General features: G+C 72.9%; 49 protein-coding genes (1 of these 49 only partly in view). 28 read left to right on the forward strand and 21 right to left on the reverse strand.

All coding sequences use genetic code 11. The features are described 5' to 3' along the window. The 4 genes from ACIQVD_RS05930 to ACIQVD_RS05945 form a co-directional block, all read right to left on the reverse strand. Positions 1-487 carry the 5' portion of an HAD-IA family hydrolase gene (locus ACIQVD_RS05930; RefSeq protein ID WP_100836523.1) on the reverse strand. The gene continues 170 nt to the left of window position 1, outside the view, so 487 of the gene's 657 nt are visible here — the first part of the coding sequence; it begins with the start codon at positions 485-487; its stop codon lies off the left edge, out of view. A gap of 70 nt (positions 488-557) precedes the next feature. Then, on the reverse strand, positions 558-1,067 hold the full coding sequence (locus tag ACIQVD_RS05935) for a deaminase (protein ID WP_402286305.1): 510 nt from the start codon (positions 1,065-1,067) through the stop codon (positions 558-560). After that, positions 1,054-1,749: a RibD family protein gene (locus ACIQVD_RS05940; protein WP_402286307.1), complete on the reverse strand. Its 696-nt coding sequence runs from the start codon at positions 1,747-1,749 to the stop codon at positions 1,054-1,056. The genes ACIQVD_RS05935 and ACIQVD_RS05940 overlap by 14 nt, the downstream gene beginning before the upstream one ends. A gap of 119 nt (positions 1,750-1,868) precedes the next feature. Then, on the reverse strand, positions 1,869-2,453 hold the full coding sequence (locus tag ACIQVD_RS05945) for a pyridoxamine 5'-phosphate oxidase family protein (RefSeq protein WP_402286310.1): 585 nt from the start codon (positions 2,451-2,453) through the stop codon (positions 1,869-1,871). Between the two features lie 138 nt (positions 2,454-2,591). Here ACIQVD_RS05945 and ACIQVD_RS05950 point away from each other — a divergent pair, with 138 nt between their 5' ends. The 5 genes from ACIQVD_RS05950 to ACIQVD_RS05970 all read left to right on the forward strand — a co-directional run bounded on the left by ACIQVD_RS05950 (position 2,592) and on the right by ACIQVD_RS05970 (position 8,009). After that, positions 2,592-3,410: a methyltransferase domain-containing protein gene (locus ACIQVD_RS05950; RefSeq protein ID WP_402286312.1), complete on the forward strand. Its 819-nt coding sequence runs from the start codon at positions 2,592-2,594 to the stop codon at positions 3,408-3,410. A gap of 131 nt (positions 3,411-3,541) precedes the next feature. Then, complete coding sequence (locus ACIQVD_RS05955) at positions 3,542-3,730, forward strand: SPOR domain-containing protein (RefSeq protein ID WP_400682109.1); 189 nt, start codon at positions 3,542-3,544, stop codon at positions 3,728-3,730. 125 nt (positions 3,731-3,855) lie between these two features. Then, positions 3,856-4,326 (forward strand): CYTH domain-containing protein, encoded by a 471-nt coding sequence (locus ACIQVD_RS05960; protein ID WP_400682108.1) that lies wholly within the window; start codon positions 3,856-3,858, stop codon positions 4,324-4,326. 78 nt (positions 4,327-4,404) lie between these two features. Beyond that, positions 4,405-4,806 (forward strand): NUDIX domain-containing protein, encoded by a 402-nt coding sequence (locus tag ACIQVD_RS05965; RefSeq protein WP_400682107.1) that lies wholly within the window; start codon positions 4,405-4,407, stop codon positions 4,804-4,806. Between the two features lie 386 nt (positions 4,807-5,192). Continuing rightward, a complete protein-coding gene (locus ACIQVD_RS05970; protein ID WP_400682106.1) occupies positions 5,193-8,009 on the forward strand; it encodes a SpoIIE family protein phosphatase in 2,817 nt (938 codons plus the stop codon). Positions 8,010-8,016: 7 nt separating this feature from the next. Here the strand turns inward: ACIQVD_RS05970 and ACIQVD_RS05975 are convergent, their stop codons facing one another. Next, positions 8,017-10,749, reverse strand: a complete 2,733-nt coding sequence (locus ACIQVD_RS05975; RefSeq protein ID WP_402286316.1) for a PKD domain-containing protein — start codon at positions 10,747-10,749, stop codon at positions 8,017-8,019. Positions 10,750-11,046: 297 nt separating this feature from the next. On the opposite strand from ACIQVD_RS05975, the gene ACIQVD_RS05980 reads away from it, so the two are divergent. Then, on the forward strand, positions 11,047-13,509 hold the full coding sequence (locus ACIQVD_RS05980) for a SpoIIE family protein phosphatase (RefSeq protein ID WP_402286703.1): 2,463 nt from the start codon (positions 11,047-11,049) through the stop codon (positions 13,507-13,509). Positions 13,510-13,531: 22 nt separating this feature from the next. Here ACIQVD_RS05980 and ACIQVD_RS05985 read toward each other — a convergent pair whose 3' ends face one another. Then, a complete protein-coding gene (locus tag ACIQVD_RS05985) occupies positions 13,532-14,587 on the reverse strand; it encodes a hypothetical protein (protein ID WP_402286318.1) in 1,056 nt (351 codons plus the stop codon). A 211-nt stretch (positions 14,588-14,798) separates the two neighbouring features. Here ACIQVD_RS05985 and typA point away from each other — a divergent pair, with 211 nt between their 5' ends. From typA to ACIQVD_RS06040, 11 genes are all read left to right on the forward strand, one after another. Beyond that, entirely contained in the window at positions 14,799-16,703 is a 1,905-nt protein-coding gene (gene typA, locus ACIQVD_RS05990) for a translational GTPase TypA (protein WP_402286321.1), read from the forward strand. A 354-nt stretch (positions 16,704-17,057) separates the two neighbouring features. Next, entirely contained in the window at positions 17,058-18,686 is a 1,629-nt protein-coding gene (locus ACIQVD_RS05995; protein WP_400682101.1) for an ABC transporter substrate-binding protein, read from the forward strand. Between the two features lie 140 nt (positions 18,687-18,826). Continuing rightward, on the forward strand, positions 18,827-19,753 hold the full coding sequence (locus ACIQVD_RS06000; protein ID WP_100836511.1) for an ABC transporter permease: 927 nt from the start codon (positions 18,827-18,829) through the stop codon (positions 19,751-19,753). Further along, on the forward strand, positions 19,746-20,696 hold the full coding sequence (locus ACIQVD_RS06005; RefSeq protein ID WP_400682098.1) for an ABC transporter permease: 951 nt from the start codon (positions 19,746-19,748) through the stop codon (positions 20,694-20,696). Before ACIQVD_RS06000 ends, ACIQVD_RS06005 begins: the two co-directional genes overlap by 8 nt. Positions 20,697-20,713: 17 nt before the next feature. Continuing rightward, positions 20,714-21,766 carry an ABC transporter ATP-binding protein gene (locus ACIQVD_RS06010; RefSeq protein WP_100836509.1) on the forward strand — a complete coding sequence of 351 codons (1,053 nt, stop codon included), beginning with the start codon at positions 20,714-20,716 and terminating at the stop codon, positions 21,764-21,766. Further along, positions 21,759-22,778 carry an ABC transporter ATP-binding protein gene (locus ACIQVD_RS06015; RefSeq protein WP_400682095.1) on the forward strand — a complete coding sequence of 340 codons (1,020 nt, stop codon included), beginning with the start codon at positions 21,759-21,761 and terminating at the stop codon, positions 22,776-22,778. The genes ACIQVD_RS06010 and ACIQVD_RS06015 overlap by 8 nt, the downstream gene beginning before the upstream one ends. Positions 22,779-22,961: 183 nt before the next feature. Then, positions 22,962-24,587 (forward strand): ABC transporter substrate-binding protein, encoded by a 1,626-nt coding sequence (locus tag ACIQVD_RS06020; RefSeq protein ID WP_400682093.1) that lies wholly within the window; start codon positions 22,962-22,964, stop codon positions 24,585-24,587. Positions 24,588-24,668: 81 nt separating this feature from the next. Continuing rightward, a complete protein-coding gene (locus tag ACIQVD_RS06025; protein WP_400682091.1) occupies positions 24,669-25,595 on the forward strand; it encodes an ABC transporter permease in 927 nt (308 codons plus the stop codon). Then, on the forward strand, positions 25,588-26,601 hold the full coding sequence (locus ACIQVD_RS06030) for an ABC transporter permease (RefSeq protein WP_400682089.1): 1,014 nt from the start codon (positions 25,588-25,590) through the stop codon (positions 26,599-26,601). The genes ACIQVD_RS06025 and ACIQVD_RS06030 overlap by 8 nt, the downstream gene beginning before the upstream one ends. 16 nt (positions 26,602-26,617) lie before the next feature. Beyond that, entirely contained in the window at positions 26,618-27,670 is a 1,053-nt protein-coding gene (locus ACIQVD_RS06035; protein WP_400682086.1) for an ABC transporter ATP-binding protein, read from the forward strand. Further along, positions 27,660-28,745, forward strand: coding sequence for an ABC transporter ATP-binding protein (locus ACIQVD_RS06040; protein WP_400682085.1), 1,086 nt, complete (start codon positions 27,660-27,662; stop codon positions 28,743-28,745). Before ACIQVD_RS06035 ends, ACIQVD_RS06040 begins: the two co-directional genes overlap by 11 nt. A 70-nt stretch (positions 28,746-28,815) precedes the next feature. On the opposite strand, the gene ACIQVD_RS06045 is transcribed toward ACIQVD_RS06040, so the two are convergent. The 9 genes from ACIQVD_RS06045 to ACIQVD_RS06085 form a co-directional block, all read right to left on the reverse strand. Then, on the reverse strand, positions 28,816-29,886 hold the full coding sequence (locus tag ACIQVD_RS06045; protein WP_400682083.1) for an ABC transporter ATP-binding protein: 1,071 nt from the start codon (positions 29,884-29,886) through the stop codon (positions 28,816-28,818). Positions 29,887-29,896: 10 nt separating this feature from the next. Then, a complete protein-coding gene (locus ACIQVD_RS06050) occupies positions 29,897-30,964 on the reverse strand; it encodes an ABC transporter ATP-binding protein (RefSeq protein ID WP_400682081.1) in 1,068 nt (355 codons plus the stop codon). A gap of 61 nt (positions 30,965-31,025) precedes the next feature. Continuing rightward, positions 31,026-32,003 (reverse strand): ABC transporter permease, encoded by a 978-nt coding sequence (locus ACIQVD_RS06055; protein ID WP_100836500.1) that lies wholly within the window; start codon positions 32,001-32,003, stop codon positions 31,026-31,028. A gap of 81 nt (positions 32,004-32,084) precedes the next feature. Continuing rightward, positions 32,085-33,851, reverse strand: a complete 1,767-nt coding sequence (locus ACIQVD_RS06060) for an ABC transporter substrate-binding protein (RefSeq protein WP_400682078.1) — start codon at positions 33,849-33,851, stop codon at positions 32,085-32,087. An 88-nt stretch (positions 33,852-33,939) separates the two neighbouring features. Next, positions 33,940-34,983 carry an ABC transporter permease gene (locus ACIQVD_RS06065; RefSeq protein WP_100836498.1) on the reverse strand — a complete coding sequence of 348 codons (1,044 nt, stop codon included), beginning with the start codon at positions 34,981-34,983 and terminating at the stop codon, positions 33,940-33,942. Positions 34,984-35,846: 863 nt separating this feature from the next. Further along, complete coding sequence (locus ACIQVD_RS06070; protein WP_402286329.1) at positions 35,847-38,171, reverse strand: hypothetical protein; 2,325 nt, start codon at positions 38,169-38,171, stop codon at positions 35,847-35,849. Positions 38,172-38,462: 291 nt separating this feature from the next. After that, positions 38,463-38,918, reverse strand: a complete 456-nt coding sequence (locus ACIQVD_RS06075; protein ID WP_400682075.1) for a DUF6113 family protein — start codon at positions 38,916-38,918, stop codon at positions 38,463-38,465. Beyond that, positions 38,915-39,802, reverse strand: a complete 888-nt coding sequence (mshB, locus tag ACIQVD_RS06080; protein ID WP_400682074.1) for an N-acetyl-1-D-myo-inositol-2-amino-2-deoxy-alpha-D-glucopyranoside deacetylase — start codon at positions 39,800-39,802, stop codon at positions 38,915-38,917. Before mshB ends, ACIQVD_RS06075 begins: the two co-directional genes overlap by 4 nt. 78 nt (positions 39,803-39,880) lie before the next feature. Further along, on the reverse strand, positions 39,881-40,075 hold the full coding sequence (locus ACIQVD_RS06085) for a DUF2304 family protein (RefSeq protein ID WP_100836494.1): 195 nt from the start codon (positions 40,073-40,075) through the stop codon (positions 39,881-39,883). A 242-nt stretch (positions 40,076-40,317) separates the two neighbouring features. On the opposite strand from ACIQVD_RS06085, the gene ACIQVD_RS06090 reads away from it, so the two are divergent. From ACIQVD_RS06090 to ACIQVD_RS06110, 5 genes are all read left to right on the forward strand, one after another. Further along, positions 40,318-42,435 (forward strand): alpha/beta fold hydrolase, encoded by a 2,118-nt coding sequence (locus ACIQVD_RS06090; protein WP_400682073.1) that lies wholly within the window; start codon positions 40,318-40,320, stop codon positions 42,433-42,435. A 120-nt stretch (positions 42,436-42,555) separates the two neighbouring features. Then, positions 42,556-43,515, forward strand: coding sequence for an ABC transporter ATP-binding protein (locus tag ACIQVD_RS06095; protein WP_402286331.1), 960 nt, complete (start codon positions 42,556-42,558; stop codon positions 43,513-43,515). Then, positions 43,512-44,234 carry an ABC transporter permease gene (locus ACIQVD_RS06100; protein WP_400682071.1) on the forward strand — a complete coding sequence of 241 codons (723 nt, stop codon included), beginning with the start codon at positions 43,512-43,514 and terminating at the stop codon, positions 44,232-44,234. The genes ACIQVD_RS06095 and ACIQVD_RS06100 overlap by 4 nt, the downstream gene beginning before the upstream one ends. Before the next feature lie 8 nt (positions 44,235-44,242). Next, entirely contained in the window at positions 44,243-45,472 is a 1,230-nt protein-coding gene (locus tag ACIQVD_RS06105) for a sensor histidine kinase (RefSeq protein WP_400682068.1), read from the forward strand. A gap of 1 nt (position 45,473) precedes the next feature. Beyond that, positions 45,474-46,112, forward strand: a complete 639-nt coding sequence (locus tag ACIQVD_RS06110) for a response regulator (RefSeq protein WP_402286705.1) — start codon at positions 45,474-45,476, stop codon at positions 46,110-46,112. A 33-nt stretch (positions 46,113-46,145) separates the two neighbouring features. Here ACIQVD_RS06110 and ACIQVD_RS06115 read toward each other — a convergent pair whose 3' ends face one another. Both ACIQVD_RS06115 and ACIQVD_RS06120 read right to left on the reverse strand, forming a co-directional pair. After that, positions 46,146-47,015: a transglutaminase family protein gene (locus tag ACIQVD_RS06115; protein WP_400682066.1), complete on the reverse strand. Its 870-nt coding sequence runs from the start codon at positions 47,013-47,015 to the stop codon at positions 46,146-46,148. 49 nt (positions 47,016-47,064) lie between these two features. Continuing rightward, positions 47,065-48,003 (reverse strand): GNAT family N-acetyltransferase, encoded by a 939-nt coding sequence (locus tag ACIQVD_RS06120; protein WP_400682063.1) that lies wholly within the window; start codon positions 48,001-48,003, stop codon positions 47,065-47,067. 196 nt (positions 48,004-48,199) lie between these two features. Here ACIQVD_RS06120 and fdxA point away from each other — a divergent pair, with 196 nt between their 5' ends. Together fdxA and dapC are read left to right on the forward strand one after the other, a co-directional pair. Further along, complete coding sequence (gene fdxA, locus ACIQVD_RS06125) at positions 48,200-48,526, forward strand: ferredoxin (RefSeq protein ID WP_030061559.1); 327 nt, start codon at positions 48,200-48,202, stop codon at positions 48,524-48,526. Positions 48,527-48,543: 17 nt separating this feature from the next. Continuing rightward, positions 48,544-49,689, forward strand: a complete 1,146-nt coding sequence (gene dapC, locus ACIQVD_RS06130; protein WP_400682061.1) for a succinyldiaminopimelate transaminase — start codon at positions 48,544-48,546, stop codon at positions 49,687-49,689. Between the two features lie 152 nt (positions 49,690-49,841). Here dapC and ACIQVD_RS06135 read toward each other — a convergent pair whose 3' ends face one another. Together ACIQVD_RS06135 and ACIQVD_RS06140 are read right to left on the reverse strand one after the other, a co-directional pair. Then, positions 49,842-50,564, reverse strand: a complete 723-nt coding sequence (locus ACIQVD_RS06135) for a hypothetical protein (RefSeq protein ID WP_400682053.1) — start codon at positions 50,562-50,564, stop codon at positions 49,842-49,844. A 343-nt stretch (positions 50,565-50,907) separates the two neighbouring features. After that, positions 50,908-51,909 carry a hypothetical protein gene (locus ACIQVD_RS06140; RefSeq protein ID WP_400682051.1) on the reverse strand — a complete coding sequence of 334 codons (1,002 nt, stop codon included), beginning with the start codon at positions 51,907-51,909 and terminating at the stop codon, positions 50,908-50,910. 150 nt (positions 51,910-52,059) lie between these two features. Here ACIQVD_RS06140 and dapE point away from each other — a divergent pair, with 150 nt between their 5' ends. Together dapE and ACIQVD_RS06150 are read left to right on the forward strand one after the other, a co-directional pair. Then, positions 52,060-53,133: a succinyl-diaminopimelate desuccinylase gene (gene dapE / locus ACIQVD_RS06145; RefSeq protein ID WP_400682049.1), complete on the forward strand. Its 1,074-nt coding sequence runs from the start codon at positions 52,060-52,062 to the stop codon at positions 53,131-53,133. Positions 53,134-53,276: 143 nt separating this feature from the next. Continuing rightward, positions 53,277-54,059, forward strand: a complete 783-nt coding sequence (locus tag ACIQVD_RS06150; protein WP_400682047.1) for a TIGR00730 family Rossman fold protein — start codon at positions 53,277-53,279, stop codon at positions 54,057-54,059. 19 nt (positions 54,060-54,078) lie between these two features. On the opposite strand, the gene folP is transcribed toward ACIQVD_RS06150, so the two are convergent. Beyond that, positions 54,079-54,891, reverse strand: a complete 813-nt coding sequence (gene folP / locus ACIQVD_RS06155; RefSeq protein WP_199847111.1) for a dihydropteroate synthase — start codon at positions 54,889-54,891, stop codon at positions 54,079-54,081. 183 nt (positions 54,892-55,074) lie between these two features. Here folP and ACIQVD_RS06160 point away from each other — a divergent pair, with 183 nt between their 5' ends. Both ACIQVD_RS06160 and ACIQVD_RS06165 read left to right on the forward strand, forming a co-directional pair. After that, a complete protein-coding gene (locus tag ACIQVD_RS06160) occupies positions 55,075-55,596 on the forward strand; it encodes a DivIVA domain-containing protein (protein WP_402286337.1) in 522 nt (173 codons plus the stop codon). Then, a complete protein-coding gene (locus tag ACIQVD_RS06165) occupies positions 55,593-56,162 on the forward strand; it encodes a DNA-3-methyladenine glycosylase I (protein ID WP_402286339.1) in 570 nt (189 codons plus the stop codon). The genes ACIQVD_RS06160 and ACIQVD_RS06165 overlap by 4 nt, the downstream gene beginning before the upstream one ends. Positions 56,163-56,619: 457 nt before the next feature. On the opposite strand, the gene ACIQVD_RS06170 is transcribed toward ACIQVD_RS06165, so the two are convergent. Further along, positions 56,620-57,420 carry an enoyl-CoA hydratase-related protein gene (locus ACIQVD_RS06170; RefSeq protein WP_400682044.1) on the reverse strand — a complete coding sequence of 267 codons (801 nt, stop codon included), beginning with the start codon at positions 57,418-57,420 and terminating at the stop codon, positions 56,620-56,622. Positions 57,421-57,548: the final 128 nt, after the last annotated feature.

The raw sequence follows: 57,548 nt of genomic DNA on the forward strand, positions 1-57,548 counted from the left end.
CCAGGCACTCGGCGGGGGCGACGCCCAGTTCGGCGGCGGCCTTGAGGAAGCCCTCCGGGTCGGGCTTGCTGGCGCCGACGTGCTCGGCGGTGATCATCCGCGGCGGCAGCGGGACGCCGGCGGCGGCCATCCGGACCCGGGCGAGCCGGTCGTCGGCGGAGGTCACCAGGGCGTGCGGCAGCCCGGCCAGCGAGGCCACCAGCCGTGCCGCGCCCGGGACTTCGACCACACCGTCGGTGTCGGAGCTCTCCTCGTCCAGCATCACCGCGTTCTCGGCGAGGTTCTGCTCGACCGGCCGGTCGGGCAGCAGCAGGCCCATGGTCAGGTGGCCCTGCCGCCCGTGCGCGACCCGCATCACCTCGTCGCCGTCCAGGCCGTTGCGCTCGGCCCAGCGGCGCCAGCAGCGTTCGACCACGGCGTCGGAGTTGACCAGGGTGCCGTCCATGTCGAGCAGGACGGCCCGGACCGGCGGGGTGAGGACGGGCATCGGGGCTCCTCGGGAGACCTCGTACGAATGTTTGTTCCTCAATCGTACAAAACCGGCCGGGGGCGGCCGCTCACCCCACCAGGTGCGCGTTGACCGCCCGGGCCTCCGCGCCGAGCTCCGGCAGCTCCACCACCTCGACGCCCGCGCCGGTCAGCAGCGCGGTGCCCCGGCACGCCTCGACGAACAGCGCGGGCTCCCGCCAGGCCACCACCACCCGCGGCACCCCGGCCGCGACGATCAGCTCCGCGCACGGGTGCGGCCGGGAGGCGCGCTGCCCGCAGGGCTCCAGGGTCGAGTAGACGGTGGCGGTGCGCAGCCGCGGGTCGCCGGCGGGCAGCTTGCCGAGCGCGGCCTCCTCGGCGTGGTTCACGGCGTCCACCTCGCGGCTGTAGCCCTCCGCCAGCACCTCGCCGTCCGCGCCGACCACCACCGCGCCGACCGAGAAGGCCGTCCCGGACGGCGGGCAGCGCCGGGACAGTTCGACGGCGCGGCGCATCCACCGCAGGTCGCGCTCGCGGCCGTCCGCGCGGTCGGGTTCGGGCGTGCGGTCGGGTTCGGGCGTGCGGTCACTGGTGGTCATCGGGGGACTCCTTCGGGGCGTACCGCAGCAGGACGACGTCCCCCACCGTACGTGCCCCCAGCAGCCGCATCCGGCGGGTCGGGCCGCCGGGGTAGGCGGCGGGGGAGAGGAAGCGGGGGGCGTCGGCCTGGCCGACCAGCAGCGGGGCGACGGCCAGGTGCAGTTCGTCGGCCAGGCCCTCGGCGAGGAACCGGGTGTGCACGCTGCCGCCGCCCTCGACCATCAGCCGGCGCACCCCGCGCGCGCCCAGGTCGTCCAGCACCGCGCCCATCGGCACCGTCCCGCCCAGGCCGACCACCTCGGTGCCGGGCGCCCCGGCCAGCGCGGCGCGCAGCGCGGGCGCGGCGGCGTCGGTGGTGTAGGCGAGCTTGGCGTCGCCGGTGTGCCAGAACTTCAGGCCGGGGGCGAGCGCGCCGCTCGCGCTCAGGGTGACCTTGAGCGGGTACGCGGGCCGCCCGGCGGACACCCGGGCGGCGCGCCGCTCCGGCGAGTTGACCAGCAGGCGCGGATCGTCGGCGCGCAGCGTCCCGCCGCCGACCAGGACCGCGTCGCTGTCGGCGCGCAGCGCGTCGACCCGGTCGAAGTCCTCGGCGTTGGAGAGCAGCAGCCGGTCGGGCGAGGCGTCGTCGAGGTGGCCGTCGATCGACACCGCGGCGCTCAGCAGGACGTGGGGGCGGGGCACGGGCGGGGCTCCAGGGTCGGCGGGCGGACGGAGTCCCACCGTACGCCGCGCCCCGCCGGACCCCGCGCCCCGCGCCCCGCCGGACTCCGCGCCCCCGCACCGGGGGCTGCGGCGGTCGTTCAGGACGGCCGGGGCGGCACCGGCAGCGGCAGGGCGGGCAGCCCGTTGATGCTGACGCCGACGTACTCCTTGCCCTCGCAGTACTCGCTGAACCGGTCGTCGCCCTTGCGCTCGAAGAACTCGGCGAGCAGCGTCCGGTCGGAGCGGTAGTCCATGAACGGGACGGCGAACCCGCAGGAGTCGCTGACCCGCTCGGCCCGCACCAGGATGATCGCGCGCAGCGCGGCGCCGTCCGCGGCGGGGTCGAAGCGGCCGAGCAGTTCGGCGAACCGCGGGTCGTCGCGGAACACCGGCTCGCCGTGCCCGTGCACCCGCACCACGGTGGGCGGGCCCTCGAAGGCGCACCACATCAGCGCGATCCGCCCGTTCTCCCGCAGGTGGGCGATGGTCTCGGCGTGCGAACCGCCGAAGTCCAGGTAGGCGAGGGTGAGTTCGTCGAGCACGGCGAGGGTGCCGGCCCGGCCCTTGGGGGACAGGTTGAGGAAGCCGTCGTCGGCCAGCGGGGCGGTCGCGACGAAGTAGACGGGCTGTTTCTCGATGAACGCGCGCAGCCTGGCATCGATGCGCTCATAAGTCTTTCCCATGCCGACGATTCTGCTCCCGGCAGGGCGCGCCGGGCCAGGCGGTGACGCGGGTGTCTCACGATGCGAAACAAGATTGTCCGAACAGTGGAACGTTTTCCTATCCTGGAGGGGTCGCCTTCGAGGGAGAGGGAACCCGCCATGTCCGGCTACACCCACGGCCACCACGCCGCCGTCCTGCGCTCGCACCGCAGCCGCACCGCCGCCAACTCCGCCGCCTACCTGCTGCCCGAACTGCGCCCCGGGCAGCGGCTGCTGGACGTCGGCTGCGGCCCGGGCACGATCACCGCCGACCTGGCCGAGCTGGTCGGCCCGGACGGCCGGGTGGTCGGCATCGAGCCGGTCCCCGAGGTGCTGGCCGAGGCCGCCGCGCTGGCCGCCCGGCGCGGACTGGCCCACCTGTCGTACGAGGTCGCCGACGTGTACCGGCTGCCGTACGCCGACGCCTCGTTCGACGTGGTGCACGCCCACCAGGTGCTGCAGCACCTGGCCGACCCGGTCGCCGCGCTGCGCGAGATGCGCCGGGTCACCGCCCCCGGCGGGGTGATCGCGGTCCGCGACTCGGACTACGCCGCGATGACCTGGTACCCCGAACTGCCCGAGCTGGACGAGTGGTTGAGCCTCTACCGCGCGGTCGCCCGGGTCGGCGGCGGCGAACCCGACGCCGGCCGCCGGCTGCTGGCCTGGGCGCGCGCGGCCGGCCTGACCGACGACTCCGGCGACAACCCGCGCTGCTCGTCCAGCAGCTGGACCTTCGCCACCGGGGCCGAGCGGGCCTGGTGGTCGGGGCTCTGGGCCGAGCGCACGGTGCACTCGAAGACCGCCGCCACCGCGGTGGCCGAGGGCCTGGCCACCCCCGCCGACCTGGAGCGGATCGCCGCCGGCTGGGTCCGCTGGGGCGCCGACCCGGACGCCTGGTTCGCCGTACTGCACGGCGAACTCCTGTATCGCGTAAGCTAGTTGGGCACGCCCCCCGCGTTAACGAGACGTTGACCGGATGCGTACCGCCCGGTAGCAATCACCGTCCAGCCTGGAGGCCGGACGGGCGGTCCGACCCGCCCCCCACCGGGTCGGACCGCTACCGTGTGGGCATGGACCGCGAGCAGCGCACCGGCGTCGCCCACCGGGTGATGCGCCAGGACGACAACGGCAACCGCTTCCTGCTCGCCCGCGGCCTCGACCGGGCCGAAGCCGAGGCGCTGGCCGCCGAGTTCGAGGCCCGGGGCCACAAGCAGCTGTACTGGGTCGAACCCGAGGACCCGCCGGAGCCCACCGCCTGACCCCGCCGACCGCCCCGCCCGCGTACCGTGGCACCCGGCGGCCGTCCCGGCCCGCAGCGCGCCCGCGGCGCGTGGCACGCGGCAGGGGCACGGCAGAGGCGCGGCAAGGAGCACGAGGAGGCCCGGTGGGCACCGAGATCGAGCGCAAGTTCCTCGTCCCGGACGGCGGGCACGTCCCCGACGGGCCGGAGTCCGAGATCCGGCAGGGGTACCTGGTGATCGGCCCCGAAGGCGCCGAGGCGCGGGTGCGCCGACAGGACGAGGAGTACTCGCTGACGGTCAAGCGCGGCGCCGGACTGGCCCGCGGCGAGTGGGAGACCCCGCTGAGCGCCGAGCAGTTCGCCGCCCTGTGGCCCGCCACCGAACCGGCCCGGATCGCCAAGACCCGCCGGTCCGTCCCGCTCGGCCCGCACCTCGCCGCGGTCGACACCTACCACGGCCGGCTGGCCGGACTGCGCACCGTCGAGGTCGAGTTCGCCGACCCGGAGGCCGCCGCCGCGTTCACCCCGCCGCCCTGGTTCGGCCCCGAGGTCACCGACCGCCCCGACCTCAAGAACCAGCGGCTGGCCACCGCCTCCGCCCCACCCCGCCCCTGACATAGGGTCGGACCCCGGGGACCGGCGGAGCCGGTACCGGCAGGCGAGGGCACGAAGCACGAAGGCGCGAGGACGGCGATGGCGATCCTGATCGACACGGTGGCGTGGGTCCGGCTGGAGGGCGGCAGGATCCTCTGCGCCCGCCCGCGCGGCAAGGACGTCTTCTACATCCCCGGCGGCAAGCGCGAGGGTGCCGAGACGGACCTGCAGACCCTGGTCCGCGAGGTCGCCGAGGAACTCACCGTCGCCATCCGCCCCGAGACCGTCACCCACGTCGGCACCTACCACGCCGAGGCCCACGGCCAGGGCCCCGGCGCCACCGTCCGGATGGCCTGCTACGCCGCCGACTACACCGGCACCCTCGCCGCCAGCAGCGAGATCGAGGAGGTCGACTGGTTCGGCTACGCCGACCGCGACCGCGTCCCCCCGGTCGACCAGGTCCTCTTCGACGACCTGCACCGCGACGGCCGCCTGCACTGAGCCCGCCCGCACCGAGCCCGCCCGCGCCGAACCGGCCCGCGTCGAACCGGCCCGCGCCGAGCCCGTCCGCGTCGAACCGGCCCGCGCCGAGCCCGTCCGCGTCGAACCGGCCCGCGCCGAACCGGCCCGCGCCGAGCCCGTCCGCGTCGAACCGGCCCGCGCCGAACCGGCCCGCACGGGAAGCGCCCGGCCGCACCCCGGGTGTCCGTTCTGTACGCCAATCGGACAGACGACCCGTATGCCGGGATAGCGGGGCGATTCCCTGGGTATGGCAGAGTTCGGCAGCATTCGTCACGATCCGTGCGCCCGTGGTGGCGCGGTGTGGCAGCGGCCCGCGCCCCGGCGACCAGCCGGGGGCGTCCCAGTGGCGGCGGGAGGCACCGTAGGTGGCGAAGCCGGGTGACGGCGGGGGAGAGCGCGAGGCGTCCGGCCTGCCCGCGCACGGGGCGCGGCGGCCCGGCGGCGCGGCGCTGCCCGCCCGCACCGCGGCCGGCCGGGCCGCCGCCCGGGCCCGGCTGCGCCGGGGCCGTCCCGGCCCGGGCGAGCGGCCCGCCGCCCTGCCCGGCAGCGCCCCGACGGCCGGCGCCGCGCCCCGGCCGCCCACCGAGCCGCCCGCGCCCGGCGGCGGGGCCGCCCCGGCCCGCGGCCGCCCCGCCCGGGCCTTCCCGGGCACGCCCGAGTCGCACCCGGGGGCCCGCTCCGACACCGGCCCGACCACCCTGCACCCCAGCCGCCGCACCGAGGGCGGCAGCCTGCTAGACGTGGTGCGGGTGGCCATCGTCATCCTCGACACCTCGGGCCGGGTGGTGCTGTGGAGCCCGGCCGCCGAGGAGATGCTCGGCTGGCCCAGCGAGGTGCTGGTCGGCCGCGCCGTCGACGAGCTGATCCCCGACCCGGCCCAGGTGCAGCGGACCCGCTCCGCCCTCCAGGAGACGCTGCGGCGCGGCTCCTGGAACGGCTTCACCGAGATCGCCGACCGGGACGGCCTGCCGGTCGAGGTGGAGGCCCGGCTGTCGCTGCTGGTCGACGGCGACGGCGCCCCGTACGTGCAGGCCGCGCTCACCGAGGCCGCCGCGCTGCGCGCCGTCGAGCGGGACCTCGCGGTCCGCGACGCGCTGTTCGAGCAGTCGCCGCTGGGCATCGCGGTGCTCGACACCGAGCTGCGCTACACCGCCGTCAACCGCACCCTGGCGGAGATGAACGGCCTGCCCGCCGAGGAGCACATCGGCCGCACCACCGGAGAGACGCTGCCCGAGCGCTCCGCCGACGAGATCACCGCCGTCCAGCGCCAGGTACTGGCCACCGGCGAGCCCGTCATCGACGTCACGCTGGCCTCCCCGTCCACCGCCCGCTCCGGCTACCGGTCGATCTCCTACAGCCGGATGACCGACCGCTCCGGCCGCGTGCTGGGCATCTCCGGCACCGTGATGGACGTGACCGAGCGCTACCGGGCGGTGGCCAAGGTCGAGGGCGCCCGGCGGCGGCTGTCGCTGCTCAACGAGTTCGGCTCCCGGGTCGGCGACCTGCTGGACGCCTCGATGATCGCCCAGGAGCTGGCCGGGGCGGTGGTCCCCCGGCTCGCCGACTACGCCGGGGTGATCCTGCTGCAGGCCGTCGCGCACGGGGACGACCTGCCCCGGCACGGGCACGACCGGCGCACCTCGCTGCTCCAGCTCGGCGTCGCCGCGGTCCAGCACAGCCCGGCGGTGGAGACCATGCTGCGGCACGGCGCCCGGATCACCTACGAGGAGGACTCGGTCTACGGCCGGGTGCTGCGCAGCGGCGTCCCCGAGATGCTCTCCGGCGGCAACGGGCCCGAGGAGCTGTCCTTCCCCGGCGACCCCAAGGTCGAGGCCGCCCGCGAGCTGGGCGTGCACTCCCGGCTGGTGGTCCCGCTGCGGGCCCGCGGCATCGTCATCGGCCTGCTGGTGGTCAGCCGGGCCGGCTACCGCGAGGGCTTCGACCGCGACGACCTGGCCTTCACCGTCGAACTGGCCGACCGGGCCGGCAGCTCGCTGGACAACGCCCGGCTGTACGCCCGCGAGCGCACCGCCGCGCTCACCCTGCAGCGCACCCTGCTGCCCCAGCAGGTCCCGCAGCCGCCCGGCGTCGAGGTCGCCTACCGGTACGTGCCCGGCTCCAGCGGCACCGAGGTCGGCGGCGACTGGTTCGACGTCATCCCGCTGCCCGGCGAACGCACCGCGCTGGTGGTCGGCGACGTGATGGGCCACGGCCTGCGGGCCGCCGCCACGATGGGGCGGCTGCGCACCGCCGTGCGGGTGCTGGCCGCCCTCGACCTGGCCCCCGAGGTGGTCCTGCGGCACGTCCACGAGCTCGCCGACGACCTCGCCCAGGGCCCCGACGAGGCCCTGCTCGCCACCTGCGTCTACGCGGTCTTCGACCCCGCCCGGCGCAGCCTGACCGTCACCAAGGCCGGCCACATCCCGCCGGTCCTGGTGGTGCCCGGCGCCGACGCCGAGCCGGCCCGCTCCGGCGGCCCGCTGCCCGGCGGCGCCGGACGGGTGCTCGACCTGCCCTCCGGCGCGCCGCTCGGCGTCGGCGGGGTGCCGTTCGAGTCCATCGAGATGCGGATCCCGGACGGCAGCCTGCTCGCCCTGTGCACCGACGGGCTGGTGGAGTCCCGGGACAAGGACCTGGACGTGGGACTGGGGAGGTTGATCAGCGTGCTCGAACAGCCGTACGCCTCGATCCAGCAGGCGTGCGAGGCCGTCCTCGGCACCATGGAACAGGGCCGCGAGCCCGACGACGTGGCGCTGCTGCTGGCCCGGCTCGGCCAGGGCCGGGCCGACGCGCCCACCGCCGGCTGGACACTGCCCGCCGAACCGACCGCGGTCTCCCGGGCCCGCCGGCTGGTCCGCGGCACCCTGGCGGACTGGGGCACCGAGGAGCTCACCGACACCGCCGAACTCCTGGTCAGCGAACTCGTCACCAACGCCGTCCGCTACGCCAGCGCCCCGATCGGCGTCCGGCTCACCCTCGGCGACCTGCTCCTGGTCGAGATCTCCGACCCGCTGCCCGACCCGCCCCGGGAACGCCACGCCGGGGCCGGCGACGAGGGCGGACGCGGCCTCGAACTGGTCCGCCGGCTCGCGCTGCGCTGGGGCACCAGGGCCGAGGGGCTGGGCAAGGTGGTCTGGTTCGAACTCTCCCCCGGGGCGGACGGGGCCGCCCCGGAGGAGTGACGCGGCGTCAGGGAGCGGTGTAGCCCTGGATGTCGACGATCGCGTCGGTGCTGCCCACGTGGTTCGCGACCTCGATCAGGCCGTCGCGCACGGGCACCAGCGCCAGGTTCGAGACGATCGCCCCGGGCACCAGGTTGAGGTTCGAGGTGGTCCACTCGGTGGTCGCGGGGTCGCCCGCGGCCAGCCAGTCCTCGTACCGGGAGTTCAGGCCGGTCAGGTTGACCAGCACCGCCGTGGCGTCGGCCGGGACGCCGTACTTCCGGACGTCCACCAGGGTCTCGGACGCCGGGCTGACCGGCTTCCCGGTGGTCCGGGTGTCCAGCGCGCGCACCGGGCGCACCGGCACCAGCGGGTTGTCCGCGGCGCCGTAGTAGCCCTGCAGGTCGGCGATCAACTGCACGGCGCCGACGTGGTTGTACAGCCTGACCGTGCCGTCCGCGGCGATCGGGACGGTGACCTGGTTGGCGACGGTCGCGCCCCGGCTCACGTTCAGGTTCGAGACCGACACCGGGAACGACGGGTTCGCCGCGATGTAGGTGTGCTCGGTGGAACCGGTCGCGGTCAGGTTCAGCACCGCCACCTTCGCGTCGTCCGGCAGCAGGCCGGGCCCGCGCACCTTGAACGACAGCGAGGCGTCCGCGCCCAGTGCCCCGGCCCGCGCGCCCAGCCCGCTGCGGGTGTCCAGCGCCCGGACCGCCCGCACCGGGTGCAGGTCCGTCCGGACCTGCGGCTTCACGCCGTAGTAGCCCTGCACGTCCGCGACCAGGTCGGTGCGGCCGGAGTGGTTGTACAGCGTGATGGTGCCGTCCGCCGCCACCGGGACCATCGCCGTGTTGCCGACGTCCCGGCCCGGCACGGCGTTCAGGTTCGAGGTGCCCGGCCGGGCGCCGTCCCCGTACGCGATGACGTGGGTCTCCTCGGTGCTGCCGGTCGCCGTCAGGTTGACCAGCACCGCCGTCACCGTGCCGTCGCCGGGCACCCCGGCCGTGCCGGTCACCTTCAGCTTCAGCGTGCCGTCCGGCCCGAGCCGCCCCTTCGGCGCACCCAGCCCGCTGCGGGTGTCCAGCGTCCGCACCGGCTGCGCCAGCGGCACGTACGCGGGGCCGACGGTGACCGTGGCGGTCCGGTCCGTGTCCAGTGTGCGGCCGCCGGCGTCCGCGAGGTTCATCCGCACCGTGTACGTGCCGGGCGCCGCGTAGCGGTGGGTGGTGGTCGGTGTGGCGGACGAGGAGGTGCTGCCGTCGCCGAAGTCGTACCGGTAGGAGACCACCGGGTACGGGCTGTACGGGTCGACGGCCTCGACCCGGGTGGTGAGCAGGTCCGCGCCCTCGACGGGCCGGACCTTCAGGCCGGCGCTGATCGGGCCCGCCGGGAGCGTCAGGGAGCGCGTTGAGACGACCGGCTTGCCCGTGGTGTCGACCACCCGCAGCTCCACCTGGTAGTCGCCGTTCCCGGGGAAGGAGTGGACGACCCGCCGGCCGTCGGTCACCGCCACCGGCGCGCTGCCGTCGCCGAAGTCCAGGGTGGCGGAGGCCACCGGGAACCACGGCGAGGAGTACGTGACGTCGAACGCCACGCCGTACGGGCCGGGCAGCGGCGGCTCGTTGGTGACCTGGAGACCGGCGGTGAGCGGGTTGGTGACCTCGCCCGCCCCCCGGTCGTACCAGCCGGGGCCGGTACCGGTGTTCGCGACGTTCGGGTGGTCCACCCGGGCGTCCCCGAACGCCGTGCCGGAGGTGCCGCGGGCCCCGGCGTCCGCCGAGTCGACCGCGGAGGCGTTCACCCGGTCGATGTACGGGCTGGTGAAGTCCCGCTCGCCCTGGCCGGTTCCCGCCCGGAACGCGTCCGCGCTGGTGTAGGCCGTCCCGGCCCAGCGGTACGCGGGCTCCACGGTCTCCACCGAGTCGTACCGCGCGGACGTCCCGGCCACCGAGTCGGTCGACACGTCGATGCCGTACCGGAGCTGCCCGGGGCAGCGGTTCTGGGTGTCGTAGCCGGACAGCACGTTGTTCGCGATCAGGCCGCCGGTCGAGCCGTTGCCGAACCGGACCTTGGTCGCACAGCCGTAGGTGACGACGGTGTTGGACGTCACCGCGGTGCCGGGCGCCCCGTCGACCACGATGGCGCGGTTCAGGCTGGGTGTCACCCAGTTGGTGCCGAAGGTCGTCCCGGTGGAGCCGCCGTCGATCTCGACCGGCGCGTTGAAGCTGCTCCGGGTCACCGACACGTCCGTACCGCCGCCGACGTGCAGGGCGTCCCGCTCGTCCCCGTACTGCGTGCCGACCCGCAGCCGGGACAGCCCGACCTGCTGGGAGTCCGTCACGTCGACCACCGCCCGGGTGCCCGAGGCCGCGGGGGCGACCACTCCGAGCTCGGCGACCTCGACGTGGTGCACGCCGTCCAGCACCAGCGAGTTCACCCGGCTCGCCCCGGGCATCCCGTGCACGGCGGGGCCGGTGAAGACGATCGGCGCACCCGCCGTCCCCGAGCGGGTCAGCACCACGTCCTCGGCGTAGGCCCCCGGCGCGATGTGCACGGTCTGGCCCGGCCCGGCCGTCCGCGCGGCCGCGGAGACCGTGCAGAACGGGGCCGCCTCACTGCCCGGGCCGTCGTCCGCGCAGTTCGCGCCGGACCGGTCGACCCAGAGGTCCGTGGTCCGCGCCGAGGCCGCCACCGACGGCAGCACCCCGGTCGCGGCGAGAACCGTCACGGCCGCCGCTGCCACCCGTCTTGAACGCATGGGTGTTCCTCCCCAAATTCCGGTAAAAACCTAAGGTAGGGGCGTGATGATGCCAGACCGGTCGTACACCGCCGCGCGAGGGTCGCCCCGAGTCCCGTGAGCCCGTCACGGGGCGTTGGGACACCCGATTCGATGTTGTGACGTGGAAGGGTGTGTGCGCCCGCGCCCGGATGATGAATACTCGGACATCGAATACTCGGTCTTCTCGACACCGGATGGGCGCGGGTTGGAGGGGTCGGTCCGTTGAACAGCTTCCCGGCACGGAACGTGACGCACGGCAGTAGCGGCTATGCCGCGGTGCCGGAGCAGCCGGGTGCCCCGACGACCCCCGCTCCGCTGCCGCTCGGCTGGGGACAGGGCGGCTCGGGCACCATCTACGACTACATCCGGGTCGCGACCTTCGCGATCGGGGCCGACGGGCGGATCGCGCAGTGGAGCGACCGGGCCGCCGAGTTCTTCGGCGTCCCCGCCGCGGAGGCGGTCGGCGCCGACCCGATCACCGCGTTCATCCCGCGCGAACTGTGGCAGCGCGGGCGGGCCCGGCTGGAGCGCATCCTGTCCGGCGAGGAGTGGGTCGGCACCGCCCCCTACCGGGACCAGTCCGGCGCCGAGAGCCTCGCCGAGGTCTACGCGATGCCCGCCAGCGCCGACGGCTCGGCCACCTGCCTGGCCGTCGACCTGGGCCGGCTGCGCGCCATCGAGACCGACCTGGCCGCCTCCGAGGCGGTCATCGGCCAGACCCCCACCGGCTTCTTCCTGTTCGACACCGACCTCAAGCTCCAGCGGGTCAACGCCGCGTTCGCGGCCGGCGTCGGCCGCAGCCCCGCCGCCCTGCAGGGCCTCGCCCCCGGCGACGTGTTCCGCCCCTCCGACGCGGACCGGCTACTGCTCGCCCTGCGCAAGGTGCTCACCGGCCAGGAGCCCGTCCTCGACCTGCGGCTGTCCGGCCCGGTCCGGGCCGCCCGCCCCAGCGCCGGCCGCGACGAGGACCAGCGCACCTGGGCCGTCTCGCTGTACCGGCTCACCGCCGCCAACGGCCGCCCGATCGGCGTGGCCGGCCAGGTCCAGGACGTCACCAGCCGGCACATCGCCGAGCGCGAGGCGGCCGGCGTGCGCCGCAGCCTCGCCCTGCTGAACGAGGCGTCCACCCACATCGGCTCCACCCTCGACCTGGAGACCACCGCCAAGGAACTGCTCGACGTGATCGTCCCGCAGTTCTGCGACGTCGCCACCGTCGACCTGTACACCGCGCTGCTCACCGGTGACTCCGCCCCGCTCACCGCCAACCCGGAGAGCGGCGAACTGCGCCGGGTCGCCGTCTCCAGCGTGGTCGGCAACGCCCCCTCGGTGCTCGGCACCGAGCGCGGCGGCGTCCGGGTCGCCGAGGCCGGCGGCACGCTCTGCTACCCGCCGCGCTCCCCGCACGCCCGCGCCCTGCGCACCGGCCGCAGCGTCGTCCCGCAGCCCGGGCCCGACCCGCTGCTGCGCTCCACCCTGGTGGTGCCGCTGGTCGCCCGCGACCAGGTGCTCGGGCTGGTCCAGCTCTCCCGGGCGATCGGCAGCGAGCCGTTCGACGCCCGCGAGGTGGCGATCGCCGAGGAGCTCGTCGCCCGCGCCGCCGTCTGCGTCGACAACGCCCGCCTCTACCGCCGCGAGCACGAGCGCGCGCTGATCCTCCAGCGCAGCCTGCTGCCCCCCGGCAACCCGGCCGCCTCCGGCCTGGAGATCGCCCGCCGCTACCTGCCCAGCAACAACAACACCGAGGTCGGCGGCGACTGGTTCGACGTCATCCCGCTGCCCGGCAGCCGCACCGCCCTGGTGATCGGTGACGTGATGGGCCGCGGCCTGCGCGCCGCCGTCGCGATGGGCCAACTGCGCACCGCCGTACGCACCCTGGCCATGCTCGACCTCGACCCCGAAGAGGTGCTCTCCGCCCTCGACGAGATCGCCCGCGGCCTGGGCAACGACGAGGACCCGGACCGCTCCAGCGCCGAGGTCTACCTCGCCACCTGCGTCTACGCGGTCTACGACGCCGTCAAGCAGCGCTGCACCTTCGCCAACGCCGGCCACCTCCCGCCGGTGCTGCTGGCCCCCGGCCAGGGCGCCCGGACCATCACTGTGCCGCCCGGCCTGCCGCTCGGCGTCGGTGGCGAGCCGTTCGAGGAGGTCACCGTCGACCTGCCGGAGGGCGCCGTGCTGGCCCTCTACACCGACGGCCTGGTCGAGTCCCGCAAGCACCAGCTCGACGAGGGCATCGACGCGTTCCGGGCCGCCCTCGAGGGCGGCTCCGACCGGATCGAGGAACTCTGCGACCAGGTGCTGGAGGAGCTCAACCCGCACCACGGCGAGGACGACATCGCCCTGCTGATGGCCAAGGTCAAGGGACTGCCCAAGGGCTCGGTCGGAGACTGGCGGCTGCCCCCCGAGCCCACCTCGGTCGCCAAGGCCCGCGAGGCCGCCTGCGGCTGGCTGCTGGAGCGCGGCCTGGACGAACTGGTCGACACCTCCGAGCTGCTGGTCAGCGAGCTGGTCACCAACGCGCTGCGGCACGGCCGCGGCGAGATCCGGCTGCGGCTGCTGCGCGACAAGACCATGGTCTGCGAGGTCTGGGACGACGCCTACGCCCAGCCCCGCCAGCGCCGCGCCCAGGAGACCGACGAGGGCGGCCGCGGCCTCCAGCTGGTCTCCCTGCTGGCCGAGCGCTGGGGCAGCCGCCGCACCCCCAAGGGCAAGATCGTCTGGTTCGAGCTGTCCCTCTAGCCGGACGCCGGCCGGACAGGGCCTAGTCGAGGACGACGGCCGCGGCCCGGTGCTCCACCAGGGCGATCCGGGCCAGGCCGGGCAGCAGCTTCCCGGCCCGGGCCAGCGCCTCCCGGGCCTCGTCGTCGCGGTGGACGGCGAACAGCGCGGCGGCCCGCGAGCACAGGGCGTTGGCCGTGCCCGCGGCGTCGGCCGTCAGCCGCAGGCCCAGCGCGGACGCCTTCAGCGCCTCCTGCCGCTCACCGCGCAGCCGCAGCACGTCGGCCCGGACCAGGGCGGCCTGCGGGCGGCTGCCGAGCACGTCGAGTTCGGCCGCCAGCCGCGGCAGGTACTCGGTCGGGGGGAGCAGCCCGGCCTCCGCCGCGCACACCAGCACCAGGGCACGCAGCAGCGCCGTCGCCCAGTCGGCACCGGGCAGCGGGCCGGGGGTCAGCTGCCCGGCGTCCGCCAGGGCCCGCTCCCACTGGCCCCGGGCGAGCCGCACCTGGATCCGGAGCGCGGTGCCGGGCCGTCCGGCGGCCTCCCCGGCGGCGGCCAGCAGCGCGGCGGCCTCGTCGATCCGGCCGCCGTCCAGGGCCCGGTGGGCGGCCGCCTCGGCGGGCGTCAGGTAGACGTCGGCCAGCGCGGCCGCCGGAGCGGTGGGCAGCCGGAACACCGTCCAGCCCGCGCCCCCGGCGAGACCCGCGGTGAACACCAGCTCCAGCAGCGGTACCGCCGCCAGCACGATGCCGAACGGCCGCCAGCCGGTGGGCGCGGACACCAGCAGGAACCCGCCGAGCAGCACCGGCGCGGCGTACGCGGCGGTCACCACCGCCCAGGTCCGGGCCCGGGGCGCGCGGAGCCACTGGTACACGCCGTGGAACAGCGGCAGCGGCACGGCCCGCACCACCAGTCGGCGCGAGCCGAGCGGGACGGCGAACAGCCGCGGACCGCCGCCGAGGCTGTGGGACAGCGCCCGGAGGCCGCCCAGCAGGCCGAGCAGTTGGACGCCGATGTTCTGGTGGGGGGCGCTGTGCAGGGCGAACTGGCTGCCGACGGCCACCGCCACGACGAACAGGATGCGGATGCTTCTCTTCACCGCCGTACTGTCCCGTGCCTTGGTGCGTACCGGAAGCAGCGATACCCAGTGGTGATCTCCGCCGCCCCGCCACCGCCCGTTTCGGCTCCATTGAGCCCTTCCCCGTACGATGGGAAGAAGCCGAGGCATGTGCCGTGCCCGGTGGGTGGACCGGTGAATGCTGACGCGGGCCGGGCACCGTGACCCACGATTCCGGGAGAATCAGCGCCGCATGCCCACGCGCAACGACATCCGAAACGTCGCCATCGTCGCCCACGTCGACCACGGCAAGACCACCCTGGTCGACGCCATGCTGAAGCAGGCCGGCGCCTTCGCCGCCCACCAGCAGCTCGACGACCGGATGATGGACTCGAACGACCTGGAGCGCGAGAAGGGCATCACCATTCTCGCGAAGAACACCGCGGTCAAGTACCACCCCAAGGACGGTGGCGCGCCGATCACCATCAACATCATCGACACCCCCGGCCACGCCGACTTCGGCGGTGAGGTCGAGCGCGGCCTGTCGATGGTGGACGCGGTCGTCCTGCTGGTCGACGCCTCCGAGGGCCCGCTGCCGCAGACCCGCTTCGTGCTGCGCAAGGCGCTCACGGCCCGGCTGCCCGTCATCCTGTGCATCAACAAGACCGACCGTCCGGACGCCCGGATCGACGAGGTCATCAACGAGACCTACGACCTGTTCCTCGACCTGGACGCGGACGAGGACCAGATCGAGTTCCCGATCGTCTACGCCTGTGCCCGTGACGGCGTGGCCTCGCTGACCAAGCCGGAGAACGGGACGGTGCCGGCCGACTCCGACAGCCTGGAGCCGTTCTTCTCCACCATCCTGGAGCACGTCCCGGCCCCGGTCTACGACGAGGACGCCCCGCTGCAGGCGCACGTCACCAACCTGGACGCCGACAACTTCCTGGGCCGCATCGCGCTGCTCCGGGTCGAGCAGGGCGAGCTGCGCAAGGGCCAGACGGTGGCCTGGATCAAGCGCGACGGCTCGATCCAGAACGTCCGGATCTCCGAGCTGCTGATGACCGAGGCGCTCACCCGCAAGCCCGCCGAGAAGGCCGGCCCCGGCGACATCTGCGCCGTCGCGGGCATCTCCGAGATCATGATCGGCGAGACCCTCGCGGACACCGAGAACCCGATCGCGCTGCCGCTGATCACCGTCGACGAGCCGGCGATCTCGATGACCATCGGCACCAACACCTCGCCGCTGGTCGGCAAGGGCGGCTCCGGCAAGGGCGCGGACGCCAAGGCCGGCGCCAAGGTGGACCGCAAGGTGACGGCCCGCCAGGTGAAGGACCGTCTGGAGCGCGAGCTGATCGGCAACGTGTCGCTGCGCGTGCTGGAGACCGAGCGCCCGGACGCCTGGGAGGTGCAGGGCCGCGGCGAGCTGGCGCTGGCCATCCTGATCGAGACCATGCGCCGCGAGGGCTTCGAGCTGACCGTCGGCAAGCCGCAGGTGGTCACCCGCGAGGTCAACGGCAAGACCCACGAGCCGGTCGAGCGCCTCACCGTGGACGTCCCCGAGGAGCACATGGGCGCCGTCACGCAGCTCATGGGCATCCGCAAGGGCCGGATGGACAACATGTCCAACCACGGTTCGGGCTGGGTCCGGATGGAGTTCGTGGTGCCGTCCCGCGGCCTGATCGGATTCCGGACGGAGTTCCTCACCAACACCCGCGGCACCGGCATCGCGCACTCGATCCACGAGGGCTACGAGCCGTGGTTCGGCCAGCTGACGACCCGCAACAACGGCTCCCTGGTCGCCGACCGCTCCGGCGTGGTCACCGCCTTCGCGATGACCAACCTGCAGGAGCGCGGCGTGCTGTTCACCGACCCCGGCACCGAGGTGTACGAGGGCATGATCGTCGGCGAGAACTCGCGCGCCGACGACATGGACGTGAACATCACCAAGGAGAAGAAGCTCACCAACATGCGTTCCTCGAACGCCGACGTGGCGGAGTCCATCGTGCCGCCGCGCAAGCTCTCGCTGGAGCAGTCGCTGGAGTTCTGCCGCGAGGACGAGTGCATCGAGGTGACCCCGGAGACCGTGCGCATCCGCAAGGTCGTCCTGGACGCCAAGGAGCGCGGCCGCACCGCCTCGCGCGCCAAGAAGGGCTGACCCCGCCCGGCTCCACCCCGTTCGGCCGACCGGCCGGCGTCCTCGCGGACGCCGGCCGGTCGCGTTTTCCGTGACGTTCCGTCACTGGGCTCCGGGCGCGGATCGTTCGTTAATCGGACGTTACGGATCGTCATCCGTGACAACTGTCCGTTTCGCCCGTGTCTGGGTATGTCTGCAATGTCCGTTTTCCGGGATTCATCCGGCGTTCATGTGACCAAATTGAAATCCGTATTGGTCATTTCCGTATCCGTGAGTGACCGATAGTGGGTGCAGTCGAGCTCGGGTCGAGGCTCCTGCGCAGGGGTGCGCGCCAGGCCGCGAGTGATCTGCAACACGATTTCAGGAGGCACACCCATGCGCGGTGCCAACCAGGCCAAGTGGGTTGTCGCAGCCGTCGCGGTCGCCCTCGCCGCCACCGCTTGCGGCAGCGGCAGCTCTTCGAGCGGCTCCACCGGGGCGTCCAACGCCCAGGGCACGTTCAGCTACCAGAGCACCGAGCCGCAGAACCCGCTCCAGCCGGCGAACGCCATGGAGGTCGGCGGCGGCCGCATCATCAAGACCCTGTTCAAGGGTCTGGTCGACTACGACCCCACCAGCGGTGAGCTCCGCAACCAGGTCGCCGACAAGATCGAGACCACCGACGCCCAGAACTACACCGTCACCCTGAAGTCGGGCTGGACCTTCCACGACGGCACCCCGGTGACCGCCAAGTCCTTCGTGGACGCCTGGAACTGGTCCGCCAACACCAAGAACAAGCAGATCAACTCCGACTGGTTCTCGGACATCCAGGGCTACGCGGACGTCCACCCGGACGAGGGCGACCCGAAGGCCGACACCATGTCCGGCCTGAAGGTCGTGGACGACACGCACTTCACCATCGCGCTGAACGGCCCGGTCTCGTACTTCGAGTACAAGCTCGGCTACACCGCCTTCTCGCCGCTGCCCGAGGTCTTCTTCACCGACCCGGCGAAGTACGGCCAGGCCCCGATCGGCAACGGCCCCTACAAGTTCGTCTCGTGGGAGCACAACAAGGCCGTCACCGTCGCCGCCTACGACAAGTACGCGGGCGTCGACAAGCCGAAGAACGGCGGCATCGTCTTCAAGAACTACGCCCAGGCCGAGGGCGCCTACAAGGACCTGGTCTCCGACAACCTGGACGTGCTGGACCAGGTCGACCCGAGCGACCTGGCCTCGTACAAGAACGACCTGGGCGACCGCGCCGTCGACCAGGCCCAGGGCGCCATCCAGTCGATCTCCTTCTCGCTGTACGCGGACGACTGGAAGCCGGAGAACCTGGCCAAGGTCCGCCAGGGCCTGTCGATGGCGATCGACCGCGACACCATCACCAAGACGGTGCTCAACGGCTCGCGCCAGCCCGCCAACTCCTGGGTCGCCCCGGGCGCCATGGGCTACAAGGACAACACCTGCGGCGAGTACTGCACGTACAACCCGGAGAAGGCCAAGCAGCTGATCACCGAGGGCGGCGGCGTCCCCGGCAACAAGATCACCGTGCTGTACAACGCCGACGGCGGCCACAAGGAGTGGGTGGACGCGGTCTGCAACTCCATCCGCCAGGCCACCGGCGTGGAGTGCACCGGCGACGCCAAGCCGGACTTCAAGACCTCCCGCGACCTGATCAAGAACAAGAAGGTCGACGGTCTGATGCGCACCGGCTGGGTGCAGGACTACCCGCTGAACGCCAACTACCTGCGCGACGTGTACGGCACCGGCGCCGCGGCCAACGACGCCGGCTACTCCAGCCCGGAGTTCGACAAGCTGGCCGCCGAGGCGGACAAGGCCACCTCGGTGAAGGAGACCGCGGACCTGTACCAGAAGGCCGAGGAGCAGCTGGCCAAGGACATGCCGGCCATCCCGCTCTGGTACTACAAGACCACCGCCGGTTACTCGAAGAACGTGCAGAACGTGAAGTACGACTCCTTCGGCGACCCGGTCTTCACCCAGGTCGAGGTCAAGCAGAAGTAACCGAGCCGGCACCGCGCGGCTCGAACAGACACGGCCGGTGCCGTGCCCCGCCCCACCGGGCGGCCCGGCACCGGCCGTTGTCACGTCCAGAACTCTGACACCGGGACGACAGCCCGTCAGAGCAGTCAATTGGAGGCACGATGGGGCGCTACGTCGCGAGGCGACTGCTCCAGATGATCCCGGTGTTCCTGGGCACGGTCACCATCATCTTCTTCATGACCCGTCTGCTGCCCGGTGACCCCGCGGCGGCGATGTGGGGCGACAAGGCCGCCGACCCGGCCCAGCTCGCCGCGTTCAAGCACGACATGGGACTCGACGTCTCCAAGTGGCAGCAGTACCTCAACTACATGGGGAACCTGCTCACCGGCGACTTCGGCACGGCCATGAACGGCCGCAAGGTCATCGACCTGATCGGCGAGGCCCTCCCGGTCACCGTCCGACTGGCGCTGCTGGCCTTCGTCTTCGAGCTGGTCGTCGGCATCGGCATCGGCCTGTTCGCCGGCCTGCGCCGGGGCAAGGCGTTCGACAAGTCGACCCTGGTCCTGACCCTGCTGCTGATCTCCGTCCCCGTCCCGGTGCTCGGCTTCGTCTTCCAGACCGTCTTCGGCATCCAGCTCGGCTGGGTCACCCCGACGGTGCAGAGCAGCACCGACCTGAGCCAGCTGATCCTGCCCGCCGTCGTGCTGGGCTCGATCTCGCTCGCGTACGTCGCCCGCCTGACCCGGACCTCCATCGCGGAGAACCTGAAGGCCGACTACATGCGCACCGCCGTCGCCAAGGGCCTGCCCCGGCGCAAGGTGATCGGCACCCACCTGCTGCGCAACTCGATGATCCCGGTGGTCACCTTCCTGGGCACCGACCTGGGCGCCCTGATGGGCGGTGCGATCGTCACCGAGGGCATCTTCAACGTCCAGGGCGTCGGCCACGCGCTCTACCAGGCCATCAACCGCAACGAGGGCGCGACCGTCTCCGGCTTCGTCGTGGTGCTGGTGCTGGTCTACCTGGTTGCCAGCCTGCTCGTCGACCTGCTCTACGCGGTCCTGGACCCGAGGATCCGGTATGCCTGACCTGATCACGAAGAACGCCCCCGCCGGGGACGGCGAGACCCCCGCCGAGCGGGTCGCCGTCCCGATGCCCAAGACCGAGAAGCCCCGCAGCCTCGGCCTGGACGCCTGGCACGACCTGCGCAAGCGCCCGGTCTTCATCATCTCGGCCGCGCTGATCGTCCTGCTGGTGCTGTTCGCGGTCTTCCCCAGCCTGTTCACCTCGGTGGACCCGCGGGCCGGCGACCTGCGCCACCACTACCTGACCAAGCCGCAGTACCTGCACTTCTTCCAGGCCGACTGGTTCGGCTACGACGGCCAGGGCCGCTCCATCTACGCCCGGGTGATCTACGGCGCCCGCGCCTCGGTGGTCGTCGGCATCTGCGTCACCACCGGCGTCACCGTCCTGGGCGGTCTGCTGGGCATGGTGGCCGGCTACTACGGCGGCTGGGTCGACACCATCGTCTCCCGCTTCACCGACATGGTCTTCGGCATCCCGCTGCTGCTCGGCGCGCTGGTCATGCTGAACGCCTTCTCGGTCCGCACGGTCTGGTCGGTGGTCTTCGCCCTGGTGGTGCTCGGCTGGACGCAGATGACCCGCGTGATGCGCGGCTCGGTGATCACCGTCAAGCAGTCCGACTACGTGACCGCGGCCAAGGCGCTCGGCGCCGGCACCGGCCGGATCATGTTCAAGCACATCCTGCCGAACGCGATCGCCCCGGTGATCGTGGTGGCGACCATCGCGCTGGGCGGCTACATCGCCACCGAGGCCACGCTGAGCTTCCTCGGCATCGGCCTCCAGGACCCGACCATCTCCTGGGGCATCGACATCAACTCGGCCCAGAAGGTGATCCGGCAGGCGCCGTTCGCGCTGTTCTTCCCGGCCGGCATGCTCAGCCTCACCGTGCTGGCGTTCATCATGCTCGGCGACGCGGTGCGCGACGCCCTCGACCCGAAGCTGCGTTGAGAGAGGCGGCCCGCATCATGACCACCGCACGTGAGAAGACCACTGCCGTGAAGGACCGTCCGGCCCCCGGCACCCCGCTGCTCGAAGTCCGCGACCTGCACGTCGAGTTCAAGACCCGGGACGGCGTCGCCAAGGCCGTCAACGGCGTCAACTACTCGGTCGCGGCCGGCGAGACGCTGGCCGTGCTGGGCGAGTCCGGCTCCGGCAAGTCCGTCACCGCGCAGACCATCATGGGCATCCTCGACATGCCGCCCGGCCGGGTCACCGCCGGCGAGATCCTGTTCCGCGGCCGGGACATGCTCAAGATGTCCAACGAGGAGCGCCGGAAGATCCGCGGCCGGAAGATCGCGATGATCTTCCAGGACGCGCTCTCCTCGCTCAACCCGGTGCTCTCCGTCGGCTACCAGCTCGGCGAGATGTTCCGGGTGCACGAGGGCGCCTCCAAGAAGGAGGCCAAGGCCAAGGCCATCGAGCTGATGGACCGGGTCCGCATCCCCGCCGCCGCCCAGCGCGTGGGCGACTTCCCGCACCAGTTCTCCGGCGGCATGCGCCAGCGCATCATGATCGCGATGGCGTTGGCCCTGGAACCGGACCTGATCATCGCGGACGAGCCGACCACCGCGCTGGACGTCACCGTCCAGGCCCAGGTGATGGACCTGCTCGCCGAGCTCCAGGCCGAGTACCACATGGGCCTGATCCTGATCACCCACGACCTCGGCGTGGTCGCCGACGTCGCGGACAAGATCGCCGTCATGTACGCCGGCCGTATCGTCGAGACCGCCCCCGTGCACGACCTGTACGCCAATCCCGCCCACCCCTACACCGAGGGCCTGCTCCGGTCGATCCCGCGACTGGACCAGAAGGGCGAGGAGCTGTACGCGATCAAGGGCCTGCCGCCCAACCTCTACAAGGTCCCGGCCGGCTGCGCGTTCAACCCGCGCTGCGACAAGGCCGTCGACCTGTGCCGTACCGAGGTCCCCGCCCTGCACCAGGTCACCGACCGGGACGGCGCGGAGCTCGCCGGGCGCAAGAGCGCCTGCCACCTCTGGAAGGAGACCCTCCATGGCTGAGCAGCCCATCCTGGAGGTCCGCGACCTGGTCAAGCACTACCCGCTGACCCAGGGCATCCTGTTCAAGAAGCAGGTCGGCGCGGTCAAGGCCGTCGACGGCATCTCCTTCGCCCTGCACAAGGGCGAGACGCTCGGCATCGTCGGCGAGTCCGGCTGCGGCAAGTCCACGCTCGCCAAGGTCCTGATGAACCTGGAGCGGGCCACCGCCGGCCAGGTGCTCTACAAGGGCGAGGACATCTCCCGGCTCTCCGGGGCCGCGCTCAAGGCGGTGCGCCGCAACATCCAGATGGTCTTCCAGGACCCGTACACCTCGCTGAACCCGCGGATGACGGTCGGCGACATCATCGGCGAGCCGTACGAGATCCACCCGGAGGTGGCGCCCAAGGGCGACCGCCGCAAGGCGGTGCAGGACCTGCTGGACGTGGTGGGCCTGAACCCGGAGTACATCAACCGGTACCCGCACCAGTTCTCCGGCGGCCAGCGCCAGCGCATCGGCATCGCCCGCGGCCTGGCGCTCAAGCCGGAGATCATCATCTGCGACGAGCCGGTCTCGGCGCTGGACGTCTCGGTGCAGGCCCAGGTGATCAACCTGCTGGAGCAGCTCCAGCAGGACTTCGAGCTCTCCTACATGTTCATCGCGCACGACCTCTCCATCGTCCGGCACATCTCCGACCGGGTCGGCGTGATGTACCTCGGCAAGATGGTCGAGATCGGCACCGACCTGGAGATCTACGACCACGCCACCCACCCGTACACCCAGGCGCTGCTCTCCGCGGTGCCGGTGCCGGACCCGGCGGACCGCGAGAACCGCGAGCGGATCATCCTCTCCGGGGACATCCCCTCCCCGGCCAACCCGCCCTCCGGGTGCCGGTTCCGCACCCGCTGCTGGAAGGCGGAGGAGCGCTGCGCCACCGAGGTCCCGCTGCTCGCCGTCCCGGAGCTGCCGGCGCCCGGCGCCCGGCACGAGTCGGCCTGCCACTTCGCGTCGGAGCGTGAGACCGCCGCGGCGTGAGACCGCCGCGGCGTGAGACCGCCGCTGCGTGAGCCGGACGCGGCCGCGGACGGGGGCACCGGGAGACACTCCCGGTGCCCCCGCCGCGTTCCTCCCCCGTCCGGCCCTACTGCGGTCGCGTCGCCGCGGCCCGCCCCTTCTCATGAGGTGAGATGCGTCTTACCCCCCTGAGGAGGAAGCTCCATGCCTGCAGGCACCCGCGTGCGCTGGGCCCTGGTCAGTGCGACGTCCGTGGCCCTGGTGGCCACGGGCTGTGGCAGTAGTGGCAGCGGCTCCGGCAGCGGTTCGTCCGACACCAGCAAGACGTTCACGTACCAGAGCAGCGAGCCGCAGAACCCGCTGCAGCCGGCCAACGCCAACGAGACCGGCGGCGGACGCATCGTGCAGAACCTGTTCAAGGGCCTGGCCGACTACGACCCGTCCAACGGCAAGCTGCGGATGCAGGTCGCCGACTCGATCGACACCAGCGACTCGCAGACCTACAACGTGACGCTCAAGTCGGGCTGGACCTTCCACGACGGGACGCCGGTGACCGCGAAGAGCTTCGTGGACGCCTGGAACTGGGCGGCGAACACCGGGAACAACCAGATCAACAGCTCCTGGTTCGGGGACATCGAGGGCTACAAGGACGTCCACCCGGACAGCGGCTCGCCGACCACCGACAAGATGTCCGGCCTGACCGTCCAGGACGACACCCACTTCACCATCAAGCTCTACAACAAGGTCTCGTACTTCCCGTACAAGCTGGGGTACGTGGCCTTCTCGCCGCTCCCGGAGGGGTTCTTCAAGGACCCGGCGGGCTACGGGCAGAAGCCGGTGGGCAACGGCCCCTACGAGTTCGTCAGCTGGGACCACAACTCGCAGGTGGTCACCAAGACCTTCGCCAACTACCAGGGCGTGGACAAGCCGAAGAACGGCGGCGTCGTCTTCAAGATGTACACCACCGCCGAGGCCGCCTACGCGGACCTGCAGTCGAACAACCTGGACGTGATGGACCAGGTGCCGCCGTCGGCGCTGGCGAACTACAAGAACGACCTCGGTGACCGGGCGATCGACTCCCCGCAGGGCGCGATCCAGAACATCGGCTTCACCCTCTACCAGGCCGACTGGCAGGGCCAGGACAAGGCCAAGGTCCGGCAGGGCCTGTCGATGGCGATCGACCGGGACACCATCACCAAGACGGTGCTCCAGGGCTCGCGCAAGTCGGCCACCGCCTGGGTCGCCGAGGGCGTCGAGGGCTACAAGTCCGGTACCTGCGGGGACTTCTGCACGTACAACGCGGACAAGGCGAAGCAGCTGATCACCGAGGGCGGCGGCGTCCCCGGCAACGCCGTCAAGATCACGTACAACGCGGACGGCGGCCACAAGGAGTGGGTGGACGCGGTCTGCAACTCGATCCGGCAGGCGACCGGGGTGGACTGCAGCGGCGACCCGAAGACCGACTTCAAGACCGCCCGCGCGGCCATCACCGGGCACCAGATCAACGGCCTGTTCCGCACCGGCTGGGTGCAGGACTACCCGCTGAACGCCAACTTCCTGGCCGACGTCTACAAGACCGGCGCCGCCTCCAACGACTTCGGCTACTCCAGCCCGGAGTTCGACAAGCTCGCCAACGAGGCCGACCAGGCCGCCTCGATCCAGGACACCGCGACCGGCTACCAGAAGGCCGAGGAGCAGCTGGCGATCGACATGCCGGCCATCCCGCTCTGGTACTACCGGACCAACTCCGGCTACTCCACCAAGGTCCAGAACGTCGCGTTCGACTCCTTCGGCAACCCGGCCTGGACCCAGGTCGAGGTCAAGGGCTGACCGTGCCCGCGCCGGCCCCGTCCTCCCCGCACGGAGGGCGGGGCTCCGGTACTACGTCACCCCTTCGGAGGGAGGGCTCCCATGGGCCGTTACGTGCTACGCCGCGTGCTCCAGATGATCCCGGTGTTCTTCGGGGCCACGCTGCTGATCTTCCTGATGGTGTACAGCCTGCCGGGCGACCCGGTCGCCGCGATGTTCGGCGACAAGGCGGCCGACCCGGCGACCGTGGCCAACCTGCGGCACCAGTACTACCTCGACCAGCCGCTGTGGAAGCAGTACCTGCACTACATGAACAACATCTTCCACCTGGACTTCGGCACCAGCTTCACCGGCCGCCCGGTCTCCGAGATCATGGCGGACGCCTTCCCGGTCACCATCCGGCTCGCCCTGGTCGCCTTCTTCTTCGAGATCGTGATCGGCCTCCCGCTGGGCCTGATCGCCGGCCTCTACCGCGGCAGCATCGCCGACACCCTGGTGCTGCTGGTCACGCTGATCGTCATCTCGATCCCGGTCTTCGTGCTCGGCTACATCGCCCAGACGATCTTCGCGATCAACCTGGGCTGGGTGACGGCGACCGTCCAGGACCCCCGGGACATCAGCCAGTTGATCCTGCCGGGCCTGGTGCTGGCCTCCCTGTCACTGGCGTACGTGGCCCGGCTCACCCGCACCTCGATCGGTGAGAACCTGCGCGCCGACTACATGCGCACCGCGGTGGCCAAGGGCCTGCCGCGGCACACCATCATCGGGCGGCACCTGCTGCGCAACTCGCTGATCCCGGTGGTGACCTTCCTGGGCACCGACCTCGGGGCGCTGATGGGCGGCGCGATCGTCACCGAGGGCATCTTCAACATCGCCGGTGTCGGCAACGTCCTCTACAAGGCGATCAACCAGAAGGAAGGCCCGACGGTGGTCGGCATCGTCACCGTGCTGGTGCTGGTGTACCTGGTCGCCAGCCTGGTCGTCGACCTGCTGTACGCCGTCCTGGACCCGAGGATCCGCTATGCCTGACCGGAACGGGGACATCCCCGACGAGCACGACCCGCTGCGGAACATCCAGCCCACCGACAGCGACCACCTGGACTACGTCGGACAGCAGGGACTGGCCGTCGAGCAGGAGACGCTGATCGAGCCGGACCCGGCCAAACGGGAACAGGCCCGCAGCCTGTGGGGCGACGCCTGGCGGGACCTGCGCAAGCGGCCGACCTTCATCGTCTCCGCCCTGCTGATCCTGCTGCTGATCATCATCGCGATCTTCCCCGGGCTGTTCACCGACGCCGACCCGCGGGCCTCCGACCTGACCCGCGACTACCTGCGCAAGCCCGACTACACCGACTTCTTCGGCGCCGGCTGGTTCGGCTACGACGGCCAGGGCCGCTCGATCTACGCCCGGGTGCTCTACGGCGCGCGGGCCTCGATCACGGTCGGCATCTGCGTCACCCTGGCGGTGACCGTGCTCGGCGGGCTGGCCGGGATGACCGCCGGGTACTTCGGCGGCTGGATCGACGCCGTGCTCTCCCGGCTCACCGACATCTTCTTCGGCATCCCGCTGCTGCTCGGCGCGCTGGTGCTGCTGAACGCGTTCACCACCCGCAACGTCTGGTCGGTGGTGATCGCGCTGGCGGTGCTCGGCTGGACCCAGCTGGCCCGCGTGATGCGCGGCTCGGTGATCACCGTCAAACAGTCCGACTACGTGGTCGCCGGACGGGCGCTGGGCGCCGGGACGGGGCGGCTGATGTTCCGCCACATCCTGCCGAACGCGCTCGCCCCGGTGATCGTGGTGGCGACCATCGCGCTGGGCGGCTACATCACCGCGGAGGCCACGCTGAGCTTCCTCGGCATCGGCCTCCAGGACCCGACCATCTCCTGGGGCGTGGACATCTCCTCCGCGCAGAAGGTCATCCGCCAGGCCCCGTTCGCCCTGTTCTTCCCGGCCGCCGCGCTCTCCGTCACCGTGCTGGCCTTCATCATGCTGGGCGACGCGGTGCGCGACGCCCTCGATCCGAAGCTGCGCTGAGCGAGGGGAAAGGCACATGAGCACCGTCGCCGACCAGGCCCGACCCGCCCGCGAGGAACCCTTCGACGGGCCGCTGCTGGACGTGAAGGACCTGCACGTCGAGTTCAAGACCCGGGACGGCGTCGCCAAGGCCGTCAACGGCGTCAACTACACCGTCAGCGCGGGCGAGACGCTGGCCGTGCTGGGCGAGTCCGGCTCCGGCAAGTCCGTCACCGCGCAGGCCATCATGGGCATCCTCGACATGCCGCCGGCCAGCATCCCGCAGGGGGAGATCCTGTTCCGCGGCCGGGACATGCTGAAGATGCCGAAGGACGAGCGCCGCAAGATCCGCGGGCAGAAGATCGCGATGATCTTCCAGGACGCGCTCTCCTCGCTCAACCCGGTGCTCACGGTCGGCTACCAGCTCGGCGAGATGTACCGCAAACACCGCGGCGACAGCCGCAAGGACGCCAAGGCCAAGGCCGTCGAGCTGATGGACCGGGTCCGCATCCCCGCCGCCAAGGAGCGGGTCAACGACTACCCGCACCAGTTCTCCGGCGGCATGCGCCAGCGCATCATGATCGCGATGGCGCTGGCCCTGGAACCCGACCTGATCATCGCGGACGAGCCGACCACCGCGCTGGACGTCACCGTCCAGGCCCAGGTGATGGACCTGCTCGCCGACCTCCAGGCCGAGTACCACATGGGCCTGATCCTGATCACCCACGACCTCGGCGTGGTCGCCGACGTCGCGGACAAGATCGCCGTCATGTACGCCGGCCGGATCGTCGAGACCGCCCCCGTGCACGAGCTCTACGCCCGGCCCGCCCACCCCTACACCCGGGGGCTGCTGGACTCCATCCCGCGGCTCGACCAGAAGGGCCAGGAGCTCTTCGCGATCAAGGGCCTGCCGCCCAACCTGCTGCGGATCCCGCCGGGCTGCGCCTTCAACCCGCGCTGCCCGCGGGCGCAGGACATCTGCCGGCAGGAGGTGCCGCCGCTGGCCCAGGTGACCGAGGACGACGGGACGCCGCTGGCCGGACGGCGCAGCGCGTGCTTCTTCTGGAAGGAGACCCTCCGTGACGGTTAACGGTGCCACTCCGCTCGGGGCGACCACCCCCGAGGAGGTCGCGTTCACCCAGGAGGTGCCGCGCGGCGAACCCATCCTGGAGGTCCGCGACCTGGTCAAGCACTTCCCGCTGACCCAGGGCATCCTGTTCAGGAAGCAGGTCGGCGCGGTCAAGGCCGTCGACGGCGTCTCCTTCGACCTGATGCAGGGTGAGACGCTCGGCATCGTCGGCGAGTCCGGCTGCGGCAAGTCCACGCTCGCCAAGGTCCTGATGAACCTGGAACCCGCCACCGCCGGCTCGGTGAAGTACAAGGGCGAGGAGATCTCGCACCTGTCCGGGGCCGCGCTCAAGGCGGTGCGCCGCAACATCCAGATGGTCTTCCAGGACCCGTACACCTCGCTGAACCCGCGGATGACGGTCGGCGACATCATCGGCGAGCCGTACGAGATCCACCCCGAGGTGGCGCCCAAGGGCGACCGCCGCAAGGCGGTGCAGGACCTGCTGGACGTGGTGGGCCTGAACCCGGAGTACATCAACCGGTACCCGCACCAGTTCTCCGGCGGCCAGCGCCAGCGCATCGGCATCGCCCGCGGCCTGGCGCTCAAGCCGGAGATCATCATCTGCGACGAGCCGGTCTCCGCGCTGGACGTCTCGGTGCAGGCCCAGGTGATCAACCTGCTGGAGCAGTTGCAGAGCGAGTTCAACCTGTCGTACATGTTCATCGCGCACGACCTCTCGATCGTCCGGCACATCTCGGACCGGGTCGGCGTGATGTACCTCGGGCGGATGGTCGAGATCGGCACCGACCTGGAGATCTACGACCACGCCACCCACCCGTACACCCAGGCGCTGCTCTCCGCGGTGCCGGTGCCCGACCCGACCGCGCGGGAGCACCGGGACCGGATCGTGCTGACCGGCGACGTGCCCTCCCCGGCCAACCCGCCCTCCGGGTGCCGGTTCCGCACCCGCTGCTGGAAGGCCCAGGAGAAGTGCGCCCGGGAGGACCCGGCGCTGACCGTGCGGGACTGGCTGGAGGGGCGGGCCCGGCACGACTCGGCCTGCCACTTCGCCGGCGAGCGGGACAACCTGATCTGACCCCGGCACGGAACGCGGCAGGGCCCCACCGAACGGATCGGTGGGGCCCTCGCGCGGGACGGCCGGGGGCTCAGACCCCGGCGCGCTGCTCCGGGACGGCGCTGGTGGTGCCCTCCTCGGGGAAGTGGCAGGCCGTCAGGTGCCCGGCCGCGTTACCGGAGAGCTGGATCAGCGGCGGCTCCTCCGCCGCGCACTTCTCCTGCGCCTTCCAGCAGCGGGTCCGGAACCGGCAGCCCGAGGGCGGGTTGACCGGGGAGGGCACGTCGCCGACCAGGCGGATGCGCTCGCGGTCGTCGTCCGGGTCGGCCTCCGGGACGGCGGAGAGCAGGGCGTGGGTGTACGGGTGCCGGGGGGACTCGTACAGCGACGTGCGGTCGGCGATCTCGACGATCTTGCCGAGGTACATCACCGCGACGCGCTGCGAGAAGTGCCGCACCACCGACAGGTCGTGGGCGATGAACAGGAAGGCGATGCCCAGCTCGCGCTGCAGCTCCTGGAGCAGGTTGACCACCTGCGCCTGGATCGACACGTCCAGCGCCGAGACCGGCTCGTCCGCGACGATCAGCTTCGGGCTCAGCGACAGCGCGCGGGCCACGCCGATGCGCTGGCGCTGGCCGCCGGAGAACTCGTGCGGGAAGCGGTTGTAGTGCTCCGGGTTGAGGCCGACCGTCTCCAGCAGCTCCTGCACCCGGCGCTGGACGCCGCCCTTCGGGTTGATCCCGTTGATCTCCATCGGCGCGCCGATGATCGAGCCGACGGTGTGCCGCGGGTTCAGCGAGGAGTACGGGTCCTGGAAGATCATCTGGATCTCGGACCGGATCGGCGCGAGCTCCTTGCGGCCGGCGTGGGTGATGTCCTGGCCGGCGTAGCGGATCTCGCCCCCGGTCGGCTCCAGCAGCCGGGTCACCAGGCGGCCGGTGGTCGACTTGCCGCAGCCGGACTCGCCGACCAGGCCCACCGACTCGCTGGGGAACACCTCCAGGTCCAGGCCGTCCACCGCGTGCACCGCGCCGACCTGGCGCTTGAACAGGAAGCCGTCCATCACCGGGAAGTGCTTCTGCAGGCCCTTGAGCGACAGCAGCGGGTCACCGGGGGCGGGCACCGGGACGGCCGGCTTGTCGAGGGTCAGTTCGTTGCTCATGGGGTCCCTCTCAGCCGAGCCGCGGCTTGATCTGGTCGATGAAGATGTCCTGCCGCTGCGCCGGGTTCAGGTGGCAGGCGGCGGCGTGCCCGGTCGCGGGGGAGAGCGGCGGGCGCTCCGTGGTGCAGCCGCCGCCGATCACGTACTCGCGGAAGTCGCAGCGCGGGTTGAACGGGCAGCCGGACGGCAGGTTGATCAGGCTCGGCGGGGTGCCGCGGACCGGCCGCAGCGGCACGTTCACGTCGCCGGTCAGGCTCGGCATCGAGGCCAGCAGGCCCCAGGTGTACGGGTGCTGAGGGGCCTTCAGCACCTCGCGGACGGTGCCGCGCTCCACGGCCCGGCCCGCGTACATCACCATGATGTCCTGGGCGGTCCGGGCGACCACGCCCAGGTCGTGGGTGATCAGGATGATCGCGGTGCCCATCTCCTGCTGGAGGTCCTTCAGCAGGTCCAGGATCTGGGCCTGCACGGTGACGTCCAGCGCGGTGGTCGGCTCGTCCGCGATGACCAGCTTGGGGTCGCAGACCAGCGACATCGCGATCATCGCGCGCTGGCGCATGCCGCCGGAGAACTGGTGCGGGTAGTCGTCGACCCGCAGGGTGGGCTGCGGGATGCCGACCTTGGTCAGCATCTCGATCGCCCGGTCCCGGGACTCCTTCTTGGAGGCGCCGGTGTGCTTGCGGTAGGTCTCGCCGATCTGCTTGCCGATGCTGTGGAACGGCGACAGCGCGGTCAGCGGGTCCTGGAAGATCATCGACATCTTCTGGCCGCGGAGCTTCTCCAGCGTCCGGTTCGAGGCGCCGATCAGTTCCTGGCCGTCCAGCTTGATCGAGCCGGTGATCTCGGTCCGGTCCGGGTTGTGCAGCCCCAGCACGGCCAGGTTGGTCACCGACTTGCCGGAGCCGGACTCGCCGACGATGCCGAGCGTGGAGCCCGGGGCGACGTCGAAGGAGAGGTTGTCCACGGCCCGGACCACGCCGTCCTCGGTGCTGAAGCGGACCGAGAGGTCGCGGACTGAGAGGAACGGCGTGCCGCCGCTGCCGGCGGACACCTCCTCGGGCTTGGCCTGGGTGGTCATGGACTGGGCTCCTCGGTGCGGTACGTGAGGTCGGGACTGCCGGTCGGCCGGGGTGTGGCCGTCAGGCCAGGCGGATGCGCGGGTCGATCAGGGCGTAGGCGGCGTCGACGATGATGTTGAAGAAGACGATCAGGGTGGCGGCCACCACGGTGACGCCGACCAGCAGCGACAGGTCGGAGTCGCGGAACGAGTGGATCGCCAGCTCGCCCAGGCCGTGCAGGCTGAAGGTCGTCTCGGTGATGATGGCGCCGCCGAGCAGCACGCCCAGGTCGATGCCGAAGACGGTGACGATGGTGCCCATCGCGCCGCGCCAGGCGTAGCGCATGAAGACCGAGGTGCCGGACATGCCCTTGGCCCGCGCCGTCCGCACGTAGTCCTCGGACAGCTGCTCGACCATCGAGGAGCGGGTCATGCGGGTGTAGTTGGCGGTCCAGATCAGCGACAGCACGATCCACGGCACCAGCAGGCCGCCGGCCCAGCCGATCGGGTCCTTGGTGAACGGCACGTAGGTCGGCAGGTCCAGCAGGTTGGTGCTGTAGCAGAGCGCCCAGAGCGCGAGCGGACCGGCCACGTAGATCTGCATCGAGGAGGCCAGCAGCGAGAAGGAGCTGGCGACCTTGTCGGCGGCCTTGCCCTGCTTGTGGGCGGCCAGCATGCCGGTGCCGACGCCGACCAGCAGGAAGATGATCGCGGAGCCGACGGTCAGCGACAGGGTGGTCGGGAAGCGGTCCGCGAGGATGCCGCCGACCAGCTCCTTCTTGTCGAAGGAGTAGCCGAAGCACGGGGCGCCGCAGTGGGTGCCGTTGAAGGTGCCGCCGGTGAAGATGGTGCTCAGCCAGTTCCAGTACTGGACCGGCCACGAGTGGTCGAAGCCCATGTCGTGCCTGATCAGGGCGAGGTTCTCGGGCGTGCAGGTCTTGCCGCAGTAGAGCCGCGCCGGGTCCGCCGGGATCGCGAAGAACAGCGCATACGTGATCATCGAGACGATCAGCAGGATGACGAGAGCGCCGAGGGTTCGGCGGACGAGGAATCGGAGCATCGGACGGGCTCTCCTGATCGGGGCGGGACACCGGCAGATCGTGCCGGTGTCCCGCCGTGAGCTACTGCTCGGTGACGACTACTACTTGACGTAGATGTTGAGCGGGGACTGCAGGCCGGCCAGGGTGTCGAAGGTGACGCCGCCCAGGCCCGAGCCGTACAGGCTCAGCGAGCGCTGGTAGACGTCCGGGATCGACAGCGCCTTGTCCTGGAGCTTCTTGTCGAGCGCGGCCCAGGCCTTGCCCTGCTCCACCGGGTCGGCGATCTTCGCCGCGGCGTCGATCGCGGAGTTGATCTCCGGGTCGTTCACGTGGGCGTAGTTCGCGGCGCCGTCGGCGATGGCGCGGCCGTCCCAGACCGGCTGCAGCGAGGTGTAACCGGTCGGCCAGTCGGCGCCCCAGCCGCCCCAGTACAGGTCGTACTCGTTGTTGACCAGGCCGATGGCGTCGTAGTAGGTCTTCGCGTCCAGCGGCTTCGGAACGAACTTGAAGCCGGCCTTCTCCAGCGCGTCGCGGATCGCCTCGGTGATCTTCTGCTGGAGCGGGGTGTTGTTGTACGCGTAGACGATGGTGGTGCCCACCGCGTTCGCCTCGGTCAGCAGCTGCTTGGCGGCGTCCGGGTCGCCCTGCGGCTTCTTGAGGATGCCGTACGGGTCGTAGGACTCGTAGCCCAGGACGGTCGGGCTCATGTACGAGGTGGCGTAGTCACCGTAGGAGGTGCCGCCGGACAGCTGGCGGGTCTGCTGGTGCGGGAACGCCTTGATCAGCGCCTCGCGGACCTTCTGGTCCTTGATGCGGGTGTTGTTGATGTAGTAGTAGTCGACGTACGGGGTCAGGCCCTCGAGGGTGCGGGGCTTGAGCTTCTCGTCCGCCTTGACCTGGTCGATGTACGACGGGTACACGGTGTTGTGGAACGAGAAGGTGGTCTTGTCGTCGCCGTTGTCCGCCATGAAGCGCTCGGTGGACTGCTGCGCCTGGACACCGAAGGTCATGTGCCACTTGTCCGGGTAGGCGTTCCGGATCGGGTCGGTGGCCGGGTCCCAGTTGGGGTTGCGCTCCAGGTCGAGCGAGCGGTCGGTGACGTGCTCGACGATCTGGTACGGGCCGGAGGAGAACGGCTTCTTGTCGTACTCCTCCTTCGTGTCGTTGGCCTTCGGCACGATGCCGTAACCGGTCATCGCCAGGGTGAAGTTGGCGTCCGGGTGGACGTCCGCGAAGGTGATGACCACGGTCTTGGCGTCCGGGGTCTGGACAGCGTCGAGCTCCTTGCCGCCGTAGGGGCCCTCGTACGCCTCGCGGTACTTGTCGCCCGAGATCCAGGTCTGGATGTAGGTCGGGCCGGCCTTGATGAACGAGGCGTAGGTGCGCTCGATCGAGTACTTGATGTCGGCCGAGGTGATCGGGCTGCCGTCCTGCCACTTCACGCCGTCCTTCAGCGTGAACTTCCAGGTCTTGCCGCCGTCGGTGGTGGAGCCGGTGTCGGTGGCGAGGTCGCCGACGAGCTTCTGCGAACCGTCCGGGAGGGTCTTGTAGCCCGTCAGCTGGCGGGTGAACAGCAGCGAGACCTCGGCGTTGTAGTTCATGTAGATCTGCGCCGGGTCGAGGTGCGAGAAGTCGTCGCGGTCGATCATGTTGACCGTGCCGCCCTTCTTCGCGCCGTCCTCGGGGGCGGCCGGGCCCTTCGAGTCGTCGGCGGTGCCGACCGAGATCGAGGTGGCCTTGACCGGGGCCTTGGAGGCACCCGCCTTGCTGCCGTCGCTGTTGCTGTGGCCGCTGGAGCACGCCGTGGTGACGGTCAGGGCCCCGGCCACCAGAATGGCGGCGGCGAGCCGCGTCTTGCGAGAGCTCATCTTCATCCTGCCTGGGATAGTTGTACGGAATCTTCGTGGGTGTGCCCGGGGCCTGGCTTTCCCGTCCCCCCGGAGTCTTGAGGGTCTGTCAGCGGTTGGTCTTCGGGTCGAACGCGTCCCGGACGGAGTCGCCGAGCAGGTTGAAGGCCAGAACGAACACCACCATGGCGAGGCCCGGGAAGAGCAGGAAGGTGACGTCGGTCCGGAGGAAGCCCGAGGCGTCGGCGATCATGCGGCCCCAGTCCGGGACCGGCTCGGACACACCGACACCGAGGTACGAGAGGCCCGCCTCGGCGGTGACGAACGCCGGCAGGGCGAGGGTGGACTGCACCAGGATCGGGGTCCACAGGTTGGGCAGGATCTCCTTGAAGATGATCCGCATCGGGGAGGCGCCGGTGACCTTGGCGGCCTCGATGAACTCGCGCTCGCGCAGGGACAGCGACACGCCGCGCAGGATGCGGGCCAGGCCCATCCAGCCGAGCAGCGACAGCACGATGGTGACCGAGACGAACGGCAGCCACTCCGGCACGCCCTGGTCGGGCTTGACCAGCAGGCTGGTGACCACCGGCATGGTGGCGATCAGGAAGATCTGCGACGGGAACGACATCAGCACGTCGATGATCCGGCCGATGAAGTAGTCGAACTTGCCGCCGAGGTAGCCGGCCGCGATGCCCAGCGCGACACCGATCACGGTGGTCAGCAGCGAGGTGGCGACGGCGATGATCAGCGAGGTGCGGATGCCGTAGATCAGCAGGGTGAACACGTCGCGGCCGAGGCCCGGCTCCAGGCCGAACCAGAAGTCGCCGCTCATGCCGCCGTTGGGCCCGGTGGGCAGGCCGGAGTCGGTCAGCAGGCTGACGTCCTCCTGGCCGTAGTGGGTCTTCGGGTCCTTGCCGTACAGCATGGAGATGACCGGCGCGAGGATCGCCACCGCGACGAAGAACAGCACGACGCAGGCGCTCACCACCCCGGTGCGGTCACGGAGGAAGCGGCGCCACATCAGCTTCCCGGGAGAGAGGCCGCGGAAGCCCGGATCTGCGGGCGCGTCGGCCGTGGCGTTGTCCGCGAGGTCCGACGTCGGCCCGGGACGGGAGGTGTCCCCGTCCGTCGTGGCCCCAGTAGGCGTCGTCATGGTGCTAAAGCTCCCGACCGTGGTCCGTGCAGAAGCAAGGAGTAAGAACTTGGATGAATGGACTCTTGCAAGTCGTTTATCGAACGTCAAGAGTTCCTCAGTTGTCGACGGCCCATTTCCTCCTTCGTGCTGGAATGTCAACCACTTCGTAGTTCCCGAACTCTTGACACCGGCTCGGCGAGACGGTCAAAACCGGACAAACGGCGTCAATGATCGTTCACATGTCCGTAACGATGCACGGTCAGCTCCGCTATCAGGACGTCGAGTTCGAGACCGTGTCCGGATGACGCGCGTAGAGCAAGTGTCCGGTTTGACGCCATTCACCGCAAATGGCGGGCGCAATTGAGTGTCCGATAATCGGACGCCGGTGTTTTCGGGCATGCCTCAGCGAATTCATGGGTAGGGGTCACCCAATTCGGGCGGTCCGCGGGGAACCGCCCGACTGGCATTTTCCCGCCATTGGCGGGACTTCGCCGCGGCGTTACCGCCGGCAGTTGTTACTTCGTCCGCCCGGTGTTCCCGCGGACCGCGTCGACGGGCTCGGCGGGATCGGTCCGGCGGCCTCCCGGGCCCCGCCGCCGACGGGGTCCGGGGTGGGACCGCGCGGACACGACGGGGGGCGCGGCGCCGCCGCCGTGGCGGTCAGGGCGCGCGGGAGGGAGCGGGGTCTCGGCACGCGGCACATCTTGCGTACCGGCGAACTGACTTGTCGACCTGCCGCGGATCAAGTATTGGTAACGCCGCGTGGCCGCCCGGTTGCGGCGCCCGGTTCGCCCTGTTCCGTGACGCCAGTGGCGAGGATTCGCCAGTGGGGCCGGGGCGCCCGTCCGGCGCCCCGGCCCCACCGGTGGATTGACGGCCCGTCAGGCCGGGATCTTGACCGTGCGGTCCTTGCCGGTCTTCGAGACGCCCTGCGCGATGGCGTCCGCCACGTCCTGCGCGGTGATCGCCGTCTGCTGGCCGTTGCGGGTGGTCTTCAGCTTGTCGAAGGTGGTGCCGACGGCGGCGGCCAGCTTGTCCAGGTCCCACTTGAGGACCACGGTGCCGGACGCGTCCGGGGCCAGCACCAGCGCCTTGGCGGCGGTGTTGCGGCCGAAGGCGAACTGCTTGGTGCCCGAGGTGACCGTGACGTTGCCGTTCAGCACCTGCTTGCCCAGGTCGTCGGCGGCGGCCTGGAGCACGTCCTGGCCGACCTTCGGCTGGGCGTCGGCGACCGGCAGCACCACCTCGGCGTCCGCCCGGCCGGCCGCCCGGCCGCGGTACGCCTGCTCGACCAGGTCGGCGGCGGCGGCCGAGTCCAGCGCCTTGCCGCCGGCGCCCGGGACCACCTCGGTGCCGCCCGCCTCGGTGAAGCGGACGTAGCCCTCCTGGAGGCTCTGCCCCGACTTGGCGCCCAGGTCGTCCAGGGCGGCCTTCAGCTTCGCCCGGTCGACCCGCACCACCGGTTCGACGGCCTTGGCGCCGCCGGTCAGCGAACCCAGCACCTCGACCGGGTTGTAGCTGTGCTTGGTCAGCGCGTCCACGGTCGCCGTGGTGTCGAAGCTCAGCCCGGCGCTGGCCGGGTCCAGGGAGACCGGCTGGTCGCCGATCCTCACCTTGAGCGGCTGCTGCCCGGCCTTGCCGACCGAGCCGTCCAGCGCGGTCACCGCCTGGTCGCGGGAGTCGCCGCCGATGTCGGTGCCCAGCACCGTGGTGCCCTTGGGGATGTCCGACTGGTTCATCATCAGGCCCGCGCCGTACGCCGCCGCGCCGAGGAACAGCACGCCGCCGAGACCGGTCACGACCAGCTTCCGGCCGCGACCGCCCTTCTTCTTCGCGGCGGGCGCCGGCTCCTCCCGCTCGGCGGGCGGCCGGGACTCGGCCGGGGCGTCCGGGGCCGGGGCCCGGGACGGTTCGCGCTTGGGCGTCGCGGCCCGCGAGCCGCCCGGGAACGGCTGCGCGGCGGGCAGGTCGGCGAACCGGCCGCCGCCCTCGCCGGCCGGGCGGGGCCGGGGCTCCTCGGCGAACGGGTCGCCGCCGTCCGGGGACTTCAGGAACAGCTGGGTGGTCGGCGGGTCCGATATGCCGGCGCCCGGGGCCGGCTCGTCGCCGGTGACCGGGTCGAAGCCGCCGATCTGGGTGTCCTCCGGCTCCCCGGCGGCCTGCGGCGGCTCCGGGCGCTCGCCGCCGCGCGGCCCGGGGGCGGGGGTGGCGAACGGGTCGGCGGCGGCGAACGGGTCGGCGCCGGTCCGCGGCCGGCCCTGGCCGGGGTGCGGGGCCGCGAACGGGTCCTCGGCGGCGGCCGCGGACGGGCCCGGCTGCTGCGGATGCTGGGGCTGCTGCGACTGAGGCGGCTGCTGGGACTGCGGCTGCTGCGGCTGCGGCTGGGCGAACGGGTCCTGCGGGCCGCCCTGCCGGGCCTGCGGCTGCTGCCGCTCCGACCGCCGGGGCTGCTGCGCGGCGAACGGGTCCTGGGCGAACGGGTCCTGGGCCGCCTGGTCCGGCGCGAACGGGTCCGGCGCGGCGGCGGTCCGGAACGGGTCGCCCTGGTGCGGCAGCGGGTGGCCGCCGGTGCGCGAGGACGCCGCCGGGTCGGCCGGGGCGAACGGCGAGGCGGGCGCGCCGGACGGGCGCGGCGCGGGCTGCTGGGCGGCCTGCTGGGCCCCCGGGGCGCCCTGCTGGGTCCCCGGGGCGCCCTGGGCCGGCCCCGCCGGGGCGGCGGCGGCCGGGGCGGGCTCCGGACGGCCCTTCTGGCGCGGCTTGAACCACTCGCCGGTGGACTCCGACTCGGACGGCTTCGCCGCCTTCGCCGCGGACGGCTCCTGCCACTCCGGCGGCAGGGTCGGCGGGACGGCGGTGCGCGCCCCGCCGTCCATCACGCCGAGCACCGGGTCGCCCGCGCCGCCGCGGTGGCGCGGTCCGGACGGCTCGGCGGGCGGCTCGTCCTTGACCTTGCTCTGCACCACGACCGGCGGGATCGGCCGCGAACCGGGGATGTTGATCCGCACCCGGGTGGTCAGCGTGGTCTCCGTGGTCTTCGGCGCGGCGGCCTCGTCGGAGCGCGGACCGGGAGCGGTCCGTCCGGCGGCCGGGTCCGCGCCGAGCCCACCGGGCACGCCGGTGCCGTACGGCGGGGTGCCCGACGGGTACGCGTCGGGGCCGCCGCGGCGGGGCTGCGGATGGGCGTTGTCAGATTCGCGGCTGCTCAATGCTGCTCTGCTCCGGGTTCGCGGCCGGGCCGGCCGGGCCGTCCGCTGCGTATGGGGCGGGGACCGCCGGACGGCGGCCTGCGGCCGTGCGGCGGGCCGACCGGCCCCGGGGACATCGGCTGTTCACATGTCGGCTGCGGCGAGCGCCCCGCCACGCGAGTGGTGCCGAAGCTACCGTCCGACCCGGCCGGGCCGGACAGGGGGGTGGTCCGCCGGGGCACCACCTTACCGACAAGGCATCCGGGCCGGAGGACGACCGGGCACCCCGGTGGCCCCCCGACCCGCCGTGCGCTAGCGGCCGCCGTCCTTGACGGCCCGTCGGGGCTCCGGCGCCGGTACGCCGAACAGGAACCCGGAACGGGTCGGCAGGGTCGCGCAGACCACGCCGAGCACCGCGCCGCCGAACAGGTACAGGTACGCGGACGGAGTGGCGGAGAGCACCAGGTCACCCTCCGGACGGGGCGCCAGCAGCACCGCCAGCACCACGAACCAGCCGCCCAGCGCGACGCCCGCGCCGAGCTTGGTGCCGGTCGCCCGCAGCCCCCCGTAGAACAGCCCGGCGCAGGCCGCCAGCGCCAGGACCACGCCGAAGCCGCCCCACAGGGTCTGCACGAAAGCTCCGCACACCGACACCGCGGCGCCGAGCAGGAACAGCACGACGTACACCGCGATCCGGACGCCGCGCGGCGGCATCGGCTCGGCCAGGCGCTGCTCGCGGGTGCCGAGCAGGAGCTGCGGGAGCCTCACCGCTCCACCCCCGCGAACAGGTCGGTCTCCGGGTCGCCGGGGCCGGGCTCGCCGCGCACCAGCTCGTAGTACTCGGTGGCCAGCAGCGGCTGCCCGAGGCCGTTGCTGAGCGCGAAGTGGCGTCCGTCCACCGTGATCTGGGTGGCGTGCGCCCGCATCGCGGCGGCCTTCGCCCCGGCGTGCGCCGCGTTGTCCAGCACCGTGGTGACCGCCTTGTCGTCCACCACGCCGGGGATCTGTCCGACCGGGGCGGTGCCCGCGAACGGCGCCTCGGCGGCGGTCTCCGCGAGCGCGGCCTCGATCACCGAGCGGGGCACCCGGTTGTAGTAGACCTTGGCGATCCGCCAGGGCGCGCCCAGCTCCGGGCGGAAGTCCGGGTCGGCGGCCAGCTCGTAGCCGCGCAGCGCCACCCGGTGCGCCTGGATGTGGTCGGGGTGGCCGTAGCCGCCGTTCTCGTCGTACGTCACCAGCACCTGCGGCCGGACCTCGCGGACCACCCCGGCCAGCAGGCCGGCCGCCTCGTCCACGTCCGCCCGCCAGAAGCAGGACGGGTCGTCGTTGTCCGCGACGCCCATCATCCCGGAGTCCCGCCAGCGGCCCGGGCCGCCCAGGAAGCGGTGGTCGGTGACGCCCAACGCGCGCATCGCGGCGGCGAGTTCGCCGATCCGGTGGGCCCCCAGGGCGTTGTCGCGGCCCTGCTCCAGATGGGCCAGCTCCGGCGGGATCACCTCACCGCCCTCGCCCAGCGTGCAGGTCACCAGGGTGACCCGGACGCCCTCGGCCGCGTACCGGGCCATCGTGGAGCCGTTGTTGATCGACTCGTCGTCGGGGTGGGCGTGCACCAGCAGCAGCCCGCGCGAGTCGGCCGGGGGTACGGAGGTCATGCCCGGCAGCTTACGGCCAGGCCGCGGCCCGCCCGGAGGGGGACACCCCGGGCGGGCCGCGCACGATCCGGCGCCGCGCTAGAGGTCCAGGCCGTTGAGCATCCCGGCCAGGTTGGACGTCACCTGCTGGATCGTCGGCGCGATCGAGCTGGACGCCAGGTAGAAGCCGAGCAGCGAGCACACCAGCGCGTGGCTCAGCTTCAGGGTCGACCGGCGGACCAGCACCACGACCACCACCAGCATCAGCACGACGGCGGAGACGGACAAAGCCATGACGGCTCACACCCTTCCTCGGGTGCGCTGCCCCGGGGCGGGGCAGCGGGCGGAACGATGTTCCAGACATACCCGATGAGTGACGTCCAGGTGACGTTCCGTGAGGCGGCCCGGGGTGTCGCGCCGCCCGGTCCGGTCGGCAGCGCCCCCGGTCAGCGGCCCTCCGAACGGTCGTACGCCTCCTCCGGGCGGGCTGCGCCGTCCGGGTGATCACCGGCGGGCGGGGCCGTAGGGTCGGGCCCATGACGACCGAGAAGCCGCAGGACACCTTCCCCCGGCAGTACGCCCGCACCGGGCGGTTCACCGCGGGCGCGCCCCGCTCGTTCAGCGTCTCCCCGGACGGAGCCGGGGTGCTGTTCCTGCGCGCCCGCGGCGACGGGCGGCACGGCAACCTGCTGTGGCGGCTGGACGTGGCCACCGGCGTCGAGCGGGTGCTCGCCGACCCCGGGGAGCTGCTCGGCGGCGGCGCGGAGGAGCTGTCCGCCGCCGAGCGGGCCCGCCGCGAGCGCAGCCGGGAGACCTCCGCCGGGATCGTCGGCTACGCCCTGGACGCGGCCGGGCGCACCGCCGCCTTCGTGCTCTCCGGGCGGCTGTTCGCGGTCGACACCGACAGCGGCGCGACCCGCGAACTGCCCGCCGCCACCCCGCTGCTGGACCCGCGGCCCAGCCCGGACGGCACCCGGGTCGCCTACGCCACCCCCGGCGGCGAGCTGCGGGTGACCGCCGCCGACGGCAGCGGCGACCGGCTGCTGGCCGGGCCCGAGGCGGCCGGGGTCAGCTGGGGGCAGGCCGAGTTCATCGCCCAGGAGGAGATGGGCCGCGACCGCGGCCACTGGTGGGCGCCGGACGGGAGCGCGCTGCTGGCCGCCCGGGTCGACGACACCCCGGTGCGCCGCTGGTGGATCGCCGACCCGGCCAACCCCGGCCGCCCGCCGGTCGAGGTCGCCTACCCGGCGGCCGGCACGCCCAACGCCGAGGTCGGGCTCTGGCGGCTCGGCCTGGACGGCACCCGCACCGAGATCCGCTGGGACCGGGCGGCGTACCCGTACCTGGCCCGGGTGCACTGGTCGGCCGGCGGGCCGCCGCTGCTCCAGGTGCAGGCCCGCGACCAGCGCGAACAACTGGTGCTGGAGGCCGACCCGGCCACCGGGGAGACCGCGGTGCTGGTCACCGAGCGGGACCCGGACTGGCTGGAGCTGTTCGCCGGATCGCCGGTGCGGCGGGCCGACGGGCAGCCGGTGCGGATCACCGACCGGGACGGCGCGCGGGTCCTGACCGTCGGCGAGCGGGCGCTCACCGACGCCGGGCTGCACGTGCGCGCGGTGCTCGGGACGGACGGCGAGCGGGTGCTGTTCACCGCCTCCGCCGGGGCCGCCGAGTTCGAGCGCCGCCCGCCCGGCTGGCTGGGCGTCTTCGAGGCCGGGCCGGACGGCGTCCGGGAGGTCGGCGAGGGCGCGCTCGGCGCGGTGCGCGGCGGCGGCACCACCGTGCTCACCACCGCCCACCCGGCGCGGCCCGGCACCACCGTCACCGTGCACCGCGCGGGCGCCGAACCGCTGGTGATCGCCTCGCACGCGGCCACCCCGCTGCTGGCGGCCCGGCCGGTGTTCCGGTTCGCCGGCGAGCGGCGCATCCCGTGCGCGGTGCTGCTGCCCACCGGTTACGACCCGGACACCGCCGGGAAGCTGCCCGTCCTGATGGACCCGTACGGCGGCCCGCACGGGCAGCGGGTGGTGCGGGCGCACAACCCGCACCTGGTGTCCCAGTGGTTCGCCGACCAGGGCTTCGCGGTGATCGTCGCGGACGGGCGCGGCACCCCCGGGCACAGCCCCGGCTGGGAGAAGTCGATCAGCCGGCGCACCGCCGAGGTCTCGGTCCGGGACCAGGTCGACGCGCTGCACGCGCTCGCCGAGCAGTTCCCGCTCGACCTGGGCCGGGTCGCGATCCGCGGCTGGTCGTACGGCGGCTACCTGGCCGCCGCCGCGGTGCTCCGCGAACCGGACGTCTTCCACGCCGCGGTGGCCGGCGCGCCCGTCACCGAGCACGACCTGTACGACACCCACTACACCGAGCGCTACTACGGCGACCCGCGCACCGAACCCGAGTCGTACCGGGCCAACTCGCTGGTGGAGATGGCCCCTTCGCTGCGCCGGCCGCTGATGATCGTGCACGGCCTGGCCGACGACAACGTGGTGGTCGCGCACAGCCTGCGGCTGTCCACCGCGCTGCTCGCGGCCGGGCGCCCGCACACCGTGCTGCCGCTGTCCGGGGTGACCCACATGACCCCGCAGGAGCAGGTCGCGGAGAACCTGCTGCTGCTCCAGGTCCGTTTCCTGAAGGACGCGCTCGGCCTGTCGTGACCGCCCGGACCGTGACATCCGTCATGCGGAGGTCACGACGGCGCGCACTGCCGCCGACACCCCCGTCCCGGGGAGTCTGGAGGAGTCGGAGAGAACGGCTCTCGAAAGGACTCGGTTCGGATGACGACGGGAACGGGGGAGGTCGCGGCCTTCCGGAACGTCAGCAAGAGCTACGGCCGGGTGAAGGCGGTGAACGGCCTCGACCTGGTGCTGCGCCCGGGCGAGACGGTCGCCCTGCTCGGCCCCAACGGCGCGGGCAAGTCCAGCAGCCTCGACCTGCTGCTGGGCCTGCGCGAACCGGACGGCGGCACGGTCGAGCTGTTCGGCGGCACCCCCCGCGCGGCGATCGCGGCCGGCCGGGTCGGGGCGATGCTGCAGAGCGGCGGCCTGATGACGGACGTCAAGGTCCGCGAGATCGTCGAACTGGCCTGCAAGGTGCACCCCCGCGGCCACGGCGTCGACGAGGTGCTGACCACCGCCGGGATCACCGAGATCGCCGACCGGCGGGTCGACAAGCTCTCCGGCGGCCAGGAGCAGCGCGTCCGGTTCGCCCTCGCGGTGGCCGGCGCCAACGACCTGATCGTCCTGGACGAGCCCACCACCGGCATGGACGTCTCGGTCCGCCGCCAGTTCTGGGAGGCCATGCGGGCCCAGGCCGACGCCGGCCGCACCGTGCTGTTCGCCACCCACTACCTGGAGGAGGCCGACTCCATCGCCGACCGGGTCCTGGTCCTGCACAAGGGCCGGCTGATCGCCGACGGCTCCTCCGCCGAGATCAAGGCCCGGGCCGGCGCCCGCCGGATCGGCTTCGAACTCCACCCCTCCGACGGCGGCGCCTTCGACGAGGCCGTGCTGCGCGCCCTGCCCGGCACCGTCGGCCTGGACGTCAGCACCCGCGCCGACGGCGTGCGCACCGTCCGGATCCGCTCCGCCGACGCCGACGCCGGCGTCGCCGCGCTCTACAAGGCGGGCCTGTACCCGCGCGGGCTGGAAGTCACCAGCCTCGGCCTGGAACAGGCCTTCCTCACCATCACCGGCGAGCAGGACCGCAACGAGAGCGAAGAGGAGAACGCGCGATGATCACCCTGGTCAGGCTGGAGATCCTGCGCACCCTGCGCAACAAGCGGTACCTGATGTTCACCGTGCTCTACCCGGCGCTGCTGTACGTCTTCTTCATCAGCGCCTACGGCAGCGGCGGCACGGTGGCCGGCGGGGTCTCGGTCAAGTCGTACTTCATGGTCTCGATGGCCACCTTCGGCGCGGTCGGCGCCGTGCTGACCGGCTCCGCGCAGCGGATCTCGCTGGAGCGCAAGAGCGGCTGGACCCGCCAGCTGCGGCTCACCGCCCTGCCCGGCCGGGCCTACACCCTGGGCAAGATCGCCGCCTGCGCGGTCACCACGCTCCCCGCCATCCTGGTGGTCTTCGTGATCGGCGCGATCGAGGGCGTCGACCTCACCGCCGCCCAGTGGCTCGGCCTGGGCGTCGCGCTCTGGCTCGGCAGCTTCGTCTTCGCCGCGCTCGGCGTCGCCCTCGGCTACGCCGCCCAGCCGGACGCGATCCAGCCGGTCGTGATGATCGTCTACATGCTGATGGCGCTGTTCGGCGGCACCTGGTTCCCGGTCAGCGACTCGCTGAAGACCTACGCCCGGTTCAACCCGGTCTACGACTACAACCAGCTGGCCTCGTTCATCCACGGCCAGGGCGTGGCCGGCCTCCCGATCGTCGCGCTCGCCGCCTTCCTCGCGGTCTTCACCGCCGCCGCGGCCTACCTGTACCGCAAGGACGCCCAGCAGGCATGATGGCGCCCATGCAGACGCCCGCACCGGCCCGCCGCCCCGACCGGAACGGGGAGGACGGGCCGGACGGCCGTTGGACCACCTACCCCGGCGCGCCGGTGGACACCAAGCGCCAACTGATGGTCAAGCTCGCCTGGACCTCGGTCTGGGCGTTCTACCTGGCCTACCCGCTCCAGGACCTGGCGACCCGGCAGCACACCCGGTCGGCGACCGTCGCCGGCGCCGTCGCGCTGGTCGTCTTCCTGGCCGCCTACCTGACCGTCGTGATCGTCCGCAACCGCCGCGGCCACCCGGCCCGGCAGTACCTGCCGCTCGCCCTGATGGCCGCGATCGCCGTCGGCACCTCGTACACCCTCGGCGAGTCCTGGCTGACCCTGTTCACCTACACCTCGGTGTGCGCCGCGGTCACCTTCCCCGGCCGGCTCGGCATCGTCGGCGTCCTCGCCACCACCGGCGTCTTCGCCCTGGTCGGGCTGACCAGCCGCGCCGACGTCGAGACCATGGTCAGCATCGGCCTGCCCTGCGTGCTGGCCGGGCTCGCCATGCTCGGCATGCAGCGGCTGGTCACCACCATGCGGGAGCTGCGCGAGGCCCGGGCCGCCGTCGCCCACCTCGCCGCCTCCGAGGAACGGCTGCGGTTGGCCCGCGACCTGCACGACCTGCTCGGCCACTCGCTCTCGCTGATCGCCATCAAGGGCGAACTCACCGGACGCCTGATGGACGCCGGCAAGACCGCCGACGCCCGCGCCCAGGTCGCCGACATCGAACAGGTCGCCCGGCAGTCGCTGGCCGACGTCCGCAGCGCCGTCAGCGGCTTCCGCCGCCCCACCCTGCCGGTCGAACTCGCCGCCGCCCGCACCGCGCTGGCCGCCAGCCAGGTCGCGCTCGACGCCGACCCCCGGCTCGCCGAGGACCACCCCGGCCTGGGCCCCGAGGAGTCCGGCGTGCTCGCCTGGGCGCTGCGGGAGGCCGTCACCAACGTGGTCCGGCACGGCGCCGGCGCCACCCGGTGCGGCGTCCACCTCGACGAGACCTGGGAGGAGGACGGCCGCTACGCCGTCCTGGAGGTCGTCGACAACGGCCCCGGCCCCGGCAAGTCCGCCGCCGGCAACGGCCTGTCCGGCCTCGGCGAGCGGCTGGCCCAGGTCGGCGGCCGGCTGGAGACCGCCGCCGCCAACCGCGGCAAGGGCTTCCGGCTGCGCGCCCTGGTCCCGCTGCGGCCCGGACCCAGCGGGGAATAGGCTGCCCGACGTGACGGACGGAACGGATGCGCGACCGGTGCGGGTGCTGCTCGCCGAGGACCAGGGCATGGTGCGGGAGGCGCTCGCCGCGCTGCTCTCGCTGGAGGGCGACCTGGAGGTGGTCGCCCAGGTCGCGCGCGGCGACGAGGTGGCCGCGGCGGTGACCGAGCACCGGGTCGACGTCGCGGTGCTGGACATCGAGATGCCCGGCATGACCGGCATCGACGCCTGCGCGGAGGTCCGGAAGGCCAGGCCCGGGACGAAGGTCGTCATCGCCACCACCTTCGGCCGGCCCGGCTACCTGCGCCGGGCGATGGAGTCCGGGGCGGACGCCTTCCTGGTCAAGGACGCCCCCGCGGCAGAACTCGCCGAGGCCATCCGGCGGGTGCTGCGCGGCGAGAAGGTGATCGACCCGACGCTGGCCGCCGCGGCCCTCTCGGAGGGCGCCAACCCGCTCACCGGCCGCGAGCGCGACGTGCTCGCCGCCGCCGCGGACGGCGCGGTCAACGCGGACATCGCGGCCCGGCTGCACCTCTCCGAGGGGACGGTGCGCAACTACCTGTCGATGGCGATCCAGAAGACGGCCGCCCGCAACCGCGCGGAGGCGGTCCGGGTCGCCCGGGAGAAGGGCTGGCTGTAGGCCGCCGCCCGCGCACCGTCCGGCCGGGCGCGTTCAGTTGAGCCGGTGCCGGGCCGACCTCGCCTCCAGGCGGACCTTCGCCGCGCTCTCCGGATCGAAGGCGTCCAGGATCTTCGCGTAGTCCTCCATCTCGGCGGCGCCGCCCAGGAAGTCGCCGGTCTTGACCAGCAACTCGGCCCGCTCCAGGCGCAGTTGCGCGGGGTGGCGGGGCAGCAGCAGGGCCAGTTCGGCGGCCCAGAGCTGGGTGCGGGCGTGCTCGGGGCGGTCGGCGGCCCAGCGCCGGATGTTGCCCAGGACGCGCAGCACGGTGTCCAACGGCTGCGCCGGGGTGAGCAGTTCGGGGGAGAACGGGTGGCCGGAGGCGGCGACCAGGCGCTCCACGTCGGAGACGTCGAGCAGCCGGCCGCCGTGGAACGGGTCGGCCAGCACGTACTCGTCGCCGCCGCCCGGATCGCCCACCGCGACGATGAAGTGGCCCGGCAGCGCGATGCCGTGGACGGTCAGCCCGGCCCGGGCGGCCACCGCCGACCAGACCAGCGAGAGCATGATCGGCAGCCCGCGGCGGCGGCGCAGCACCTCCGGCAGCAGCGAGGACTCCAGCCGGAGGTAGTCGGACTGCCGGCCGTGGAAGCGCTCGCGCCCGCCGAGCACCGCCGCGAGCAGCGCGGCGGTCTCCTCCGGGCCGCTCGGGCGGCGTTCGGCGACGGCCTCGCGGATGGCCGCGGCGTGCCGGTCCAGGGCGGCCTGACAGGCCGTCAGGAGGGCGTCCGGGGACGGCTGTTCGGCACTGTCGCCGGGGTCGCCGAGGGTGTGCTCGGCGGCGGCGAGCAGGCACAGCAGCACCGGGTCGGGGTGTTCGCCCCGGGCTTCGGTGCGGAAGCGGGTTCTGCTCTGCTCGGTCACTGCGGCCTTCGGTTCAGCAGCGGTCGTGGCTCACTACAGGTGGTGCACGCTACCGCTGGGGAAGGCGGGCGTAGTGGTAAGTGTGACTGGTCGTGAAGCCCAGCCGGTCGTACAGCGCGATCGCGCCCCCGTTGTCCGCCTCGACCTGCAGGTACCCGCCGGTGGCGCCCTCCTCGGCGGCCCGGGCGGCGAGCGCGGCCAGCACGGCGGTGGCCAGGCCGCGGCGGCGGGCGGCCGGGGCGACCTCGACCGCGCCGAAGCAGGCCCAGGCGCCGTCCACCACCAGCCGGCCGATGGCCAGCGGGGTGCCGTCCGGGCCGGGGACGCGGGCGAACCAGACCGAGGGGCCGCCGTGCATCACCGCGGTGGCGGCCGCCTCCAGGGCGGGGTCGCCGCCCACCCGGCGGTACAGCGCCAGCCACTCCGGCCCGGCGGTGCGGGCGAGCCGGACGTCCGCCGGGCGACCGGCCCGGGCCAGCCCGCCGAGCGGGGCGGTGCGCACCAGGGTCGGGGCGAGGGCCGCGCCGAGCCGGTCCAGCTCGGCGGCCAGGCCGGGCGGCGAGCCGGGGGAGACCACCTCGACGTACGCGGGCAGCGAACGGGCCGCGTACCAGTCGCGCACCCGGTCCAGCGCCGCGTCCAGCGGCAGGCCCGGGTCGCCCAGCGTCTGCACCGAGTTGGCCCGCCGGGTGAACCCGGCCGAGGCGCGCAGCGTCCACCCGCCCAGCTGCTCCTGCTCGACGGCGGGCCAGCCGCGGGCGGCGATCCGCTGCAGCTCGACCGGGCCGGTCGCGGGCGCGGCCAGCCGCCGGGCCGGGAACGCCGGGACGGGCTTGCCGGCCACCAGCAGCCCGGCGGCGAAGCGCACCGGCGCGCCGCCGCGCGGCTCGACCGTCAACCCGTCGCCGTCCCACGAGGTGAGCACGCCGATCGCGTCGCGGAACACCGGACGCCCGTCCGCCACGCCGTCGACACGCCGGACCGACACCCGTCGTCCCACGTCAGACGGGCCTATCCGGACCTCCGGACGGGCCTCCCACGGCACCGCGCCGACCATGAACCGCACCTCCTGTGCATTTGCGTGCCCCGACCCGCGATACTAGGGGCGGGCATCGGCGACGCCGCGCGCAAAGCGCGACCGAGTAAACAGTAGGGCGGCAGCCCTTCCGAGGAGGAACGACAGCGTGACCTACGTCATCGCGCAGCCTTGTGTCGACGTCAAGGACAAGGCGTGCATCGAAGAGTGCCCCGTGGACTGCATCTACGAGGGCGAGCGCTCCCTCTACATCCACCCGGACGAGTGCGTGGACTGTGGCGCCTGCGAGCCGGTCTGTCCGGTCGAGGCGATCTTCTACGAGGACGACACCCCGGAGGAGTGGAAGGACTACTACAAGGCGAACGTCGAGTTCTTCGACGACCTGGGCTCGCCCGGCGGCGCCTCCAAGCTCGGCCTGATCGAGCGCGACCACCCGTTCATCGCCGCGCTGCCCCCGCAGAACGCCGACCACTGATCGGTGGCATCCACGCTGTGAGCACCAACGACAGCACGCACGCGCCGTTCCCGGGCCACCCGGGGGCGGCGCGCCGCGTCTCCGACCGCCTGCCGGTCTTCCCCTGGGACCGGCTCGAACCGTACAAGCGCACCGCCCTGGCGCACCCGGACGGGCTCTGCGACTTCTCCGTCGGCACCCCGGTGGACCCGGTGCCCGAGCTGGTCCAGCGGGCGCTGGCCGCGCACACCGACACGCCCGGCTACCCCACCGTGTGGGGCCCGCTGTCGCTGCGCGACGCGATCGCCGGCTGGCTGGGCCGCCGCTGCGGCGCCGAGATCGGCCCCGAGGCGGTGCTCCCCACCGTCGGCTCCAAGGAGCTGGTGGCCTGGCTGCCCGGCCAGCTCGGCCTCGGCCCCGGCGACCAGGTCGCCTACCCGAAGCTCGCCTACCCCACGTACGAGGTCGGCGCGCTGCTGTGCGGCGCCGAGCCGGTCGCCTACCAGGACGTCGACGAGCTGGACGGCTCCAGGGTCCGGCTGCTGTGGCTGAACTCGCCGTCCAACCCCACCGGACGGGTGCTGGACGCCGCCGAGCTGCGGCGCGCCGTCGAGTGGGCCCGGGAGCACCGGGCGCTGCTGGTCAGCGACGAGTGCTACCTCGAACTCGGCTGGGAGGCCGAGCCGGTGTCGGTGCTGCACCCGTCGGTCTGCGGCGGCTCGCACGAGGGCCTGCTGGCCGTGCACTCGCTCTCCAAGCGCTCCAACCTGGCCGGCTACCGGGCCTCCTTCGCGGCCGGCGACCCGGTGGTGGTCCGCGAGCTGCTGGAGGTCCGCAAGCACGGCGGCATGATCGTGCCCGCACCGGTGCAGGCGGCCACCGCGGCCGCCCTCGCCGACGACGCGCACGTCGCCGAGCAGCGGGCCAGGTACGCCCAGCGGCGCAGCGCCCTGCGGGCCGCGCTGGAGGCGTACGGGTTCCGGATCGAGCACTCCGAGGCGAGCCTGTACCTGTGGGCGACCCAGGACCGGCCGTGCTGGGAGAGCGTGGCCGAACTCGCCGAGCTGGGCATCCTGGTGGCCCCCGGCGACTTCTACGGCCCGGCCGGCGACCGGTTCGTGCGGGTGGCGTTCACCGCCACCGACGAGCGGGTGGCCTCGGCCGTGGAGCGGCTCAAGCGCTAGGCCCCCTCTCCCGGATCTTGCCGGCTCGGCGCGCGGCGCCGCGCGCCCGGCAAGCTCCGGAAGGGAGGGCTCGGCGGACAGCGCGGCACGACGGGCGCGCGGGAGGGGGCGGAGCCGGCCGGCTCCGCCCCCTCCCGCGTGCGTGCGCCGGATCAGCCGATCGGCAGGCCGCCGCCCTGGATGCCGCCGAGCAGGCCGCCGACCGGGCCCAGCGCGCCGGTCAGGCCGCCCAGCGGGCTGTCGCCGCCCAGCGAGGGCACGCCGCCGAGGCGGTTGGCGGACTCGTGCTCGGTCAGGCCCGCCAGGGTGCCCGCGACCGGCAGCGACTGGACCGCGCCGGTGACCGGGCCGAGCTTGTCGGCGGCCGGCAGGCCCTGGGCGAGCTTGTCGGTGGGCAGGCCCCGGGCCACGGTGGACAGCGGGGTGCCGGTGACCTTCTGGGCGGCCGGGACGACCTTGTCGGTGACGGCCGGGGCGACCTTCTCCTCGACCGCCGGGGCGACCTTGTCGGTGAGGGTGTCGAGCGAGCCGGTCAGCTGGCCGGCCTTGCCGAGCGGGCCGAGCTTGCCGAGCGCGTCGTCGGTGGAGGGCAGGTTGTGCGCGACGGTGTTGCCCGCCGCGTCGGCGGCCGCCGGGCCGCCCGCCGCCAGGGTCGCGGCGCCGGTGGTGCCGACCACGTGGCCCAGCTCGTGGGTGGCCCCCTGCACCGCGTCACCCGAGTTGGGGACGTCGGCCAGCTTGGTCACGCCGGCGCCCAGGTCGGTCTGCGGCACCACCTCGGTGGCGGAGGCGGCGCCCGCGGCCGCGAGCGGCGCCGCGGTGGCGGCGACGAGCAGCGCGGCCTGGGCGATCCGGCGCGTGAGGGGGAAGGACATGGTGCTCCTAAGAAGTGAGGTCGACGGTCCGCCGGGCGGCCGGCGCGGGGCCGGCCCGTCCGGCGGGCGACGTGTATGACCGCAAGAGCACCGGGAAGGTTTCGGCCGGTCAAGGTCAAGGGTTGGCAAAGATCGGACGATCCTTTTTCGGTCCGCGCGCACCCGCCGCCCCGGCGGCGGCCGGTGCAGAACCGTCACTCCCCTGCTGCGCCACGCCTCCGGGCCGGGGTGGCGCGCCGGGCGCGGGGCCGCCCGCCAGGAGGGCCGCCGTCAGCGGGAGTTGACCCGAATCACCCGGTGGGCGGTCACCCGCGCACCAGTGCGTCAACGCACCGTCGGACCGTCACTTCCCCTTGACCGGCTCGCCCAGCGTCACCAGCACCCGGTCCGACGGCGCGCCCGCCAGCGGCTTCCAGCCCTGCCCCGGCTTGTCCACCCGCCACACCCTGCCGTCGTACGCGACCTGGCCGATGCCCAGCGCGGCGGCCTGCGCCACCGACCAGTGCGCCAGCGCCCAGCCGGTCTGCCCCGCCCCGCCGGCGCCCGCCGTGCTCGCGGTCGGCTGCGGGGTGAGCGCCAGCACCTCGCGCGGGTCCTTGGCCGCCTTCTCGGCGCCCGCCACCGTCACCGCCTTGCCGAACTCCCGGCGCACCCGGTCCGACAGGTTGGCCGCGGTCGGGGCCGGCTCGGTCGGATCGGTCGGGACCGGCGCGGGCAGCGCGTGCACCACGCAGTCCAGCGCGGCCGGTTCGCGGCCGGTCAGCACCGAGGCCAGCAGCGCCGCGTTGTTCTCGTGCTTGGCGTACGCCTGCGGGTAGCCGCTGCGCTGCACCTGCTGGGCGGCGTCGGTCAGCGGCATCTGCGCGTACCCGTTCACCTTCACCAGCGCGTCCAGGAACTTGTCGGTCGAGTAGACCGGGTCCATGATCTGCTCGACGCTGCCCCAGCCCTGCGAGGGGCGCTGCTGGAACAGGCCCACCGAGTCCCGGTCGCCGCCCGCCAGGTTGTGCAGCTTCGACTCCTGGATGGCGGTCGCCAGCGAGATGGTCACCGCCCGCTCCGGCAGGCCGCGGGCCATCGCCACCGCCGTGATGGTGGCCGCGTTCGCCGCCTGCGGCAGCTCCAGCGTCCCCGAGCCGGCCGCGGTGGTGACCTTGCAGCCCTCGGCCGGGGGCGCGAGCTTGTCCCGGTTCAGCCACACCACCAGGCCGCCGACCACCGCCAGCGCCAGCACCCCGACCAGCACCCGCCGCCACGGCCGCCGCCGGCGCGGCGCCTCGTACCCGTCGTCGTACTCGGCGTCGTACCCGTCGTCCGCGGCGTCGTACCCGGCGTCCTCGGCCACGGTGGCCCCTTTCCCTGGTGGTGCGGTCGCCGCGGTCCCGGCCCGGCGCGCGTCGTTCGCGGACACCGTAACCGCTCGGACGGCCGTACGGGTCCGCGCGGTTGCGCGGGCGCCCGCGCAGCGGTCCGGCGGCTCGGTAGGGTGGCCGCCATGAGCAGCCCGAACGAGCCCCTCGACCTGACCCTCGACGGCGGAGCGCTGACCGCCCGCCTGGTCGACTTCCCGTCCGTCAGCGGCGAGGAGACCGCCCTGGCGGACGCCGTCGAGGCCGCGCTCCGGGCCCTCCCGCACCTCACCGTCGACCGCCACGGCAACAACGTGGTCGCCCGCACCCACTTCGGCCGGGACGAGCGGGTGGTGCTCGCCGGCCACCTGGACACCGTGCCGATCGCCGACAACGTGCCCTCGCACGTCGAGGGCGACCTGCTCTACGGCTGCGGCACCTCCGACATGAAGTCCGGCGTCGCCGTGCAGCTGCGGCTCGCCGCCACGCTCACCGAGGCCAACCGGGACGTCACCTACGTCTTCTACGACTGCGAGGAGGTGGAGGCCACCCGCAACGGCCTCGGCCACCTGTTCGCGACCCACCCCGACTGGCTGGCCGGGGACTTCGCCGTCCTGCTGGAGCCCAGCGGCGCCGTCGTCGAGGGCGGCTGCCAGGGCAGCCTGCGCGCCGACGTCACGCTCACCGGCGTCCGGGCCCACGCCGCCCGCGGCTGGCTCGGCGACAACGCCATCCACAAGGCCGCGGAGGTGCTGCGCCGGCTCGCCGAGTACCAGCCGCGCCGGGTCGAGATCGACGGCCTGGAGTACCGCGAGGGCCTCAACGCCACCCGGATCGACGGCGGCGTCGCCGGGAACGTCATCCCCGACGAGTGCACCATCCACGTCGCCTTCCGGTTCGCCCCCGACCGCACCCTGGAACAGGCCGAGGAGCACCTGCGCGAGGTCTTCGAGGGCTACCGGCTCGACATCGCGGACGCCTCGCCCGCCGCGCTGCCCGGCCTCGGCCTGCCCGCCGCCCGGGCCTTCCTGGCCGCGGTCGGCGGCGAGCCCCGGGCCAAGTTCGGCTGGACCGACGTGGCCCGGTTCTCCGCGCACGGCGTCCCCGCCGTCAACTACGGCCCCGGCGACCCGAACCTGGCCCACAAGCGGGAGGAGCACTGCTCGCTGAGCGCGATCGCCGAGGTCGAGCAGCGGCTGCGGGACTGGCTGAGCCGGTAGCCGGTAGCCGGTAGCGGGCGGGGGCGGACGGGCAGCGGCGGGGGCCGAACGGGGGCCGCGCGAGCGGAGGTTCGTCCGACCCCCGCCTGCGCGACCACCGTTATTTACCTCGGATCGTGCCTCGTCAGGCGTAGTGTTCCGACATGACAGCCAACGGAGATGAACCCGTCCGCCGGCAGAAGAAGCCGTGGCCCGAGAAGCGCAAGGGCCCGGTCCTGCTGCGGCGCGACCAGGTCGAGACGAGCACGACGGACCAGCGGCTGCTGGACACCACCGGGCCGTCCGACTGGTTGCACACCGACCCGTGGCGGGTGCTGCGGATCACCTCGGAGTTCGTCGAGGGCTTCGGCGCCCTCGCCGAACTCCCCACCGCGATCAGCGTGTTCGGCTCCGCCCGGACGCCGGTCGGCTCGCCCGAGTACGAGGCAGGGGTGGAGATCGGCCGGGCGCTGGCCGAGGCCGGCTACGCGGTGATCACCGGTGGCGGGCCCGGCGCGATGGAGGCCGCCAACAAGGGCGCCACCGAGGCCGGCGGGCTGAGCGTCGGCCTGGGCATCGAGCTGCCGTTCGAGCAGGGCCTGAACGAGTACGTCGACCTGGGCCTGAACTTCCGCTACTTCTTCGTCCGCAAGACGATGTTCGTGAAGTACGCCCAGGGCTTCGTGGTGCTCCCCGGCGGACTCGGCACCCTGGACGAGCTGTTCGAGGCGCTCACCCTGGTGCAGACGAAGAAGGTCACCCGGTTCCCGGTGGTCCTGTTCGGCAGCGCCTACTGGGGCGGCCTGGTGGAGTGGCTCAAGTCCACCCTGGTCGCCCAGGGCAAGGCCAACCCCGCCGACCTCGAACTGTTCCACGTCACCGACGACGTGACCGAGGTGCTGAAGGTCCTGGACGCCGCGCGGGGGCCGAAGGGCACCCCCGCGTAGCGCGCGGGACGACGGGCCGTCAGGCCAGCCCCCGGCGGGCCACCGCCGGGGGGCGGGTGCCGCGGATCGAGGCCACCATGTCCAGCACCTGCCGGGTCTCGGCGACCTGGTGCACCCGGTAGACCCGCGCGCCCAGCCAGGCCGAGACCGCCGTGGTGGCCAGGGTGCCGAGCAGGCGCTCGTCCACCGGCTTGTCCAGGGTCTCGCCGACGAAGTCCTTGTTCGAGAGCGAGACCAGCACCGGGAAGCCGGTCGCGGTCATCTCCGGCAGGCGGCGGGTCGCCTCCAGCGAGTGCCGGGTGTTCTTCCCGAAGTCGTGCCCCGGGTCGATGATCAACCCGTCGCGGCGCACGCCCAGTTCGAGCGCCCGCTCGGCCAGGCCGACGGTCACCGCCAGGATGTCCGCCATCACGTCCTCGTACCCCACCCGGTGCGGGCGGGTGCGCGGCTCGGCGCCACCCGCGTGCGTGCACACCAGGCCCGCGCCGTACCGGGCCGCGACCTCGGCGAGCTTCGGGTCGAAGCCGCCCCAGGCGTCGTTCAGCAGGTCCGCGCCGACCTCGCAGACCGCCTCGCCGACCTCGTGCCGCCAGGTGTCCACGCTGATCACCGCGTCCGGGTGGCGCTTGCGCAGCTCCGCCACGAACGGCACCGTGCGGCGCAACTCCTCCTCCACGGTGACCTCCTCGCCCGGACCGGCCTTCACCCCGCCGATGTCCAGGATCGCGGCGCCCTCGGCCACCGCCCGGTCCGCGGCCGCGAAGGCCGCCTCGTCGGCGAAGGTCGCCCCCCGGTCGAAGAACGAGTCCGGGGTGCGGTTCACGATCGCCATGACGACCAGCTCGTCCGGGCCGAACTCCCGTGTGCCGAGGCGTAGTGCCACCGGTGTCTCCTCCTCAGCGCTCCCGGGTGCAATGATGGGCCCCGGCCTGTACCGGGACCATGATCCCACCGTAGCCCTCGCGGGCGGGCCGAAGCCGACCGGGAACTGCCGGGAACTGACGGAGGACAGCTCGTGTTCGTGGTGATCGTGATCGCGATGGCCCTGGTGGTCGGCGGCGCCGCAGTGGTGGCGCTGGGCGGCGGCGGAACACTGCCGGAGGCCGAGCACGACCGGCTCACGGTGCGCCTCCCGCAGGACCGCGCGCTCAGCCGCACCGACGTCGACGAGCTCCGCCTCCCGATGGCGCTGCGCGGCTACCGGATGGACGAGGTCGACGACGTGCTCGACCGCCTCGGCGCGGAACTCGCCCTCCGGGACGCCCGGATCGCCGAACTGGAGGCCGTCGGCGTGGTCCGCGGCTCGGTGGCGGCGGCCGAGGGCGCGGCGGGTGCGGCGGGCGCGGCCGGGGAGCCGCTGCCGGGGCTGGAGGCGTTCACCACCGTCCTGGAGAAGGAGCCGCAGGGCCCGGCGGTCGGCGAGGTGACCGAGGCCGCCGAGGCCGGCGAGGCCGGCGAGACCGGCGCGCAGGGCACCGACGTGGTCGCGGACGAGGACGCCGCCACCGCCGCCGAGCACAAGGGCGACCGCGCGTGACGGGTGCGGTCCTCGGGGCCGACGGGCTGCGGCGCTGCGGCTGGGGCGACTCGGCCGAGGACTACCGGGCCTACCACGACACCGAATGGGGCCGCCCGGTCCACGGCGACCGGGCCCTGTTCGAACGGATCTCGCTGGAGGCGTTCCAGTCCGGGCTGTCCTGGATCACCATCCTGCGCCGCCGGGAGGGCTTCCGGGCGGCCTTCCGCGGCTTCGACCCCGCGGCGGTCGCCGAGTTCGGCGACGCGGACGTCGAACGGCTGCTGGCCGACACCGGGATCATCCGCAACCGGGCCAAGATCCTGGCCACCATCGCCAACGCGCAGGCCGCCCGGACGCTGGCCGACGGCGAACTCGACGCCCTGATCTGGAGCCACGCCCCGGACGGCGACCGCCCCGCTCCGCCGACCCTGGCCGACGTACCGGCCGTGACGCCGGAGTCCACGGCACTGGCGAAGTCCCTCAAGCGGGCCGGCTTCCGCTTCGTGGGCCCGACCACCACGTACGCGCTGATGCAGGCGTGCGGCCTGGTCAACGACCACCTCGCGGACTGCCACGCCCGCTAGCCCCTCCACCCCGGAGCCGCCCGGGCGGCCACGCCCCGCCGTGAGCGGATCTCACCGGGGGTGTCGTTCCTCTTCGCGCGTCCCCCGTGTTTCTGGCGGGTTGGGGGGTGTGGGTGGGAGTGCGGTTTCCGGCTTCGCCGGGCAGGCAGGGGGTGGATCGTTTGAGCCGCTCGGGCGGCTACGGCCTGCTGTGAGCGGATTTCACCGGGGGTGTCGTTCCTCTTCGTGCGGCCCCCGTGCTTCTGGCGGGTTGGGGGGTGTGGGTGGGAGTGCGGTTTCCGGCTCCGCCGGGCAGGCAGGGGGTGGATCGTTTGAGCCGCTCGGGCGGCTACGGCCCGCCGTGAGCGGATCTCACCGGGGGTGTCGTTCCTCTTCGCGCGGTTCCCCGCGCCCCTGGCGGGGCGCGGGGGTCGTGCGGGGGCTGCTCTCTTGGTTCTGCGGGGCCCCGCGGGGGCGGTCAGCGGCCGACGAAGGCGGGCTTCTCCTTGGCGAGGAAGGCGTCGACGGCGATGCGGTGGTCCTCGCTCTCGCCCGCGAGGGTCTGGAGTTCGTCCTCCTTGTCGAGCAACTCGTCCAGGGAGTGGGAGGCGCCGTAGGCCAGGGACGCCTTGATCGCGCCGTAGGCGACCGTCGGGCCGTTGGCCAGGGCGAGGGCGAACTCGTGTGCGGCGGCGGCGAGTTCGGCGGCGGGCAGGACGCGGGTGGCGAGTCCGAGGGCGAGCGCCTCCTCGGCGCGGACGGTGCGCGGCAGCATCAGCAGCTCGGTGGCCCGGGCGTGGCCGACCAGCCGGGGGAGGGTCCAGGAGGCGCCGGAGTCGGCGGTGAGGGCGACGCCGGCGAAGGAGGTGTTGAAGCCCGCGGTGTCGGCGAGCAGCCGGAAGTCGCAGGCGAAGGCGAGCGAGGCCCCGGCGCCGGCGGCGATGCCGTTGACCGCGGCGACGGTGGGCTTGCGCATCCCGGCCAGGGCCCGGACCAGCGGGTTGTAGTGCTCGGCGACGGTGCGCAGCGCGCCCTCGCCGGTCTCGCGCTGGCGCTGGAGCAGTCCGACGTGCTCCTTGAGGTCCTGGCCGACGCAGAACGCCTTGTCGCCGGCGCCGGTGAGCAGCACGGCCCGGACCCCGGGGTCGGCCGCGGCGGTGGTGACGGCGTCCCGGAGGGCGACCTTGGTGGGGACGTCGAGGGCGTTCATGGCGGCGGCGCGGTCGATGGTGAGGACGGCGAGGGCGCCGTCGCGCTCGTAGCGCACGGTGTCGGACATGGTGAGGGCTCCCGGGTCGCGGTGGCTGTCGTGGGCCAGCATGCCGGAGCGCGGGCGGGCGGGGGAGTGTGAGGTGGCGCACCCCCGGCGGGCGTGTCGGACTGCGCGGGGATGCGGCTTTCGGCAGG

Source organism: Kitasatospora sp. NPDC090308 (genome assembly GCF_044769485.1).
GTDB classification, from domain to species: Bacteria; Actinomycetota; Actinomycetes; order Streptomycetales; family Streptomycetaceae; genus Kitasatospora; species Kitasatospora fiedleri.

Coding starts and splice junctions, on each gene's coding strand:
- ACIQVD_RS05935 (WP_402286305.1), bottom strand. CDS start 1,067: ATGACCACCAGTGACCGCACGCCCGAACCCGACCGCACGCCCGAACCC.
- ACIQVD_RS05945 (WP_402286310.1), bottom strand. CDS start 2,453: ATGGGAAAGACTTATGAGCGCATCGATGCCAGGCTGCGCGCGTTCATC.
- ACIQVD_RS05950 (WP_402286312.1), top strand. CDS start 2,592: ATGTCCGGCTACACCCACGGCCACCACGCCGCCGTCCTGCGCTCGCAC.
- ACIQVD_RS05955 (WP_400682109.1), top strand. CDS start 3,542: ATGGACCGCGAGCAGCGCACCGGCGTCGCCCACCGGGTGATGCGCCAG.
- ACIQVD_RS05965 (WP_400682107.1), top strand. CDS start 4,405: ATGGCGATCCTGATCGACACGGTGGCGTGGGTCCGGCTGGAGGGCGGC.
- ACIQVD_RS05975 (WP_402286316.1), bottom strand. CDS start 10,749: ATGCGTTCAAGACGGGTGGCAGCGGCGGCCGTGACGGTTCTCGCCGCG.
- typA (WP_402286321.1), top strand. CDS start 14,799: ATGCCCACGCGCAACGACATCCGAAACGTCGCCATCGTCGCCCACGTC.
- ACIQVD_RS05995 (WP_400682101.1), top strand. CDS start 17,058: ATGCGCGGTGCCAACCAGGCCAAGTGGGTTGTCGCAGCCGTCGCGGTC.
- ACIQVD_RS06000 (WP_100836511.1), top strand. CDS start 18,827: ATGGGGCGCTACGTCGCGAGGCGACTGCTCCAGATGATCCCGGTGTTC.
- ACIQVD_RS06005 (WP_400682098.1), top strand. CDS start 19,746: ATGCCTGACCTGATCACGAAGAACGCCCCCGCCGGGGACGGCGAGACC.
- ACIQVD_RS06010 (WP_100836509.1), top strand. CDS start 20,714: ATGACCACCGCACGTGAGAAGACCACTGCCGTGAAGGACCGTCCGGCC.
- ACIQVD_RS06015 (WP_400682095.1), top strand. CDS start 21,759: ATGGCTGAGCAGCCCATCCTGGAGGTCCGCGACCTGGTCAAGCACTAC.
- ACIQVD_RS06020 (WP_400682093.1), top strand. CDS start 22,962: ATGCCTGCAGGCACCCGCGTGCGCTGGGCCCTGGTCAGTGCGACGTCC.
- ACIQVD_RS06025 (WP_400682091.1), top strand. CDS start 24,669: ATGGGCCGTTACGTGCTACGCCGCGTGCTCCAGATGATCCCGGTGTTC.
- ACIQVD_RS06030 (WP_400682089.1), top strand. CDS start 25,588: ATGCCTGACCGGAACGGGGACATCCCCGACGAGCACGACCCGCTGCGG.
- ACIQVD_RS06035 (WP_400682086.1), top strand. CDS start 26,618: ATGAGCACCGTCGCCGACCAGGCCCGACCCGCCCGCGAGGAACCCTTC.
- ACIQVD_RS06045 (WP_400682083.1), bottom strand. CDS start 29,886: ATGAGCAACGAACTGACCCTCGACAAGCCGGCCGTCCCGGTGCCCGCC.
- ACIQVD_RS06050 (WP_400682081.1), bottom strand. CDS start 30,964: ATGACCACCCAGGCCAAGCCCGAGGAGGTGTCCGCCGGCAGCGGCGGC.
- ACIQVD_RS06055 (WP_100836500.1), bottom strand. CDS start 32,003: ATGCTCCGATTCCTCGTCCGCCGAACCCTCGGCGCTCTCGTCATCCTG.
- ACIQVD_RS06060 (WP_400682078.1), bottom strand. CDS start 33,851: ATGAGCTCTCGCAAGACGCGGCTCGCCGCCGCCATTCTGGTGGCCGGG.
- ACIQVD_RS06065 (WP_100836498.1), bottom strand. CDS start 34,983: ATGACGACGCCTACTGGGGCCACGACGGACGGGGACACCTCCCGTCCC.
- mshB (WP_400682074.1), bottom strand. CDS start 39,802: ATGACCTCCGTACCCCCGGCCGACTCGCGCGGGCTGCTGCTGGTGCAC.
- ACIQVD_RS06085 (WP_100836494.1), bottom strand. CDS start 40,075: ATGGCTTTGTCCGTCTCCGCCGTCGTGCTGATGCTGGTGGTGGTCGTG.
- ACIQVD_RS06090 (WP_400682073.1), top strand. CDS start 40,318: ATGACGACCGAGAAGCCGCAGGACACCTTCCCCCGGCAGTACGCCCGC.
- ACIQVD_RS06095 (WP_402286331.1), top strand. CDS start 42,556: ATGACGACGGGAACGGGGGAGGTCGCGGCCTTCCGGAACGTCAGCAAG.
- ACIQVD_RS06100 (WP_400682071.1), top strand. CDS start 43,512: ATGATCACCCTGGTCAGGCTGGAGATCCTGCGCACCCTGCGCAACAAG.
- ACIQVD_RS06105 (WP_400682068.1), top strand. CDS start 44,243: ATGCAGACGCCCGCACCGGCCCGCCGCCCCGACCGGAACGGGGAGGAC.
- ACIQVD_RS06135 (WP_400682053.1), bottom strand. CDS start 50,564: ATGTCCTTCCCCCTCACGCGCCGGATCGCCCAGGCCGCGCTGCTCGTC.
- dapE (WP_400682049.1), top strand. CDS start 52,060: ATGAGCAGCCCGAACGAGCCCCTCGACCTGACCCTCGACGGCGGAGCG.
- ACIQVD_RS06150 (WP_400682047.1), top strand. CDS start 53,277: ATGACAGCCAACGGAGATGAACCCGTCCGCCGGCAGAAGAAGCCGTGG.
- folP (WP_199847111.1), bottom strand. CDS start 54,891: ATGGCGATCGTGAACCGCACCCCGGACTCGTTCTTCGACCGGGGGGCG.
- ACIQVD_RS06170 (WP_400682044.1), bottom strand. CDS start 57,420: ATGTCCGACACCGTGCGCTACGAGCGCGACGGCGCCCTCGCCGTCCTC.